This is a genomic window from Microbacterium sp. (genome assembly GCF_047607465.1).
In the GTDB taxonomy this organism is placed as follows: Bacteria; Actinomycetota; Actinomycetes; order Actinomycetales; family Microbacteriaceae; genus Microbacterium.
Map to the genome: position 1 here is coordinate 55,092 of NZ_JASGCY010000058.1, position 55,380 is coordinate 110,471.

59 protein-coding genes (2 of these 59 running past the window's edge) are annotated in these 55,380 nt (G+C 69.9%); 28 read left to right on the forward strand and 31 right to left on the reverse strand.

Annotated features, from left to right (window positions below):
* From QM568_RS07870 to QM568_RS07890, 5 genes are all read left to right on the forward strand, one after another.
* Positions 1-636, forward strand: the 3' end of a protein-coding gene (locus QM568_RS07870) for an L-serine ammonia-lyase, iron-sulfur-dependent, subunit alpha (RefSeq protein WP_415137534.1). 870 nt of this gene lie to the left of the window's left edge; the window shows 636 of its 1,506 coding nt (coding positions 871-1,506); its start codon lies off the left edge, out of view; its stop codon occupies positions 634-636.
* A 28-nt stretch (positions 637-664) separates the two neighbouring features.
* Positions 665-1,420 (forward strand): AAA family ATPase, encoded by a 756-nt coding sequence (locus tag QM568_RS07875; RefSeq protein WP_415137536.1) that lies wholly within the window; start codon positions 665-667, stop codon positions 1,418-1,420.
* Positions 1,421-1,447: 27 nt separating this feature from the next.
* A complete protein-coding gene (locus QM568_RS07880; RefSeq protein WP_415137538.1) occupies positions 1,448-2,044 on the forward strand; it encodes a TetR family transcriptional regulator in 597 nt (198 codons plus the stop codon).
* 75 nt (positions 2,045-2,119) lie between these two features.
* Positions 2,120-2,881, forward strand: a complete 762-nt coding sequence (locus QM568_RS07885; RefSeq protein WP_415137540.1) for an ABC transporter ATP-binding protein — start codon at positions 2,120-2,122, stop codon at positions 2,879-2,881.
* Entirely contained in the window at positions 2,878-3,612 is a 735-nt protein-coding gene (locus tag QM568_RS07890; protein ID WP_415137542.1) for an ABC transporter permease, read from the forward strand. Before QM568_RS07885 ends, QM568_RS07890 begins: the two co-directional genes overlap by 4 nt.
* Positions 3,613-3,648: 36 nt before the next feature.
* Here the strand turns inward: QM568_RS07890 and hrpB are convergent, their stop codons facing one another.
* From hrpB to QM568_RS07930, 8 genes are all read right to left on the reverse strand, one after another.
* Complete coding sequence (gene hrpB / locus QM568_RS07895; RefSeq protein ID WP_415137544.1) at positions 3,649-6,201, reverse strand: ATP-dependent helicase HrpB; 2,553 nt, start codon at positions 6,199-6,201, stop codon at positions 3,649-3,651.
* Complete coding sequence (locus tag QM568_RS07900) at positions 6,198-6,731, reverse strand: hypothetical protein (RefSeq protein ID WP_415137546.1); 534 nt, start codon at positions 6,729-6,731, stop codon at positions 6,198-6,200. The genes hrpB and QM568_RS07900 overlap by 4 nt, the downstream gene beginning before the upstream one ends.
* A gap of 77 nt (positions 6,732-6,808) precedes the next feature.
* Positions 6,809-8,395, reverse strand: coding sequence for an SPFH domain-containing protein (locus QM568_RS07905; protein ID WP_415137548.1), 1,587 nt, complete (start codon positions 8,393-8,395; stop codon positions 6,809-6,811).
* 122 nt (positions 8,396-8,517) lie between these two features.
* On the reverse strand, positions 8,518-9,864 hold the full coding sequence (locus QM568_RS07910) for a DUF222 domain-containing protein (protein ID WP_415137550.1): 1,347 nt from the start codon (positions 9,862-9,864) through the stop codon (positions 8,518-8,520).
* A gap of 83 nt (positions 9,865-9,947) precedes the next feature.
* The gene (locus QM568_RS07915; protein ID WP_415137552.1) at positions 9,948-10,376 is read right to left on the reverse strand and encodes a MarR family winged helix-turn-helix transcriptional regulator; all 429 of its coding nucleotides are present in this window, start codon (positions 10,374-10,376) and stop codon (positions 9,948-9,950) included.
* A gap of 265 nt (positions 10,377-10,641) precedes the next feature.
* Complete coding sequence (locus QM568_RS07920) at positions 10,642-11,940, reverse strand: hypothetical protein (RefSeq protein ID WP_415137554.1); 1,299 nt, start codon at positions 11,938-11,940, stop codon at positions 10,642-10,644.
* Positions 11,941-11,983: 43 nt separating this feature from the next.
* Positions 11,984-12,469, reverse strand: coding sequence for an RNA polymerase sigma factor (locus tag QM568_RS07925; RefSeq protein WP_415137556.1), 486 nt, complete (start codon positions 12,467-12,469; stop codon positions 11,984-11,986).
* 290 nt (positions 12,470-12,759) lie between these two features.
* A complete protein-coding gene (locus QM568_RS07930) occupies positions 12,760-14,241 on the reverse strand; it encodes a sigma-70 family RNA polymerase sigma factor (protein ID WP_415137558.1) in 1,482 nt (493 codons plus the stop codon).
* 276 nt (positions 14,242-14,517) lie between these two features.
* Here QM568_RS07930 and QM568_RS07935 point away from each other — a divergent pair, with 276 nt between their 5' ends.
* From QM568_RS07935 to thrC, 3 genes are all read left to right on the forward strand, one after another.
* On the forward strand, positions 14,518-15,006 hold the full coding sequence (locus QM568_RS07935) for a GNAT family N-acetyltransferase (protein ID WP_415137560.1): 489 nt from the start codon (positions 14,518-14,520) through the stop codon (positions 15,004-15,006).
* A 9-nt stretch (positions 15,007-15,015) separates the two neighbouring features.
* Complete coding sequence (locus tag QM568_RS07940; RefSeq protein WP_415137562.1) at positions 15,016-15,510, forward strand: methylated-DNA--[protein]-cysteine S-methyltransferase; 495 nt, start codon at positions 15,016-15,018, stop codon at positions 15,508-15,510.
* Positions 15,511-15,605: 95 nt separating this feature from the next.
* Positions 15,606-17,009: a threonine synthase gene (gene thrC / locus QM568_RS07945; protein WP_415137564.1), complete on the forward strand. Its 1,404-nt coding sequence runs from the start codon at positions 15,606-15,608 to the stop codon at positions 17,007-17,009.
* Positions 17,010-17,093: 84 nt separating this feature from the next.
* On the opposite strand, the gene QM568_RS07950 is transcribed toward thrC, so the two are convergent.
* Together QM568_RS07950 and QM568_RS07955 are read right to left on the reverse strand one after the other, a co-directional pair.
* Positions 17,094-17,411: a hypothetical protein gene (locus QM568_RS07950; RefSeq protein WP_415137566.1), complete on the reverse strand. Its 318-nt coding sequence runs from the start codon at positions 17,409-17,411 to the stop codon at positions 17,094-17,096.
* A 99-nt stretch (positions 17,412-17,510) separates the two neighbouring features.
* Entirely contained in the window at positions 17,511-18,515 is a 1,005-nt protein-coding gene (locus tag QM568_RS07955) for an FUSC family protein (RefSeq protein ID WP_415137568.1), read from the reverse strand.
* 37 nt (positions 18,516-18,552) lie between these two features.
* On the opposite strand from QM568_RS07955, the gene QM568_RS07960 reads away from it, so the two are divergent.
* Together QM568_RS07960 and QM568_RS07965 are read left to right on the forward strand one after the other, a co-directional pair.
* Positions 18,553-19,881, forward strand: a complete 1,329-nt coding sequence (locus tag QM568_RS07960; protein ID WP_415137570.1) for a M20/M25/M40 family metallo-hydrolase — start codon at positions 18,553-18,555, stop codon at positions 19,879-19,881.
* Between the two features lie 85 nt (positions 19,882-19,966).
* A complete protein-coding gene (locus tag QM568_RS07965) occupies positions 19,967-21,406 on the forward strand; it encodes an MFS transporter (protein WP_415137572.1) in 1,440 nt (479 codons plus the stop codon).
* On the opposite strand, the gene QM568_RS07970 is transcribed toward QM568_RS07965, so the two are convergent.
* The 7 genes from QM568_RS07970 to QM568_RS08000 form a co-directional block, all read right to left on the reverse strand.
* Positions 21,407-21,829 (reverse strand): hypothetical protein, encoded by a 423-nt coding sequence (locus tag QM568_RS07970; protein WP_415137574.1) that lies wholly within the window; start codon positions 21,827-21,829, stop codon positions 21,407-21,409.
* Positions 21,830-21,950: 121 nt separating this feature from the next.
* Positions 21,951-22,343 (reverse strand): VOC family protein, encoded by a 393-nt coding sequence (locus tag QM568_RS07975; RefSeq protein WP_415137576.1) that lies wholly within the window; start codon positions 22,341-22,343, stop codon positions 21,951-21,953.
* Positions 22,344-22,472: 129 nt separating this feature from the next.
* Entirely contained in the window at positions 22,473-23,642 is a 1,170-nt protein-coding gene (locus tag QM568_RS07980) for an RtcB family protein (RefSeq protein WP_415137578.1), read from the reverse strand.
* Positions 23,643-24,001: 359 nt separating this feature from the next.
* Positions 24,002-24,751, reverse strand: coding sequence for a siderophore-interacting protein (locus QM568_RS07985; protein ID WP_415137580.1), 750 nt, complete (start codon positions 24,749-24,751; stop codon positions 24,002-24,004).
* 36 nt (positions 24,752-24,787) lie between these two features.
* Positions 24,788-24,994: a hypothetical protein gene (locus tag QM568_RS07990; RefSeq protein WP_415137582.1), complete on the reverse strand. Its 207-nt coding sequence runs from the start codon at positions 24,992-24,994 to the stop codon at positions 24,788-24,790.
* Between the two features lie 18 nt (positions 24,995-25,012).
* Entirely contained in the window at positions 25,013-25,966 is a 954-nt protein-coding gene (locus QM568_RS07995) for a DNA-3-methyladenine glycosylase family protein (protein ID WP_415137584.1), read from the reverse strand.
* Between the two features lie 44 nt (positions 25,967-26,010).
* Positions 26,011-26,682 (reverse strand): winged helix-turn-helix domain-containing protein, encoded by a 672-nt coding sequence (locus QM568_RS08000; protein WP_415137586.1) that lies wholly within the window; start codon positions 26,680-26,682, stop codon positions 26,011-26,013.
* Positions 26,683-27,010: 328 nt separating this feature from the next.
* On the opposite strand from QM568_RS08000, the gene QM568_RS08005 reads away from it, so the two are divergent.
* A complete protein-coding gene (locus tag QM568_RS08005; protein WP_415137588.1) occupies positions 27,011-27,319 on the forward strand; it encodes a GNAT family N-acetyltransferase in 309 nt (102 codons plus the stop codon).
* A gap of 192 nt (positions 27,320-27,511) precedes the next feature.
* Complete coding sequence (locus QM568_RS08010; RefSeq protein WP_415137590.1) at positions 27,512-28,924, forward strand: DUF2130 domain-containing protein; 1,413 nt, start codon at positions 27,512-27,514, stop codon at positions 28,922-28,924.
* Between the two features lie 73 nt (positions 28,925-28,997).
* Here the strand turns inward: QM568_RS08010 and QM568_RS08015 are convergent, their stop codons facing one another.
* Positions 28,998-29,555 (reverse strand): nucleoside phosphorylase, encoded by a 558-nt coding sequence (locus QM568_RS08015; RefSeq protein WP_415137592.1) that lies wholly within the window; start codon positions 29,553-29,555, stop codon positions 28,998-29,000.
* A 96-nt stretch (positions 29,556-29,651) separates the two neighbouring features.
* Between QM568_RS08015 and nadE the strand changes: the two genes are divergently transcribed.
* From nadE to QM568_RS08035, 4 genes are read left to right on the forward strand one after another with little or no spacing between them, the layout of a single operon-like run.
* Positions 29,652-30,470: an ammonia-dependent NAD(+) synthetase gene (gene nadE / locus QM568_RS08020; RefSeq protein WP_415137594.1), complete on the forward strand. Its 819-nt coding sequence runs from the start codon at positions 29,652-29,654 to the stop codon at positions 30,468-30,470.
* The gene (locus QM568_RS08025) at positions 30,461-31,189 is read left to right on the forward strand and encodes a hypothetical protein (RefSeq protein ID WP_415137596.1); all 729 of its coding nucleotides are present in this window, start codon (positions 30,461-30,463) and stop codon (positions 31,187-31,189) included. The genes nadE and QM568_RS08025 overlap by 10 nt, the downstream gene beginning before the upstream one ends.
* Before the next feature lie 53 nt (positions 31,190-31,242).
* On the forward strand, positions 31,243-34,707 hold the full coding sequence (locus QM568_RS08030; RefSeq protein WP_415137598.1) for a TM0106 family RecB-like putative nuclease: 3,465 nt from the start codon (positions 31,243-31,245) through the stop codon (positions 34,705-34,707).
* The gene (locus QM568_RS08035; protein ID WP_415137600.1) at positions 34,704-35,474 is read left to right on the forward strand and encodes a GNAT family N-acetyltransferase; all 771 of its coding nucleotides are present in this window, start codon (positions 34,704-34,706) and stop codon (positions 35,472-35,474) included. Before QM568_RS08030 ends, QM568_RS08035 begins: the two co-directional genes overlap by 4 nt.
* A 986-nt stretch (positions 35,475-36,460) precedes the next feature.
* Here the strand turns inward: QM568_RS08035 and upp are convergent.
* A complete protein-coding gene (upp, locus tag QM568_RS08040; protein WP_415137602.1) occupies positions 36,461-37,093 on the reverse strand; it encodes a uracil phosphoribosyltransferase in 633 nt (210 codons plus the stop codon).
* A 55-nt stretch (positions 37,094-37,148) separates the two neighbouring features.
* On the opposite strand from upp, the gene tadA reads away from it, so the two are divergent.
* Positions 37,149-37,607, forward strand: a complete 459-nt coding sequence (gene tadA, locus QM568_RS08045) for a tRNA adenosine(34) deaminase TadA (protein WP_415137604.1) — start codon at positions 37,149-37,151, stop codon at positions 37,605-37,607.
* 21 nt (positions 37,608-37,628) lie between these two features.
* Here tadA and QM568_RS08050 read toward each other — a convergent pair whose 3' ends face one another.
* Positions 37,629-38,513 (reverse strand): alpha/beta hydrolase, encoded by an 885-nt coding sequence (locus tag QM568_RS08050; protein ID WP_415137606.1) that lies wholly within the window; start codon positions 38,511-38,513, stop codon positions 37,629-37,631.
* A 3-nt stretch (positions 38,514-38,516) separates the two neighbouring features.
* Positions 38,517-38,846 carry a hypothetical protein gene (locus tag QM568_RS08055; protein WP_415137608.1) on the reverse strand — a complete coding sequence of 110 codons (330 nt, stop codon included), beginning with the start codon at positions 38,844-38,846 and terminating at the stop codon, positions 38,517-38,519.
* A gap of 90 nt (positions 38,847-38,936) precedes the next feature.
* Here QM568_RS08055 and proC point away from each other — a divergent pair, with 90 nt between their 5' ends.
* Complete coding sequence (gene proC / locus QM568_RS08060; protein ID WP_415137612.1) at positions 38,937-39,776, forward strand: pyrroline-5-carboxylate reductase; 840 nt, start codon at positions 38,937-38,939, stop codon at positions 39,774-39,776.
* 57 nt (positions 39,777-39,833) lie between these two features.
* Here the strand turns inward: proC and QM568_RS08065 are convergent, their stop codons facing one another.
* From QM568_RS08065 to QM568_RS08080, 4 genes are all read right to left on the reverse strand, one after another.
* Positions 39,834-41,423, reverse strand: a complete 1,590-nt coding sequence (locus QM568_RS08065; protein WP_415137614.1) for a hypothetical protein — start codon at positions 41,421-41,423, stop codon at positions 39,834-39,836.
* The gene (locus QM568_RS08070) at positions 41,405-42,181 is read right to left on the reverse strand and encodes an ABC transporter ATP-binding protein (RefSeq protein WP_415137616.1); all 777 of its coding nucleotides are present in this window, start codon (positions 42,179-42,181) and stop codon (positions 41,405-41,407) included. The genes QM568_RS08065 and QM568_RS08070 overlap by 19 nt, the downstream gene beginning before the upstream one ends.
* 109 nt (positions 42,182-42,290) lie before the next feature.
* Positions 42,291-42,962, reverse strand: coding sequence for a potassium channel family protein (locus tag QM568_RS08075; RefSeq protein WP_415137618.1), 672 nt, complete (start codon positions 42,960-42,962; stop codon positions 42,291-42,293).
* Positions 42,955-44,385, reverse strand: a complete 1,431-nt coding sequence (locus QM568_RS08080) for a TrkH family potassium uptake protein (RefSeq protein ID WP_415137620.1) — start codon at positions 44,383-44,385, stop codon at positions 42,955-42,957. Before QM568_RS08080 ends, QM568_RS08075 begins: the two co-directional genes overlap by 8 nt.
* A gap of 96 nt (positions 44,386-44,481) precedes the next feature.
* Here QM568_RS08080 and QM568_RS08085 point away from each other — a divergent pair, with 96 nt between their 5' ends.
* From QM568_RS08085 to QM568_RS08115, 7 genes are all read left to right on the forward strand, one after another.
* The gene (locus tag QM568_RS08085; protein WP_415137622.1) at positions 44,482-44,898 is read left to right on the forward strand and encodes an ArsR/SmtB family transcription factor; all 417 of its coding nucleotides are present in this window, start codon (positions 44,482-44,484) and stop codon (positions 44,896-44,898) included.
* A 30-nt stretch (positions 44,899-44,928) separates the two neighbouring features.
* Entirely contained in the window at positions 44,929-45,849 is a 921-nt protein-coding gene (locus QM568_RS08090; RefSeq protein WP_415137624.1) for a cyclase family protein, read from the forward strand.
* A 75-nt stretch (positions 45,850-45,924) separates the two neighbouring features.
* Positions 45,925-46,116: a helix-turn-helix domain-containing protein gene (locus QM568_RS08095; protein WP_415137626.1), complete on the forward strand. Its 192-nt coding sequence runs from the start codon at positions 45,925-45,927 to the stop codon at positions 46,114-46,116.
* A gap of 100 nt (positions 46,117-46,216) precedes the next feature.
* Positions 46,217-46,315: a 30S ribosomal protein bS22 gene (locus tag QM568_RS08100; RefSeq protein WP_003792170.1), complete on the forward strand. Its 99-nt coding sequence runs from the start codon at positions 46,217-46,219 to the stop codon at positions 46,313-46,315.
* An 81-nt stretch (positions 46,316-46,396) separates the two neighbouring features.
* Positions 46,397-46,699, forward strand: a complete 303-nt coding sequence (locus QM568_RS08105) for a rhodanese-like domain-containing protein (RefSeq protein WP_415137628.1) — start codon at positions 46,397-46,399, stop codon at positions 46,697-46,699.
* Positions 46,696-46,992: a glutaredoxin family protein gene (locus QM568_RS08110; RefSeq protein ID WP_415137630.1), complete on the forward strand. Its 297-nt coding sequence runs from the start codon at positions 46,696-46,698 to the stop codon at positions 46,990-46,992. The genes QM568_RS08105 and QM568_RS08110 overlap by 4 nt, the downstream gene beginning before the upstream one ends.
* Positions 46,989-47,291, forward strand: coding sequence for a Dabb family protein (locus QM568_RS08115; protein ID WP_415137632.1), 303 nt, complete (start codon positions 46,989-46,991; stop codon positions 47,289-47,291). The genes QM568_RS08110 and QM568_RS08115 overlap by 4 nt, the downstream gene beginning before the upstream one ends.
* A 49-nt stretch (positions 47,292-47,340) precedes the next feature.
* On the opposite strand, the gene QM568_RS08120 is transcribed toward QM568_RS08115, so the two are convergent.
* The 5 genes from QM568_RS08120 to QM568_RS08140 form a co-directional block, all read right to left on the reverse strand.
* A complete protein-coding gene (locus tag QM568_RS08120) occupies positions 47,341-47,523 on the reverse strand; it encodes a YegP family protein (protein WP_415137634.1) in 183 nt (60 codons plus the stop codon).
* A gap of 85 nt (positions 47,524-47,608) precedes the next feature.
* Positions 47,609-48,688, reverse strand: a complete 1,080-nt coding sequence (locus QM568_RS08125) for an ABC transporter ATP-binding protein (RefSeq protein WP_415137636.1) — start codon at positions 48,686-48,688, stop codon at positions 47,609-47,611.
* A complete protein-coding gene (locus tag QM568_RS08130) occupies positions 48,685-49,479 on the reverse strand; it encodes an ABC transporter permease (RefSeq protein ID WP_415137638.1) in 795 nt (264 codons plus the stop codon). Before QM568_RS08130 ends, QM568_RS08125 begins: the two co-directional genes overlap by 4 nt.
* Complete coding sequence (locus QM568_RS08135; protein ID WP_415137640.1) at positions 49,476-50,411, reverse strand: ABC transporter permease; 936 nt, start codon at positions 50,409-50,411, stop codon at positions 49,476-49,478. The genes QM568_RS08130 and QM568_RS08135 overlap by 4 nt, the downstream gene beginning before the upstream one ends.
* On the reverse strand, positions 50,408-51,550 hold the full coding sequence (locus tag QM568_RS08140) for an ABC transporter substrate-binding protein (protein WP_415137642.1): 1,143 nt from the start codon (positions 51,548-51,550) through the stop codon (positions 50,408-50,410). Before QM568_RS08140 ends, QM568_RS08135 begins: the two co-directional genes overlap by 4 nt.
* A 161-nt stretch (positions 51,551-51,711) precedes the next feature.
* Between QM568_RS08140 and QM568_RS08145 the strand changes: the two genes are divergently transcribed.
* Positions 51,712-52,533, forward strand: a complete 822-nt coding sequence (locus QM568_RS08145; protein ID WP_415137644.1) for a sulfite exporter TauE/SafE family protein — start codon at positions 51,712-51,714, stop codon at positions 52,531-52,533.
* A gap of 126 nt (positions 52,534-52,659) precedes the next feature.
* Here QM568_RS08145 and aspS read toward each other — a convergent pair whose 3' ends face one another.
* On the reverse strand, positions 52,660-54,435 hold the full coding sequence (gene aspS / locus QM568_RS08150) for an aspartate--tRNA ligase (protein WP_415137646.1): 1,776 nt from the start codon (positions 54,433-54,435) through the stop codon (positions 52,660-52,662).
* A 109-nt stretch (positions 54,436-54,544) separates the two neighbouring features.
* Here aspS and QM568_RS08155 point away from each other — a divergent pair, with 109 nt between their 5' ends.
* Together QM568_RS08155 and QM568_RS08160 are read left to right on the forward strand one after the other, a co-directional pair.
* Entirely contained in the window at positions 54,545-55,171 is a 627-nt protein-coding gene (locus tag QM568_RS08155) for a histidine phosphatase family protein (protein WP_415137648.1), read from the forward strand.
* A 154-nt stretch (positions 55,172-55,325) separates the two neighbouring features.
* Positions 55,326-55,380: the start of a type II toxin-antitoxin system ParD family antitoxin gene (locus QM568_RS08160; RefSeq protein ID WP_415137650.1), read on the forward strand. The gene runs 191 nt beyond the window's last position; the window shows 55 of its 246 coding nt (coding positions 1-55); it begins with the start codon at positions 55,326-55,328; its stop codon lies off the right edge, out of view.

Consider the following 55,380-nt stretch of genomic DNA (forward strand, 5'->3'; position numbering starts at 1 on the left):
GGTATCCTTCCCGCCGTCGCGATGTACTGGTGGCGGTTCCTCGCCGATTCCGGTCTCGGCGCCGGGAACGCGGTGACGCCCTACGGGGAGCTCGTCGGCAGCGCGCTGCTGGGCTTCGACGCCGGTCCTTCCCTGTCGCCCCGCGAGCGCAGCGAGACGAAACGCAGCGACGACACCATCGCCGAGGCGAACCGCCGCCGCGGCATCCGTCGTTTCCTGCTCACCGCGACCGCGCTGGGCTCGCTGTTCAAGGCGAACGCCTCGATCTCTGGTGCCGAGGGCGGATGCCAGGCAGAGGTCGGATCGGCGTGCGCGATGGCCGCAGGCGGCCTCACCGCGGTGATGGGCGGCACGAACCGGCAGATCGAGAACGCGGCCGAGATCGCGATGGAGCACCACCTCGGCCTCACGTGCGACCCGATCGGCGGTCTCGTGCAGATCCCGTGCATCGAGCGCAACGCGATCGCGGCGTCGACCGCCGTCACCGCCGCGCGCCTCGCCCTGCGCGGTGACGGCAGTCACTACGTGTCGCTGGACGCGGTCGTCGAGACCATGCGGCAGACGGGGCTCGACATGTCGACGAAGTACAAGGAGACCAGCGAGGGCGGCCTCGCGGTCAACGTCATCGAGTGCTGACGTCGGCGGCTCGGGATAGCGTCGGAGTGTGGAGTCGATCTGGAAGCCGGGCAGCCGGCGACGACGCGAGCAGCCCGTGGTCGCGGTGCGGCCGAACGGCGACGCCCCGTCGTCGGGCGACGTCTGGCCGACGAGCATCCCCGCCGTCGCACAGGTGCTCCGTGAGGGCATCGATCTCGCACCGGGAGTGACTTTCCTCGTCGGCGAGAACGGCAGCGGCAAGTCGACCGTCGTCGAGGGCATCGCCGTCGCCTACGGGCTCTCGCCCGAGGGCGGGTCCCGGCAGGCGATGCACAGCACGCGGCCGACCGAGTCGCCGTTGTCGGAGTGGATCCGGCTCCAGCGCGGAGTCGGCGCGAGCCGGTGGGGGTTCTTCCTGCGAGCCGAGACGATGCACTCGTTCTACACGTACCTCGAGGAGAACCCGTCGATGAGTTCCCCCGACATCCCGTTCCACGAGATGAGCCACGGCGAGTCCTTCCTCGCCGTTCTCGGCAGCAGGTTCGACGAGCCCGGGTTCTACGTGCTCGATGAGCCGGAGGCGGCGCTGTCGTTCCAGTCGACGCTCGCGCTCATGGCTGTGATCCAGCGCATCGCCGACGACGGCGGGCAGGTGCTGTGCGCCACGCACTCGCCGGTGCTCGCGGCCCTTCCTGATGCGCGGATCGTGGAGGTCGGCCCGTGGGGGCTGCGGGAGTCGGCATGGGAGGATCTCGAACTCGTGCAGCACTGGCGCTCGTTCCTCGACGCCCCGCCGCGGTACCTGCGCCATCTGCTCGGCTGACCGTTGGCGCTGGGTAGGCTGACGGGCATGACCGAACAGGCGGCGCCCCGGCGTCGGGGACGGCCGCGGGGCGGCACGGACTCGCGCGAGCGCATCATCGCCGCCGCCGTCGACGAGTTCGGCGAGCACGGGTACGAGGCGGCGACGATCCGCGCGATCGCCGCCAGGGCCGGGGTCGATCCGGCCCTCGTGCACCACTACTTCGGCACGAAGGCCGATCTCTTCGCGGAGGCCATCGGCATTCCGCTGCGCCCCGACGTCGATGTGCCCGGCATCCTCACCGGCCCCCGCGAGGAGGTCGGCGCGCGCGTGGTGCGCTACGTGCTGGAAGCGTTCGAGCGGCCAGAGGTGCGCCGGCGCGGTGTCATGCTCATCCGCACCGCGATCAGCAGCAGGCTCGGCACCCCGCTGCTGGTCGGCTTCCTCTCGCGCGAGCTCATCGGCCGGGTGGCGCGGGCTCTCGACGTCGAGGACGCGCCGCTGCGGGCGAGCCTCGTGGCCTCGCAGATCGCCGGTCTCCTCGTCGGCCGTTACATCGTGAAGCTGCCGGCTCTCGTCGCGGCCGACGTCGACGACCTCGTCGCCCGCATCGGCCCGACGGTGCAGCGCTACTTGTTCGAGTGAGGGCGGCCGCGACCGGCATCCGCTCGTCCGACGTGGGGATTGCGCAGAGATCGCGACGAGAACATAATTCATCACATGATGAATAAATCGGCGGTGCGGATCACGGGGCTGCGCGTGCGGCGCGGGCGCACGGCGGTGTTCGACGGGCTCGATCTGACGATTCCGCAGGGCGAGATCACCGGACTGCTCGGGCCATCGGGCTGCGGCAAGACCACGCTCATGCGCTCGATCGTCGGCGTGCAGACGGTCGCCGGCGGCCGCGTCGAAGTGCTCGGCGAACTGGGCGGATCGCGCCGGCTCCGTCACCGCGTCGCCTATGGGACCCAGGGTGCGGCCGTGTACGGCGACCTCACGGTGCGGCAGAACCTGAAGTACGCGGCATCCCTGCTCCGTGCGCCGCGGGGCGATGTCGATCGGGTGCTCGACGAGGTCGGTCTGCGCGCGCAGGCGGGGCAGCTGGCCGCGTCGCTGAGCGGCGGGCAGTCCACCCGGGTCTCGCTCGCGCTCGCCCTCATCGGCTCGCCCGAGCTCATCGTGCTCGACGAGCCGACGGTCGGTCTCGACCCCGTGCTGCGTGCGGAGCTGTGGGCGCTGTTCCGTGCGCTCGCCGATCGCGGCGTCACGATGATCGTCTCGAGCCACGTGATGGACGAGGCGCTGCGCTGCGACCGTCTGCTGCTCATGCGCGAGGGGCGGGTGATCGCCGACACGACCCCGCGCGCGCTCCTGGAGGACACCGGCGCGCCCGACCCCGAGTCGGCGTTCCTGCGCCTCGTCCAGGGCGATCGGGAGACGCACGCGGCCACGCGCCGCTCGCTGCGGGAGGTGTCGGAATGAATGCGGGACGGATGCTGGCCACTGCGGGTCGCGTGCTGACGCAGCTGCGCCACGATCCGCGCTCGATCGCGCTCATGCTCGTCGCCCCGAGCCTGCTCGTTGGCCTGTTCGCCTGGCTGTTCAGCGATCAGGACGGCGTGTTCGACCGTTTCGGCGGCGCGATCCTCGCGCTGTTCCCGTTCATCGTGATGTTCCTCATCACCTCGATCACGACGCTGCGGGAGCGGCGGTCGGGTACGCTCGAGCGGCTGATGACGACGCCGCTGGGCAAGGCCGATTTCATCCTCGGCTACGCGCTGGCCTTCGCACTGCTGGCGCTGTTGCAGGCGGTGATCACGGTGTCGTTCGCGGTGGGCGTGTGCGGCCTCGACGTCGACGGCCCGCTGTGGCAACTGGGACTGGTCGCGGTGATCGATGCGCTGCTGGGCACGGCGCTGGGGTTGCTGGCGAGCGCGTTCGCGCAGACCGAGTTCCAGGCGGTGCAGTTCATGCCGCTCCTCGTCTTCCCGCAGATCATCCTGGGTGGACTGTTCATGCCGCGTGACCAGATGCCCGATGTGCTCGCTGCGATCTCAGACTGGCTGCCGCTGAGCTACGCGATCGACGCGGTGAACGCGGTCGCCGCGGGTTCCGATGGGTGGGATGTCAGCGGCCCCCTGCTCATCGTCGGGGCCTTCGCGATCGGCGCCCTGGCGCTCGCGTCGTCGACGCTGCGGCGCCGGACGCGCTGACGGCGAGGCGACGCGGGAGCGGATGCCGGCACGTCGTCACTCCCGGGCGGCGCGCTTCGTCGTGTGCCGGGTCGGTGTCGCCTGTGTCGGGTCTTCCGGCCACGGATGCTTCGGATACCGCCCGCGCGTCTCGGCGCGCACCTGCGCGTACGGACCCGCCCAGAACGAGGCGAGATCGGCGGTCACGGCGAGGGGGCGTCCGGCAGGGGAGAGTAGATGGAAGAGCACCGGGACGCGGCCGTCGACGAGGCGCGGCGTCTCGGTCCAGCCGAAGCACTCCTGCAGTTTGACGGCGACGACCGGGGCCGCGTCGTCGTCATGCGGCGGGTAGTCGATGCGGATGCGCGACCCGCTGGGGACATCGAGCGCCGGCGGGGCGAGCCGGTCGAGATCGGATGCCGCGGGCCAGGGCACGAGACGGCGCAGCGCCGGGGCGAGATCCACGCGTTCCGCCCTGGCCCCCGTCGCGAGGGCATCGATCTCGGGGCCGAGCCAGGCATCGAGCGCGCCGAGGAGCGCATCGTCCGACACATCGGGCCAGGGGGCGCCCAGCTCGCGGTGCAGCAGCGCGAGGCGCCGGCGCAGGGCGTCGGCGGCATCCGACCAGACGAACACGCCGAGGCCCTGATCGCGGATCGCCCGGCGCACCGCGTCGCGCCCCTCGTCTGCCGAGGCGCGGGCGGGAGCGGACGAGCGGACGATGGCGCCGACGCGTCGTTCGCGGCGCGCGACGACGCGGCCGTCCACGAACTGCGCTTCGAGCCGGTCGGTGATCAGGTGCGCGGCGGCGACCTCGATGTGCTCCTCGCTGATCGCCGCGGCTGCGCGGATGACCGCACCGGATCCCTCGGCGGCGCGTCCGGAGGCACGGGTCACCTCGGCGACGGCGAGCCATTCGGCATCGGCGAGGGGGCCGCGCACCGCGGCTCGGGTGCCCGAGGCGAGCAGGAAGGTCGCGCCGTCGGGTGAGCGGTCCGCACGGCGCGCGATCCGTTCGGGGTAGGCGAGGGCGATGACGAGCCCGACGCCGTCCGAGGGCGACACCGTCGGTCCCGACGTGGACGTGAAGCGCAGCAGGCGCTCGGTCTCGCGGGTCCAGCCGCGGGCATCGGGGCCACGGCGTCCGCGCATCGCGACGACGGCCGCGGCCGCATCGACCTCGGGGAGGCGGCTGTCTCCGCCGAGCAGCGCCACCGTCTCCGCGGCGAGCCGGGCGCCGACGAGGGCGGAGCCGTCGCGGAGCGCGCGGGCCAGGCGCGGCGACGTCGGGATGCGGGCGAGGGCACGACCGGCAGGGGTGGCGCGGGCGTCATCGTCGATGGCGCCGAGCCCGCGCAGCACCGCGTGCGCCTCGGCGAGGCTCTCCGCCGGCGGCGGGTCGATCATCCGCAGGCCGGATCCGCCCGGCGTTCCCCAGCACGACAGCAGGAGCGCGGCGTCGCTGAGGTCGGCGGTAGCGATCTCGGGGGCGGGGCGCGCGGGCGCGGCGGCGAAGGTGCGCTCGTCGACGCAGCGGATGACGGAGCCTGGCCCCTCGCGCGTGGCGCGGCCCGCGCGCTGGAGGGCCGAGGAGCGCGGGGCGGCGGTCGTGACGAGGCCGCTCATTCCGCGGGCGGCGTCGCGGCGGGGCTGACGAGACAGGCAGGTGTCGACGACGACGCGCACACCCGGCACAGTCAGCGACGACTCGGCGAGCGAGGTCGTCACGACGATGCGCGGCGGCGCGCTCGCCGCGCGGCCGCGGATGATGGCATCCTGTTCGGCGGCGGGGAGCTGGCCGTGGAGTTCGCGCACGTCGAACGGCGGTGCGAGTTCGCGGGTGCGCCGGGCGATCTCGGCGACCTCGCGGAGGCCGGGGGCGAACACGAGCACGTCGGCGCCGGGGAGCTTCGCCACGAGCTCCCGACCGGCGGATGCCGCGGTGCGGGCGACATGATCGAGGAACTCCCGGGTGACGCCGCGCTCGTCGAGGCGCGGGGCGGCGCAGGGCGCCCAGCGCTCGGTCAGCGGGTGCGCGGCGACGGTGTGGGCGACGATCGGTGCGGGCGCTGCGGCATCGCCGAGCACCGCGGAGAGCCGTTCGGCGTCGAGCGTGGCCGACATGGCGATGAGCGCGAGGTCGTCGCGCAGCTGGCGGACCTCCCCGAGCAGCCCGATGAGCAGATCGGTCTCGAGACCGCGTTCATGCACCTCGTCGATGACGACGGCGTCCACGCCGTCGAGGCCGGGGTCGTCCAGCATCCGTCGCAGCAGGACGCCGGCCGTGACGAACTCGATGCGCGTGTCCGCGGAGACGGCGCGGTCGCCGCGGACGGTGAAGCCGACCCTGGTGCCGAGCGGCGACCCGTCGAGATCGGCGAGGCGCCGGGCGGCGGCGCGGGCGGCGATGCGGCGCGGCTGGGTGACGATGACGCGGCCGGGGGAGAGCGTCGCCAGCAGCGGCGGCACGAGCGTGGTCTTGCCGGTGCCGGGAGGCGCGCTGACGACCACGGATGTGCTCGCGCCCAACGCCAGGGAAAGATCGTCGAGGGCGGCCGCGAACGAGAGGCCTTCGCCGATCGCGGGGAGGTCGAAGACGCCGGCGGTCATCCCAGGTTGAGGACGAGGACGGTGATGACGATGACGGCGATCACGGCGAACAGGCCGCCGCCGCAGCCGATGGCGATGAGCGGTCCGTAGCCGAGTCGCGAGACCTGCGCGCCGGATGCGCGCGCGGCGGCGATGAACTCGGAGCCGCCGCCGGCGTGGAACGCCGCACCGGCCGATGCCTGGTTCAGTCCGCGTCCAACGTCGACGCCGGCTTCGAAGACCGGCTTGTCGAGGATGCTGGCGGCGGTGCCCGCGACGCCGTATCCGATCGCCCGGCCGACAGCCTCGGGCTTGGCGAGGATCGGGTAGCTCTGCCCCCGCACGATCAGTGTGATGCGCTGGGCGGCGGACTTCACGGTGACCTCCTGCGCCGGCACGCTGAAGTGCTGCGACCACCCGGTCGGCGTGCCGACCCAGAGCGTCACGACGCCGTTGCTCACCTCGGCCCTGGCCGGATACCAGCCTCCGGTCGTGTTGTCGCCGAGGGCTCCCGAGAACACGGCGGACGGGTACTGGTAGGGCGTGGTCATGGATCGAGTGTACGAAACGGGTTCAGGGGGTACGCAGAGGGGCCGCCCCGCGTGGATGCGGGACGGCCCTCTGTCGGTCACTCTGCGGTGGGAGCCGCAGCCGGCGGGGGAGTGGTCGGGTGGGGTTGGCGGACGGTCGGCGTGGTCGCGGCGGCGACGCCCTCGCCGATGCCGCGCCCGACGGCCTGACCCTGGATGATCGCGGCGAGGTCGAGACCTGTGGCCGAGCTGACGCTGTCGAAGACCGACTTCAGCGCCTTCGCGCTGTCGGCGCCGACGAGGTCGCTGGCACCGTCGCCGGAGCCGCCGATGATCGACACGTTGCCGATCGTCGCGTAGCCCTTGGCGAACTCGGACATGATCGCAGGCAGGGTGTCGAGCACGCGCTGGGAGAGGAACGCGTCCTGGTTGGAGGCGATGGCCTTCGCCTCGGCCTCGACGGCGGCGGCACGGGCCTCACCCTCGGCGCGGATGGCGTCGGCTTCGGCCTGGGCGCGCACGCGCCGGGCTGCGGCTTCGGCCTCGGCCTGCGCACGCAGCGCGTCGGCCTCACCGGTCGCACGGGCGATGGCGGCGGCGGCTTCACCGTTCGCCTTGGCCTGATCGGCCTGGGCCTGCTGCTCGGCGATGCGCGTGCGGGCCTCGGCCTGCTTGACCTGCTCGATCGCGGCGGCCTCGGCTGCGCGCTCGCGGGTGTAGAGCTCCGCCTGCGCGCGGGTCTCCGCCTCGTACCGCTGCGCGTCGGCGACGCGCTTGACGTCGGCGTCGAGCTGGGCCTGCTTGTTCTCGGCCTGCTGCTGGAGGACGGCTTGCTCGGCCTGGGCCCTGGCCAGTTGCTCCGCCTGCTCGGCTTCGGCGCGCGCCCGGCCGATGCCGGCGTTGGCGTTGGCCGTGTTCGTGTCGAGCGCGGTCTGCTCGATGAGGTTCGCCTCCTGGTTGGCGATGTGCTTCTGGTTGATCGCACGGTCGGCGTTCGTCTGCGAGATCTCTGCGGCCTGGCGCTTGGCCTGGATCTCGGGAGCGCCGAGGGACTGGATGTAGCCGACCTTGTCGGTGATGCCCTTGATCTGGAACGAGTCGAGGATGAGGCCCTGCTCGGCGAGCTCCTGCGAGACGTCGGCGGCGATCTGGTCGGAGAACTTCTTGCGCTCGCGCATGAGCTCGACGACAGACAGCGTGGCGACGATTCCGCGCAGTGCACCCTCGAGCTGCTCGGTGGTGAACTGCTCGATCGCCTTGTCCTGCGAGGCGAAGCGCTCTGCGGCGCGCCGCACGTACAGCGGGTCGGAGCCGATCTTCACGATCGCGACGCCGTCGACGTTGAGCGTCACGCTGTCGAGCGACTGCGCCTCGGCGTTGAGCGAGACCTGACGGGAGCGCAGCGAGATGATCTCGTGGCGCTGCGTGATGGGGTTGACCAGCGACTTGCCGTTCACGATCACGGTGACCGGCGACTCCTCGGTCTCGCCGCGGGTCGTGCCGTCGAGGGCGACGACGGTGCGCTGCACCTTCTGCTTGCGCCCCGAGATGACGAGGGCCTCGTCGGCGCGGGCGACCTTGATCCAGCTGCGTGCGAACAGCAGCAGGACGAGCAGCACGACGATGACGATGACGATCGCGATGCCGACGATGACGAGGATGCCGATGACTCCGGCGATCTCCATTGATGACCTCCCTGGTTTCCCCCCTCGGGGGTGGTCTGCGGTGTCGGACGATATGCCGACGCTTCCCTCCCACACTGCCAGATCCGCATCGTGTGCGCATCGTCAAAGCCTCGCCCGACGACTCACGCGGTCAGCGTGTACCGCGCGAGTCCTCCGAGCCGCGCCGTGCGCGCCGGATCGACGTAGGGCGGCGGGATGAACCACACCTTCGCTGTGGCACCTGTGCCTTCGATGCGGATCTCCCACCCGTTGTCGTGGATGCGATGGTGGCAGCTCTCGCAGAGCAGCACGCCGTTGTCGAGGTCGGTGGGGCCCGTGTCGCGCTGCCACCAGGCGATGTGGTGAGCGCGGGTCAGGTCGGGCGGCAGGGCGCACATCGCGCATCCGCCGTCGCGTTCGACGAGTGCCAGGCGCTGCGCCCTGGTGAACAGCCGCTTCTCGCGACCCCAGTCGAGGATCTCCCCGGCGGAGCCGAGCACGCACGGGATCACGCCGCCGGAGGCGGCCATCCGTCGCGCCGCGGCGATGGTGACGGGCTGATCGAAGCCGTCGACCGCGGCGTATCCCGTGCCGGCGATCAGATCGGCGAGGTCGACGCGGACGACGACCGTCGCGCCGGCGAGCGGGGGCGCATCGGCGCCGCATCCGAGGACGTGCGCGCAGAACGAGCTCAGCGCATCGGCCTGCAGCATCGCGACGGTGCGGTGGTCGGCGTCGGGTGCATCGGGGTCGATGGCGTTCTGACGTGCGGCGAAGGCGTTGGAGACATAGCCGGAGAGGGCGGCGCGGATCGGATCTGCGGACTCGATATCGAACACGCCGTGGAGGTGCAGGGCCCCGTTGCGTTCGAACATCGTCAGCGAACGGCGCGCTCGGACCTCGCCCTCGCGCGGCTCGACGCCGTCGGGGTCGAGCCAGGCCTCGGGCCGAGCGGTCAGCCGCCTGACGTCGTCGAGCGACAGACCCGCAGCCTTCTCGGCGAGCAACCGCTCGACCTCGTCGAGCGCTGCGGGATCGGTCGTGAAGCGCACCCGTTCGAGGAGCGCGATGATGAGCGCCGCTGCCGCCACGGACAGCGCCCCGCTGGCGACAGCAGCGCCCACAGCGGCGTACTTCGCCGGGAGAGGTGCCCCGAGCAGATCGGTGCGCGGCGCGGTCGCCTCGCCGACGCGCACCAGACGAGTGGCGTCACCGGCGGACATGCCGCTCGTCGTCGCGATCAGCTGAGCGGCAGTGCGGTACCCCTGCTGCTTCGCCGCCGACTCGGGCCCGAGCTCTCTGCGCGATTCGTGCGCGATGCCGGCCGCGACCTCGGCGTGCAGGGCGTCGAGGAGTCGCCGCGCCTCGCCGAGAGCATCGTTCGCCTCGATCAGTCGCGCTCGGGCGAGGGCATCCGCTCCACCGGCATCCGCCCACACCGCATCGAGACGTGCGAACGCCTCGTGCAGGGGAGCGAGATGAGCTGACATGCTCCCAGCGTAGAGCGGAAGCAACCACATTATCGAATAAATCTTTGATAATGTGGAAACTACCTACATTTGAATATCGAACATCATGACCCACGCAACTTCTCCGTCAGCGCCTGCAGCGCCTGCAGCTCGTCGTCGTCGAGTCGTGACATGCGCTCGGCGATGGAGCGGCCGTGCACGGTCGCGAGCTTGCGGAAGGCCTGGGCTCCGGCATCCGTCGCCCTGATCAGCGCTCCCCTGCCGTCTTCGGGATCGGGGCACTTCGCGATGAGGCCGCGACCGACCATGCGATCGATGAGACGGGAGACGCTGGGCTGGCTGATCAGCATGTTGCTGGTGATGTCGCGCAGGCGCGCCGTCATGCCGGGGGAGCGCGTGACCGTGAGCAGGACGTCGTACTCGGCCTGCGCGAGCTGGGCGTCTTCGAAGTCCTGAGACATCGCCTCGAACAGCTCGTGCTGCGCGCGGAAGAGGCTCTCCCACGCGTGCAGAGCGAGCTTGCGATCGACCATGGATCACAGCGTAGCCCGAGCCGCGCGATGTCGACGCCGTCGCGTTCCCTCGCGCGGGGGGCGGCCTGCGCGGGTGGGCGGGCCCGGTTGCCGAGGATGCAGTAAGGGCCAGGTCAGAGAGGCTTCTGACCTGGCCCTTGTCCCTTGCACCAAGAGTGTCCTGCAATCACATGAGGTGGATGCCACAGCAAACATTCACCGTGTGATCACTATATAACGGGGCGATAACGAATGCAACGGTTTGGTCACGAAAATTTCGGCCGGGTTACCCCGCCGCGGTGTCGAGGCTTCCCTCGGGGAGCGCGATCACGCTCCAGACGGTCTCGTCGGTCGCCGTGAACTCGTAGGCCGGCGCGAGGTACTGCGCCCCGTCGTCCCACACCAGCGCGAGCCCCAGTCGCACCGACTCGATCTCATGCTCCGCGATCGCCCAGGGCACACGGGACCCGGCAGGGGGGACGGGAGCCGGAGTCGGGGTCGCGGAGAGCTGCGACTCCGTGCTGATCCAGTCGGGCTCCGGGACTGCGATCGGACCCGTGAAGTACGCGGCGTCGTCCAGGCGTGCGGCGGCCTCCGCAGGGCTCACGATCGGATAGTCGCCGAGCGAGACGACGTCGCCGAACGGTCCGTCCGCGTAGGCGATGCCCTGGGCGTACACGGTGATCGACGCCGTGATCATCGTCGTGCTCCCGCCGACGATAAGCGAGGCCTGGGCGTACACGGTCCTGCTCGACTCGTTGGGCGTGAGGGAGATATCGACGGCGTCCTCGTCGATCTCGAGCGCCGAGAGGAAGCTCGAGACCGCGTCCTGCACGAGTTCGTCCGACGGCATCGGCGTCTCGGCCATGCAGCGGGCAATCTCCTGCTCGAACGCCAGGGCGTCGTCGTCGTTCAGGGTGTTGCGTGGTCCGTGCAGTGTGGTCGCCTCTTCTTCGCAGACGGTGAAGGGGTCGGGGATGCCGCTCCAGTACGACGCGTTGCCCAATGGCGACAGTGAGACGTGCGCGCCGCCGGTGCCGCTGACCGCCAGCGAACCGAAATCCTCAGTGCGTGCGGTCCCCGCGACGCCGAGGGCGGCAGCGATCCGTTCGGCCTCTTCGGGGGTGAAGAGGGTCGCCGAGTCGACGGCGTAGACCTGCGCCGATCCGGCATCCGTACTGAGGTTCGGCAGGACGAAGCGGTGGTGCTCTCCGAAGTATCCCCATGGTGAGACGGTGTCGGTGGCGGTGCTCTCGGACTGGGCCTCGGCCACCATCCCGCTGCCTCCTCCGAGCGCGATCGGCGGGGTCGGATGCTCGGGAGTACCCGTCTCGACGGCGATCGGAGCGGATGCCGGAGGCGCCCCGACTCCGCCCGCTCCCCACACGTACCCGCCGCCGAGGGCGACGACGACCGCCGCAGCCGCAGCGATCGGGAACAGTCGGCGCCCCCTCGCCGGGGCGGGGTCGGATGCCGCGGGGATCCGGGCGATGCGCTCCCTCAGCTCGTGCGATGCCACGGCACCCGCCGCGGGGTCGGCCGCCCGCAGGGCGTCTGTGCTCTCGTCGCCGATGTCGTCGTTCATGATGCGTCCCGTCTCGTCGCGGCATCCATACGCATGGTCTGTGTCAGCCGTCGGTGCCGTCTTGCACTGCCGTGCCCCAGATGCCGCGCAGTCGCGCCCGGGCTCGGGAGAGCGCGGCGTGCGCGCCGGAGCGCGAGACGCCCAGCGCCTCGGCGAGCTCTTCGCCGTTCAGCCCCTCCCAGGCGTGCAGCAGCAGGATCTCCCTGTCGCGTTCGCTGAGCGCAGCGAGCGCCCGTGAGATCCGGTCGCGCTCCGCGATGCGGTGCGCGTGGTCGCCGTCGACGGGCTCTTCGGCCAGCTGCAGCGGCAGACCCTTCGCGCGGCGACGGTGGTTGGCCAGCACGAACCCCGCGGTGCGGTACAGCCAGGGCAGCTCGTGATCACGGGGCACGTCGTCGCGACGGCGCCAGGCGGTCTCGAACACCTCGGCGGTCAGGTCGTCGGCGTCCTGCCGGGCCGCGCGGCGCAGGAAGTAGCGGTGCACGGCGTCGAGGTGCACGCTCACCTCGGCCGCGAACCACGCGGTCATGTCGGCGTCTCGTCGCCCCACGGCGCTCCTCACCCAGGTCCCGGCGGGCCCTCCCTAGGATTCTGTCGGCTCGCCGGAGTTTCTTGCACCCCGTCCTTTCGCCCCATCACCTTTCGCCCCGCTTTTCGCCGAGAAACCACTTTCGTCGTGAGACACCCCCTCTGGCGTGGTGTCTCGCGACGGAAACGACACCTGGCTCCGCTCCCGTGGGCTGCGGGATTCCTGCGCCGCCTCACCGCCGACGCGTCGATCATCGAGCTCAGCGACGGTACGCGGGGATACCAGGGCGGCTAGGGCCTCCTGTCGCCGTGGCCCTGGCCCGGGCTGTCGCTTCCGCTCCGACTCTCGCCTACGCCCTGCCTGTTCCCGTTCTGCCAGCCCTGAACGTCTCCGCCTTGGCCGCCTCCGCCCCGACGGTCTCCGCTCTGCGCGTCGCCGTGTCCGCCATCCCGGCTCCCTGCGGTGCCGGATGCTTCCGCGGAGCTCGGCGTTGTCGAGACGGAGACGGCCGTGACGACCGGCGCTGAGCGCGGGTCCGTCTCCGGCGCGCTGCGCTGCCACCCGCGCTGATCGTTCTCGCCCCGCGTCGAGCGGCTTGCGTCGCCCTGGTCGAGATGCCACCGGCGGATGCCTTGTTCCGGGGCGCCCTGGCGATCGGCCCTCGGGGTGTCATGCGTCGCCGATGCCACGACGGCTTGGGCCGTCGGCGGCGAGGCGCTCGACTCTGACGGTGCGGCGCTCGTGGCCGTCGGCGGAACGAGTGTCGCTGCGGCAACGATCTGCACGGAATCCGACGCCTGATCGTCCACAGGAAGAGCGAGCAGGCTCCCGCTGACCGAGAGCGCGAGAGCGCTTGCCGCTGCGGTCGGCCACAGCAGGGGCGAGGCGTGCGTCGCCGCCTCGGCGACGGGCTGCGCTGCGGCGGTCAGCCCCGCCCACGTCGGCAGGTTCGTGACGCTCGCGACGGCTGCCGCCGCCTGGTCGGCGGGGAACAGCGCCGGCGCGATCACGAGTCCGGCGCCGCCGGCGAGGAGCGGGCCGAACGACATCGCCTTCGCCAGTTGCCTGGCCTCTCCCGCAGCCGACCGGCACTCCGGGCAGTCGTGCAGGTGCGCGGCGACGAAGCGCTCCGACCGGGGGGAGAGGTCGTTCTGCGCGTACGAGCCGAGCAGTTCGATGACCCGTGCGTGATCTGTGCCCTCAGGTGCGGTGCGAAGGTGCGCGCGGATCCACGCCTTTCGCAGGGCATCGCGGGCTCGATAGGTGAGCGCTGCGGCGGAGTTGGGCCGGATGTGCAGCACTGTGGCGATCTCTCGCGGTGGCAGCTGCTCGACCTCGCTCAGCCACAGCGCGTGCTGCCATCGTTCGGGGAGGGAATGGAACGCCTCGGTCAAGGCAGAGGCGTCGGCCATCGAGTCCACGTCGATCGCGCCGATCGTCGACGTCTGCGGCGTCGTCTCGTCGAGCGTGGTCGTCCGGGGCGCGCGGCGGGCGTCGGTCATCCACGTGTTCTTGACGGTCGTCAGCAGATAGGGGCGGAAACTGCGCTGCGGGCCCTTTCCCGCGCGCAGCTGCCTCAGGATGCTGACGAAGGAGTCGGCGACGACGTCTTCGGGATCGGGTGGTGCTGCCCCCAGGCTGCGGGCGTACGCGACGGCCACCGGAGCGTGGCGGCGCCAGAGCTCGGAGAATGCGTGCCGATCACCGGCGCGGCTCTTCTGCAGCAGACGAGTGTCAGAGTCGGAGCCTTGAACGTCGCTCGCATCGTCCATAAGACCTCACAGGTGGGACAGTCGGCTTCGGGTGCCGGTGAAGTGAGAGTACCCCGGATGGCGGACGTGCACCTACAAGGAGGGTGGGTGCGGGTGGGGTCGGAGGGGGAGGACCCCACCCGCGAGCCGCGACTGAGGGGGAGGCGCGGCCAAGACTCCGATTCGATGGCCGAGGCCAGGAACCGATCGTCGTTACATGAGCATGACGCGGTGCCGGGTGGATCATGACGCCGTTCCCGAAACTTCTCAGAAATCTTCCGCGCCTAGCGTCGGCGGATGACCATCATCGTCCAGAAGGCGGCGTGGGAGCATCCGGATGCCGTCCGTCTGCGCGCCGCCCAGCGCTCCGAGCTCGACGCCCGCTACGGCGGCGACGACCACGAGCCGGGCGTCGCACCATCGGCCGACGACGTGCCGGTGTTCCTGATCGGGACGGATGCCGCGGGCGAGGCCGTCGTGTGCGGAGGGCTGCGCCCGCTGCCCGACGACGTGCTCGGTCCGCGCACGGCCGAGATCAAGCGGATGTACGCGGCGCCGCGATCACGCGGCACCGGCGCGGCGACCGCTCTGCTGCGCGCACTGGAGGAGGAGGCGCTGATCCTCGGCATCCGGCGCCTCGTCCTCGAGACCGGCACGGCGCAGCCCGAGGCGGTCCGCTTCTACGAGCGGGAGGGCTACGCGGCGATCCCGCTCTTCGGGCACTACGCCGGGAGCGAGCTGTCGCTCTGCTTCGCGCGCGACCTGGGTGTCCGCCCGGGGGCGTAGCCTCGCCTCATGGCCTCCTTCGCGACACTGCGGACCCCGGTCGGCGTGATCGGCGTCGCCAGTTCCGGCGCGGCGATCACCCGGGTGACCTGGCGGTCGTCCCCGCCGGTCGGAGCGGATGCCGGCGCCGACGCGCTACTTGACGAGGCTCTCGCGCAGCTGCGCGACTACTTCGCCGACGGCAGACGCGAGCTCGACCTGCCCGTCGACCTCGGCGTGCAGACCGATGCGACGCGTGCCGTGCTCACGGCCCTGCACGAGACGGTCCGCTCCGGCGAGACCGTGACGTACGGCGAGCTCGCCGCGCGCAGCGGCACGACGATACCCGCGCGCGGCATCGGGGCGATCATGGGCGCGAATCCAGTCCCGCTGATCGTGCCCTGTCACCGGGTGGTCGCCAGCGACGGACTCGGCGGATACTCCGGCGGAGAGCAGGGGCGGGGGCTGCAGACCAAGTGCTGGCTGCTCGAGTACGAGGGCGCGTTGCCGACATCCCTGTTCTGAGCAGCGGCGTCGCGTCGCGGCATCCGTCCGTGTCATCCGCTCTCCGCCACCTGCGAGAATGGAGTTCCGCGCCGATTGCGATCTGAGGAGCCCCCGTGCAGTACATCTCGACCCGAGGCGGCATGCAGCCGCTGCCGTACTGCGAGACCCTGCTCGAAGGCCTCGCGACCGACGGCGGGCTCGCGGTCCCCGAGACGATGCCGACCGTCGACGGCGAGACGCTGGAGCGCTGGCGGGCTCTCACCTATCCGCAGCTGGCGACCGAGGTGCTCGGACTGTTCGCCACCGACATCCCCCGCGCAGACCTCGCCCGCATGACCGAGGCCGCCTATGCATCCTTCCCCGAGTCGGTCGTCCCCTTGCGCGAGATCGACGGCGGCCTCACGCTCGTCGGGCTCTCCGAAGGGCCGACGCTCGCGTTCAAGGACATGGCCATGCAGTTCCTCGGCCAGGTCGTCGAGTATGCCCTGGAGCGCAAGGGCTCGGTGCTCAACATCCTCGGCGCCACCTCGGGAGACACCGGGTCCGCCGCCGAGCACGCGCTGCGCGGCAAAGAGCGCATCTCGGTGTTCATGCTCTCGCCGCAGGGCCGCATGAGCGCCTTCCAGCGCGCTCAAATGTTCTCCCTCGACGACGAGAACGTGCACAACATCGCGGTCGATGGCGTCTTCGACGACTGCCAGAACCTCGTCAAGGAGCTTGCCGGCGACCTCGACTTCAAGCGCACTCAGCATCTGGGGGCGGTCAACTCCATCAACCTCGCCCGCATCACCGCACAGGTCGTCTACTACTTCTGGGCGTGGCTGCGGGCGACGGATGCCGGCGGCTGGACCGAGCTGAGCTTCACTGTGCCTTCGGGTAACTTCGGCAACATCCTCTCCGGGTTCTACGCCAAGCAGATGGGGCTGCCGATCCGCCGCCTTGTTCTGGCCGCCAACGAAAACAACGTTCTCGATGAGTTCTTCCGCACCGGCATTTACCGTCCCCGCAGCGCGGCGCAGACACTGGCGACATCGAGCCCATCGATGGACATCTCCAAGGCGTCGAACCTCGAGCGCTTCATCTTCGAGCTGGTCGGACGCGACCCCTCTCGCGTCCTCGCGGCCTGGCGGGATCTCGACGAGCAGGGGTACTTCGACTTCTCCGCAGAGCTCCCTCGCTTCGTCGACGAGTTCGGCATCGTCAGCGGCACCTCGACCCACGCTGACCGCCTCGCCACGATCCGCTCGGTGCATGAGACGGCGGATGACGTGATCGACCCGCACACGGCCGACGGCGTCAAGGTCGCCCGCGAGTACGTCGAATCAGGGGTGCCGATGCTCGTGCTCGAGACCGCAAAACCCGAGAAGTTCGCCGAAACCATCCGCGAGGCGATCGGCGTCGAACTCGACTACTCCTCCGACCTCCGTGCCATGCTCGATGCCCCGCAGCATGTCACCGAGATGGCCGACGACGCCGCGGCGCTGCGCGCCTTCATCGAGGAGCACGCGCTGCGCTGATCGCAGATCTCCCGATCGGCGCACGCGAGCGTCGAGTGGCGCACGCGAGCGGCGAGCGAGAGGCGACGACGTCGGCCGTGCCGCCTATTCCCGGTCCAGTCCGAAGGTGCGCTTGACCAGTGCCTGCACATCGCGGTCGAGCCCGTCGATGCGCGCGTTCACGGTCTCGAAGCGCGCGTTCATCTCCGACCGCAGTCCGCCCATCTCCGACTGCACCCCGCCGATCTCGGCGTGCACCCCGCCGATCTCTGCGCGCAGCCCGCCGATCTCGGCGCGCACCCCGCCGATCTCAGCGTGCAGCACCCGGATGAACAGCGTCGACACGACCGTGAGCATGCCGAACAGAAGCGCGATGAACGCCCCGATCATGGTCCAGGTCTGCGGTTCGGTCAACGCGATCACGCTCCTATTCTCATCCGTGCGGTCCATCCTGCCAAGGTGCAGACGACGATCCCCGTTGCGGGGGAGAACTCCGTGGAGCGGCTCCCTGTGCAGCCAGAGTCAGTCCTTCGCGGCGCGAGGATGCAGAACTCCGGATGCCGTTCCCAGCGCCGCACCGACGAGGGTGTCGACGACCCGCTCGAAGGCGACGTCGAGAGAGCCGATCGTGCCGGTGGCCGCCCCGGCGAGCAGCAGCGCCAGCGGGGTGATGAACACGAGGGCGATGGCGTACTGGCGCACCACGATGATCTCGACCACGAACTGCAGTACGCCAACCAGCAGGGCGAGCGGCACGCCGGACGGATGCATCAGCGCCAGCAGCGCGTACACTCCCGCGCCGATGATCGTGCCCAGCATCCGATGCAGTCCGCGCTGCAATGCCGCGCTGCGCGCCGCAGCCACGCCGATCACGGCGATGCCGGACCCGACGACCCAGTACGTGCGGGTGGGGTCGAGGATGAGCCCGAGCAGCGCCCCGAACAGCGACACCAGCACGACGCGGAGCAACAGCATCCGCCCGTCTGCGGTGAGCGAGGGACCGGGGAGGATCTCGCGGAGCGATCGGGGGCGTCTGCTGCGCACGCGGGGGAACACGAGCGGTGCGAAGGAGAGCAGGTAGGAGAACAGGCATCCTGCCGCGAAGGCGGACAGATAGACGGTCCTGTCGATGGCGCCCGTCCCGACGATGTGGGTGGCGAGCCCGTAGGTGAGGACGAAGAACAGCGGACCGGGCGGTCCGAGCCGGAAGCCGAAGGCGAGCGCCGCGCTCGCGACGGCGACGGCCACCAACCCCGAGATCGCGAGCGCAGCGGTGCCCGACGCGAGCGAGCCGAGCGCCGCCGACGCGATCAGCGCGACCGCCACGATCGGCAGCGCGCGCACGCGTTCGACGGCGGGAAGGAAGCTGAGGTAGAGCACGGTGAACGAACCGGATGCGGCGAGACAACCGAGCATCGGTTGCCCCGCGATCGTCATCACGGCGATCGGGACCGATATGCCCAGAGCGGCCTGCAGGGCGACCTGCCACCGCGGACCTCGCGACGGCGCGAAGGAGAACAGACTCACGCCCTCATCCTCGCAGGTCGGGGATACGATGACGGGCGTGAACGCACCACGTCCCGGGATCGCTGAGCGGCTCTCGCAGATGATCCAGTTGCCGACGGTGTCCGCCGAGCTCGAGGAGCGCGGCGCCCGGCCGTTCGAGGCGTTCGTCGCGCTGATCGCCGAGCAGTACCCGCTCGTGCACGAGGCGCTGGCACTGGAGCGGCACACCGACTTCGGGCTGCTGTTCCGCTGGGCTGGGGCGGGGTCCGGCGACCCCCTTGTGCTCATGGCGCACTACGACGTGGTCCCGGTCGACGAGGACGACGACTGGACGCACCCGCCGTTCGCCGGCGTCATCGCCGACGGTCTCGTGCACGGTCGCGGCGCGCTCGACGACAAGGGCCCGCTCATCGTCGTGCTCGAGGCGGTGGAGAACCTGCTCGCCGACGGCTTCGTGCCCGCGCGCGACGTCTATCTGAGCTTCGGGGGCAACGAGGAGACCTACGGAGGCGCTGCGCAGGAGATCGCGCGCGTCTTCCGCGAACGCGGCATCGTCCCGTGGCTGGTCGTCGACGAGGGCGGGGCCGTGGTTGACGCGCCTCTGCCGTTCGTTCCGGGGCGAGCGGCGATGATCGGAGTGGGGGAGAAGGGCGTGATGACCCTGCGGCTGACGGCTCGGGGCTACGGCGGCCATGCCTCCGCACCGCCCGCGCTGACGGCGGTGCGGCGGATCGCGAGGGCCGTCGACCGGCTCGGGCCTCGGACGTTCCGGCCGCGGCCGTCGAAGGCCGTCGGACGGATGCTGTCGCAGCTCGCGGCGCAGACCCCCGGCCCCGCACGTCTCCTGCTGCGCCTGCTGGGAGCCGCGCCCCCGCTCACCGGCTGGGTGTTCGCGGCCCTCGGCGGCGAACCGGCCGCGCTCGTGCGGACGACGGTGGCGCCCACCATGCAGTCGGGCGGGACCGCGGCGAACGTGCTGCCGTCCTCGGCGTCAGCGACCGTCAACCTGCGCATCGCCCTGGGCGAGACCACCCAGCAGACCGTGCTGCGCGTGCGCCGCCGGATCGCCGATCCGCTCGTGACGGTGACCGTGGTGGAGGCGAGCGAGCCGTCTGCGGAGTCGCCGACCGACAACGAGCAGTTCGCGCTGCTCGCCGAGGCGCTGGCCGTGTCGCACCCTGGCGTCGCGCCCGTGCCCTACGTGATGATGGCGGCGACCGACTCCCGTCATTTCCACCGGTTCGCCCCGGCCGTCTACAGGTTCGCGCCGCTGGACATGTCGAACGCGCAGCGCGCATCGATCCACGGGGTCGACGAGAACGTCGAGATCGCCGCCCTGGAGCGGGGAGAGCGCTTCCACCGCGCGCTCCTCGAACGGCTAGGGTGAACTCAGCCGCCCTTCGACTCGTCTCTCCGCTGATCGCTGCGCAGCCGGATCCGGCGGCGAAGACCTACCTGGAACAGGAACTGCGATGACGCGCACCCGCACCCTCGGCACGCTCGCGACCGTCGTCGGATTCCTCGCCTTCGTCGAGTTCACCAGCGGCGTGCTGCAGGGCTACTACACGCCCATGCTCAGCGATGTCGCACGGCACCTCGGCATCCACGACGCCGACGTGAACTGGCTCGAGGGCGCCCAGCTCATGCTGTCCGCCCTCGTCGTGCCGGCGTTCGCGAAGCTCGGCGACATGGTCGGCCACAAGCGGATGCTGTTGGTCTCGATCGCACTGACGGCGGCGGCCGCGCTGGCGCTGCCGTTCACCGACTCCTTCGTGGTGTTCCTCGTCGCCTGGGCGCTGATGGGCTTCTACGTCGTGTGGCTGCCGCTGGAGATCGCGCTGGTCTGGTCGCGCTCGCGGCGGATCCAGGGGCGCTCGACGATCACCGCGAAGGCCGCGGGCATTCTCGTCGCCGCGCTGGAGGGCGGCGCCATCCTCGGAGCCCTCGTCGGCGGAGCGCTGGTCGACGTGCTGCCGCTCACGGTGGTGCTGCTCGTGCCGGCGATCCTCGTCGTGGTCTGCTTCTTCGTTGTGCTGCTCGGCGTGCAGGAGTCGCCGGAGCCGACCGGCGGGGTGTTCGACACGGTCGGGGTCGCGCTGATCTCGATCGCTCTGCTCTGCTTCACCGGTGGCCTGGCGCTGCTGCGTCTCGAGGGAGGGCTGGAGAACCCGTGGTCCTGGACCGTCGTGGTGCTCGGCATCCTGCTCGTGGTCCCGTTCGCGCTGTGGGAGCTGCGCCATCCCGATCCGGTGATCGACGTGCGCATGTTCCGCTCGCCGGCTCTCGGGCCGGTCTTCCTCACGGCCGGACTGTTCGGGGTCAGCGTGCTGGGCGCACAGGCGCCGCTGTCGACCTTCGCCCGCACCGACCCGACCGTGTTCGGGTATGGCCTCGGCACGACGGGCTTTGCCACCTCGCTCATCATCGGCATCTACCTGATCGCGATGATCGCGGGAGCTCTCCTGTTCCCCGTCGTCGCTCGTCGCTGGTCCCCGCGGGTCACGCTGCTGTGCGCCTCGCTGCTCGTGGGCGCCGGCTTCCTGCTGTTCCTGCCGTTCCACGACTCGTACGTGCAGGTCGTCGTCAACATGGTCGTCGTCGGTGTCGGATCCGGGGCGCTGGTCGCGGCGCTGCCCGCCGCCGCGGCGTCCGCGGCCCCGGCCACCCAGACCGGCGTGGCCACCGGGCTCACCAACTCGGTGAAAACCGTCGGCGGTGCGATCGCCTCGTGCGTCTTCGGCATCGCGCTGCTGCACGGCGTCACCGGGGCCGCGGCCGAGGGCACCGCCGGCTCCTTCGCCGGCTATGTCACCGTCTGGATCGTCTGCGGGGTCACCGCGCTCGCGGCGGCCGTGCTGCTCCTGTTCGTGCCGAAGGAGGCCTTCACGGACCGCGAGGCCGTGACCGTCTGATCAGTCGCGGTCGAGACCGAAAGTACGTTTGACGATCGCCTGGACGTCGCGATCGAGACCATCGATCCGTGTGTTCACTGCGTCGAACCGGGCGTTCATCTCGTTGCGCAATCCGCCCATCTGGCCGTTCAACTCAGCGCGGAGTCCTTCGATCTGGCTGCCGACTTCTCCGCGGAGTCCTTCGATCTGGCTGCCGACTTCTCCGCGGAGTCCTTCGATCTGGCTGCCGACTTCTCCGCGGAGCCCGCCGATCTGGCCATTGACCTCGCCGCGGAAGCCGCTGAACTGCGCGTTCATCTCGTTTCTCAGGCCGCCCACCTCGGCACGGACGACGCGGATGAAGAGCGTGGACACCACGGTCAGCATCCCGAACATCAAGGCGGTGAAGGCCCCGATCATGGTCCAGATCTGCGCGTCGTTCATGAATCCCACCTCCCCAGTGTCGCACCGACAGGACGAGTCTGCCAGGAGCGCGATGACCGGACGAGGCCGGATCCACGAACTGTGGAGAACCCGGTACGAGATGCAGACCGTGCAGGGATATTCAGTCGCGCGGGTTGTGCATGAACTCGAGACGGATGCCGTTGTCGTCCTCGACGAACGAGGCGTAGTAGTGCTGGCTGAATCGCGGGTACTCCTTCGGTGCACGCACTTCGGTCCAGCCGGCCGCGATCGCGATGTCGTGCAGCCGGTCCACCTCGTCGCGCGAGTCGACCGCATAGGCGAGGTGCTGCCAGCCGACACGGCCGTGCCGGTGCGCCCCCTCCTCGCGCGCGGGGTACAGCAGCACCTCTGGCTCGTCGGCCTTGCGCCAGTACGCGTGGTCTTCGGCGTCGTGGGCGCGGACGTAGCCGAGCGCCTCGAAGACGGGATTGAACTGCGCGGATGCCGCGGGCACCGATTCCACGCTGATGCCGATGTGATCGAAAGTCGCCATGTGTCCATGGTGGCCCATGCCTCTGACATCCGCGGGGAGAACCCGGACCATCCGCCCGCGGTGCGGCGTGTCGGCCTGCGACACGCCGCACCGGCATCCGATGATCCGGGTTTTCCCGAGCCAGGGGGCTCAGTCCCCCTTCACGTTCACCAACTGGCGCAGTGTGTGCCGGATCGACACGAGGCCGCTGGCATCCGCCATGACCTGATCGATCGGCTTGTACGCCTGCGGGATCTCGTCGATGAAGGCGTCGGTGTCGCGGAACTCGATCCCGGCCATCGCCTCCCGCAGCTGCTCATGCGTGAACGTCCGCCGTGCGGCCGACCGCGAGTACTCGCGCCCTGCGCCGTGGGGTGAGGAGTTCAGCGACAGCGGGTCGCCGAGTCCCTCGACCACGTATGACGCCGTGCCCATCGACCCGGGGATGAGCCCAGGCCGTCCGGCATCCGCCTGGATCGCGCCCTTTCGCGACACCCAGACCTGCTTGCCGAAGTGCTTCTCCGACTCGGTGAAGTTGTGGTGGCAGTTGATGCGCTCCTGCTCATCGACCGGCCTTCCGAGGAAGTCCGACACCTGCCGCACGACGCGGTCCATCATCTCCTCCCGGTTCAGCAGCGCGAAGTGCTGCGCCCACCGCAGTTCCCGGATGTACCGCATGAACTCCGGCGTGCCCTCGACCAGGTACGCCAGGTCGGGGTCGGGGAGGTCGATCCAGAACTGCTTCGCGAGCCGCTGTGCGACCGCGATGTGGTGCATCGCGATCTTGTTGCCCACGCCCCGCGAGCCGGAGTGCAGGAACAGCCAGATCCGCCCGAGCTCGTCGGTCGAGACCTCGATGAAGTGGTTCCCCGAGCCGAGCGAGCCCAACTGCAGCCGCCAGTTCCCGGCGTACTGCGCGGGGTCGAACCCGGCCTTGTCTGCGAGAGCCTCGAGCTCGGCGATCCGCGGCTCGGCGGTGGCCACGACCTTGCGGTTCTGGTGCCCGGCCGACAGCGGGACGGCGCGCTCGATGGCCTCCCGGAGAGGTGCGAGATCGCGTCCTTCGAGCGCATCCCTCGTGAACTGCGTGCGGACGGCGATCATGCCGCAGCCGATGTCGACCCCGACGGCGGCCGGGATGATCGCGCCCAGCGTGGGGATGACCGATCCGACGGTCGCCCCCTTGCCGAGATGCGCATCCGGCATGAGCGCCAGGTGCGGGTGGATGAACGGCATGCGCGCCGTGGTCTTCGCCTGCTCGAGGGTCTTCTCGTCGATCAGGGAAGCCCACGACAGCAGCCGTGCGGAGAGCCTCTCCATGGTTCCTTTCCTTCATGTGGGGTGTCAGCCACAGGTCGGGACTCATGAAAAAAGGCCCCGGACCTGACGGTGCGGGGCAGAGGGCAGCGGATGCTGTCACACGGCGCGCGCCGGAGGGTACGACTCGTAGCGGTCATTGCGCTTCTGGTCGAAGGCAAGGACCGGGGGAAGCACGCGCATGGCGGTCATTCCGTCGTCTCCTCGGCTGGATGCTGCGCCGGTCGGCACAGCCTTGCAACGATAGGGGACGGCGGATCGCCCTGTCAAGACTCCCGCGGCATCCGCTCCTCCGACCGGCGCGTCGCGCGCCGCCTTCGAATCCGCGCCCGTCAGCCCGACGCGCTTCGGCGCTCTCGTGCTCAGTGCGGGGCGTGATATTCGGCCTGGCCGCGCTTCCAGTACCCCTTCACGATCGCTCGGCCGGGGTCGATGCCCCAGCGCTCGAGCAGCGCGCGACCGGGCTTCACGATCGACTGCTCCGCGGCGATGAACACGAACGGGTCGGCGCCGGCATCCGCTTCCGTCAGGGCGTCGACGAAGGCGATCAGCGCGGAACCGGCGGGGGCGTCGCCACGGTGCAGCCATTCCACCTCGACGGGAGCGTCGATCTCGACCTCGCGGCCGGCGCTCACGGTCTCGATGACGATGCGCGCCGTCGCACCTGCGGGGATCAGCGCGGAGAAGCGGCGGATGGCGGGGATGGCCGTCTCGTCGCCGACGAGCAGCCAGGAGCCGGGCGTCCCTTCGAGCACGGCCGAGCCACGAGGGCCCCCGACGCCGATCGACGAGCCCAGGGGAGCGTCGGCGGCCCAGCGCGCCGCCACGCCCTCGTCGCCGTGCACGGCGAACTCCACGTCGAGCCAGTCCTCTCCCCAGGCGAGCGGTGTGTATTCGCGGCTCGGCGCGGCGCGCAGATCCTCGACGGAATCCACGGGGCCGGCCGGGAAGAACAGGCGGATGTGGTCGTCGGAGCCCAGCGAGTCGAAGCGTGCCAGATCCTCGCCGCTCAGGCGCGTCCGCACGAAATCGGGGGCGAGCCATTCGCGGGCGGTCAGGGCGACGGTGCGCAAGCGCAGCTCGAGGCTGCGACGTTCGATCGAGAAGCTCACACGAGTGAGGTTAGCCTAAGCCGGCTATGGGGCGGCTCAGACCTCGATGCCGTTGTCCTCGTCGTTCACGCCTTCGTGGTGCCCGCGGCGGGACTCGAAGCCGAGGAACCACCCGAACCACACGATCGCCGCGAGCAGCACGCCGAGCCAGACGTTCTCGAAGATCAGCCCGATGATGACGCCGAGGACGAGCAGCCCGGCGGAGACGGCCAGACGGATGCCGAGACGCGGAGCGGAGTTCATGATCCTCAGCCTACGGGCTCACCTGAGACGGTGGTCCTCGGGGGCGAGCCGCGGGCCTCGACGAGGCTCGCGCACGCCGCTGGCGAAGATGAGCCGGATCACACGCTGGCGCTGCCCCGCCCACGGCTCGAGCAGTTCCAGCATCCCGTCGTCGTCGGTGCGGCTGCCCGTGAGCGCGAAGCCGACCTCATGGGAGAGGTGGTAGTCCCCGATGCTCACGGCGTCGGGGTCGCCGAGTGCCCGGATGCGCGTCTCGGCCGAGGTCCACGCTCCGATGCCGGGAATGCTCGTCAGCACCCGGTCGCGAGCGGCGGGGGCGGCGGCGGTCAGCGCGCGCTCGATGCTCTCGCCGCGCTCGGCCGCACGGGCGACGGTCTTCGACTGCGAGGGCTCGACGCCGGCCCGGTGCCAGACCCAGGACGGGATGCGCCGCCAGACGGCGGCGTCAGGGGCCGCGTGCATCGGCCGGGGCGTGGGGCCGGGGGCGCGCTCGCCGAATCGCGAGACCAGGTGGCGCCAGGCGCCGAACGCCTGCAGGCCGGTGACCTTCTGCTCGATGATCGCGCCGGCGAGCGCGTCGAAGACCCGGTTCGTTCTGGCCAGACGCAGCCCGGGATTGCGGCGGGCGGCGTCGGCGATCAGCGGATGCCGTGCCGCATCGAAGCCCTCGTCGTCGTCGCGGGCGCCGCACAGATCGGGCACGGTGTCGAGGGCCGCCGCCGCGCCGGGGCCCCATGCGCTCGCCCTGACGCCATCGGCCGACGCACGCAGGGCCATCGTGGCGATGCCGCACGGTGTGCGCACAGCCCGCCAGATCACGCCGCCGTCGTGCACGGTCGTCGGATCGTTGGGCCCTCGACGGAGGATCCCCACCGTGCCGAGCAGATCGACCGGTCGGGCGGGCCGGTAGACGGTCTCGAGCGGATGAGCGGATGCCGCGGCATCCGATCGCGCATCCGTCGTGAGTGTCATGCGCTCACCCTACGCGGCGGCGCCGACATCGGCGCCGTGCCGGATCAGAACCGGTCGGGCGAGGGGGTTCCGTGGCCGTAGCGGATCACGACGTCGGCGTGGCGGTCGAAGCGGTAGCCGATGCCGCGCACGGTGCGCACGATGTCCTCGTACCGCCCGAGCTTGGCGCGCAGCCGCCGCACATGCACGTCGATGGTGCGCTCGCCGGGGGTCTCGTCGTCGTGGGCCTGCCAGAGCGCGGAGACGAGCTCGCTGCGCTCGATGGTGCGTCCCTCGCGCAGCACGAGGTACTGCAGCAGTTCGAACTCCTTGTACGTGAAGGCGGAGTTCTCGCCGTCGATCAGCACGCGCTTGCGGGAGATGTCGACGACGACGCCGCCCTCCTCGTCGGTGGCCTCCTCCTCGGCGGCGGCCTTCGTGCGGGCGATCGCTCCGGGCTCCTGCAGAGCGAGGCGGACGACATCGAGGTCGCGGCCACCAGAGCCGTGCGGGGCGAGGGCGACGGTGGCGTGGGTCTCTGCGCCGGGGGCGAGCTCGGCGAGGGTGCGGCGCAGGGCGTCGACGAGCAGCGGGAGGCTTACGCCGGCTTCGGCGGCCTTGATCTCGTCGAGGCCCACGTACAGCGCGAAGCCACGGGGCGAACGGACGGCGGGAAGGTCGGCGGCGAGGGGTGCGGCGGCGACGGCGGGACGCTCGAGAAGGGAGGTGTTCGACATGATGATGAGTCCTCGGGGACGTGAGCCGGTTCGGCTCTGATGCGTTGCATGAATGACCGGGCGGAGCCGGAGAATCGAGCAAGGGTTGATGCTCGGAGACGCTGCCCTCGCAGATGGCGAGCGGTCAGGTCTGGCGGGGTGGCTGTTCGTTCAGCGACACATTCGGCAACACATGCCAACGCGGCCGGGCATCATCATCCCGGCAGTCCCGTTCGCCTCCTGGGCGGACAAAGGGCGTGCGTTGGTGGTCATGGGGGGATTATGTCTGAAGAAGTCGGCGCGTGTCAAAGCGACCCCCGCCTCACGGCTGCGGCGTAACGTGGATCCCATGGCTGTCGAGAGTGCGATAAAGGGCTTCACCTTCACCGATGAGAAGGATGCGTCGCGCTACACGCTGGTCCACGACGGGCAGCTCGTGAGCGTGCTCGACTACCGCGACGACGGCCGCACGATCGCCCTCGTCAGGGCCTTCACAGTCCCGACTTTCCGCGGAAAAGGGTACGCCGCGAAGGTTGTGGAAGGCGCTGTCGCCGACCTCGAGGAACGGGGCGACCGGCGCGTCGACCCCGTGTGCTGGTACGTCGCCGACTGGTTCGCGGCGCACCCCGAGCACGCGGGTCTGCTGCGTACACGATGATCGGGCTTGTGTGACACTCTGTTACGGAAGCGGGTTCTGAACGAGCGCACGGGTGCCCGGCATCCGATGTCCGATCCCTCGGCTAGTGTGTGGCCATCGACCCGCCCGCCTCGAATCGCGACGCGTGCTGGCCGAGCCGACGCGTTGCCAAGCGACACGTCGGCGTGAGGCGAGAGGAGGAGCAGACGCGCCATGCATGACATCAAATGCCCGCACTGCGGGACGACCTTCACCATCGACGAGGCCGGCTATGCAGACATCGCCAGCCAGGTTCGCGACAGCGAGTTCGAAAAGCTTCTTCATGAACGTCTGGAACTCGCCGAGCATGACAAGAAGAAGGCGCTCGAACTCGCCGAGGCGAAGGCGCTGGGCGAACTTCAGAAAGCGGCCGCAGCGAGGGACGCCGAGATCCAAGACCTGAAGGCGAAGCTCGACGCGCGTGAGATCGAGCAGAAGCTGGCGATCACCGAGGCGCTCGCCGCGATGGAGAAGGAACGCGATGCTCTGGCGAACGACCTCGAGAAGTCGAACGCTGACAAGGCTGCGGCGGTGGAACTTGCTGAGGCCAGACTCGTCGCGCAGCTTCAGAAGGACACAGCGGCCAAGGATGCCGTGATCCAGGAGTTGAAGGCGAAGCTCGATGCCTCCGAGGTGGCGAAGAAGCTGGAGCTCACGGAGGCTCTGGCTGCGATCGAGAAGGAGCGCGACGAGCTGAAGAGCGGCCTGGAGAAGACCGAGCTCGAAAGGAAGCTCGAGCAGGCATCCCTCAAAGACAAGTACGAGACGCAGCTCAAGGACCGTGAGGAGCAGATCGAGCGGCTGCGCGATCTCAAAGCGAAGCTCTCCACGAAGATGGTGGGGGAGACCCTCGAACAGCATTGTGAGATCGAGTTCAACAAGATCCGTTCCACGGCTTTCCCTCGGGCGTACTTCGAGAAAGACAACGACGCGCGCAGCGGAAGCAAGGGCGACTACATCTTCCGCGATGTCGACGAGTCAGGCACAGAGATCGTCTCGATCATGTTCGAGATGAAGAACGAGAACGACCAGACCGCGACCAAGCACAAGAACGAAGACTTCCTCAAAGAGCTCGACAAGGATCGTGTCGAGAAGGGGTGCGAGTACGCCGTACTCGTGTCGTTGCTGGAGCCGGACAGCGATCTGTACAACACCGGGATCGTCGACGTCTCACACCGTCACCCGAAGATGTACGTCATCCGGCCGCAGTTCTTCATCCAGATGATCACCGTGCTGCGCAACGCGTCGCTGAAGGCACTCGAATACAAGACCGAGCTCGATCTGGTCAAAGCGCAGAACATCGACATCACCAACTTCGAGAACGAGCTGGATGCGTTCAAACTGGCGTTCGGACGCAACTGGAGGTTGGCGTCTGAGGGCTTCGAAGAAGCCGTGAAGCGGATTGACGAGGCGATCAAGGACCTGGAGAAGGTCAAGCAAGCCCTCCACAAGTCGGCCAACAATCTGCGTCTCGCCAACGACAAGGCGCAGGATGTCACGATCAAGAAGCTGACCCGTCAGAACCCGACGATGGCAGCCAAGTTCGCTGAACTCGACACTGCTGACGTCGACCGGGGGGACCGGTGATTCTCGAACGGCGACCGCGTGGATTCCTCGGAGTCCGGGCCGGGTGCGACGACGTTCCAGGGGGATCGACGGGTCAGACCCCGTACACGTCCGCGACGGACTCCCACAGCTGCGCGCTGCAGCGGGCGACGGCATCCCGCCAGTCGGTCAGCGCGCCGTCCTCTGCGCTGTCCGACACAGCGCGGAAGACCCGGATCGGCACGCCGAACTGCCCTGCCACCCAGATGTACGCGTACGTCTCCATGTCGACGAGCGCGGCACCGGTCGGGCGGATCTTCGCGGTGACCTCTCCGTCGTCGACGAAATGGTCGCCCGTCGCGATGAGCACGCCCTCGCGTCCGGTCGCGACGGTCGGCGGCAGCGACACATGCTGGCCGGCGACGCCGTCGAGGTCGGTGACATCGTGCTGATAGGCACTGCCGACCTCGTGCACGCCGTCGCCGAGCGCGGGGTCGATCGCGCCGGCGGTGCCGACAACGACGATCTCGTCGTAGTCGTTCGCATCGAGCGCCCGGGTGAGGGCGTACGTCGCCTGGAGCTTTCCGGGGCCGGTGACGAGGTGGTCGAATCCGGGGAGCGCATCGGGAAAGGCGGAGAGCTCGGAGGCGAGCGCGGCGACGAGAAGCTTCACCGCCTCATCCTTGCATCGCGCACCTGGCAGAAGCCCGTGTTATCGGTTTGTAACACGTCCGGGGGATACTGGAGCCACAACGAGTGAGGAGCCGCCGTGTCCCTGCAGAAGCAGATCTCCGAAGACCTCGGCGTGCGGGCCGAGATCGATCCGGCATCCGAGGTGGAGCGACGAGTGCAGTTCCTCGTCGATTATCTGCGCGCCAGCGGCGCGCGCGGATTCGTGCTCGGCATCTCGGGCGGGCAGGACTCCACGCTCGCCGGCAGGCTCGCCCAGCTCGCGGTCGAACGGGTGCGCGCCGAGGGCGGTGAGGCGAAATTCCTCGCCGTGCGCTTGCCGTACCGGGTGCAGCACGATGCTGCGGATGCCGAGGCGGCGCTCGACTTCATCGCCGCTGATTCCTCGGTCGAGGTGAACATCCAGAACGGCGTCGACGGCGTCGAGGAGGACATCGAGTTCGCCGTCACCAGCGACATCAGCGACTTCAACCGCGGCAACATCAAAGCGCGGGTGCGCATGGTGACCCAGTACGCGCTCGCCGGGCACGACGGACTGCTGGTGATCGGCACCGACCACGCCGCCGAGGCGGTCACGGGTTTCTACACGAAGTTCGGCGACGGCGCGGCCGACCTGCTGCCGTTGTCCGGCCTCTCGAAGAGGCAGGGCCGGGCGCTCCTGCGCACGCTCGGAGCGCCTGAACGCATCTACCTCAAGGTGCCAACCGCCGATCTCCTCGACGGCACCCCTGGCCGCGCCGATGAGGACGAGCTCGGCCTCACCTACGAGCAGATCGACGACTTCCTCGAGGGGAAGGACGTCGATCCCGACGTCGCAGGACGGATCGAGGCGAAGTACCTCGCCACGCAGCACAAGCGCCACCTGCCGGCGACGCCGGGCGACACCTGGTGGCGCTGACCGAGCCCTCCTTCCGGCTGTCCCGACGCGCCTGGTGGTGGGTGGAGGGAATCGTGCCGGTGGTCGGCGTCGTCACGATCGCCGCAGTGTGCGCCGCGGTCGCCGTCGTCGGCGGACCGTGGCGGTTCGCGGTCGCCGGTCTCGTCGTCGTCCTCGGCATCGTGGCCGGTCTGCTCCTGACAGCCGGGTTCGGCGCAGAGCGCATCCACGCCCGTGTCGCCGCTGCCCGTTCCGGGTGGGCACGTAGCTGCGCCGGAGCGACGATGCAGCCGGACGGGCCGGCCGATCAACGCGACATCGCGCTCGCGCTGCCGCGCGGATGGCGGGTCGTGGGGGCCAGGGGGCGGGTGCGGTTCGACGTCGACGGCGTGCCGGTGCGCGCTGAGACCTGGGTGCTCCGCGCCGCAGGCGGCTCCCGCCGCGCACCCGCGCGACGCGAGGTGGTGCGCGCCGATGCGATCACCGGCGACGCCCGGCTGTCGCTGCCGATCGGTGCGGCGGTGGATCCGCTGCTGGTGACGCCGGCGGGGAAGGCGGATGCTGCGGAGCCGGTCTGGGCGCCGGCGGTGAGAGTGCGGGTCGCCGGCCACCGGGACATGCTCGCGACGCTGAGCATCGGCGACGGACGGGTGATCCTCTTCGCGCTCGACGACCCGCGACACGACACGATGATGCAGCGCGCGGCGCTGGTGAGGGATGTGGCGGGTCTGATCGGGTGAGCTATGTCGGATGCCGCGGCTAGTCTCGGAGGACACCGAAGGAGAGGGGCACCGTGCGCGTCATCGCAGCCGAGAACCGCGTGGTCTGGAGCGCCAGTGATCTGAAGCTCGCCGCCGAGTGCGAGTTCGCCTGGTGCCGGGCCATCGACGCCAAGCTCGGTCGCGTGCCCGTCGTCGCCGAGCCGGAAGATGCGACGCTGAAGCGCGCTGCGCTCCTCGGCGACGCGCACGAGCAGAAGGTTCTCGCGCGCTACGTCGACGATCTCGGCGAGGGGCAGGTGCACCAGCTGGCCAAGGCCTCCTCCGTCGACGCCGCAGCCCTCGCCGCCGCCGTCGATGAGACGATCGAGGCCTTGGGCTCCGATGTGCAGGTGATCTTCCAGGCGGCGTTCGCGACCGAGGAGTTCGTCGGCTTCGCCGACTTCATCCGTCGTGACGACGACGGCCGCTGGCGGGTGGAGGACTCCAAACTCGCTCGCCGTGCCAAGGTCACCGCACTCATGCAGCTCGCGGCATATGTCGATCAGCTCGATCGTCTCGGAGTGCCCCGGTCCGACGAGGTCGACCTCATCCTCGGTGACGGCGCGCGCAGCACGCATCGGGTCTCCGACCTGCTGCCGCTGTTCCGCGTCCGTCGCGCCCGGCTGCGCGCGCTCATCGCCGATCGCGACGTCGCTGCGGGAGCGGCCGGGCCGCCGCTCGCCTGGGGCGACGACCGCGGCGGCCTCGGTGTGGTGGCCTGCGGACGCTGCGTCACCTGCGAGGAGCAGGTCATCGCCCATCGTGACCTGCTCATGGTCGCGCGGATGCGCCCCGTGCAGCGGGACCGCCTGCGCGCGGCGGGGATCGAGACGATCGACGATCTCGCCGCAGCATCCGATGCCCCCGCCGGCATGAATCCCGAAACCTTCGAGAGCCTTCGTGCGCAGGCGCGGCTGCAGCTGCGCGCCGATGCCGAGGGCGAGACGACGTTCGAGGTGCACTACGCATCGGCCATCCACACGCTCCCGGTGCCGAGCCGCGGCGACATCTTCTTCGACTTCGAAGGCGATCCGCTGTACACCGAGCCCGCATCCGACGGGCATGCGCAGTGGGGGATCGACTACCTCTTCGGCTGGGTGGACAACGCCGATCAGTACACGGCGCTCTGGGCGCACGACTTCGCCGCGGAGAGGCGTGCGCTCGAGGATTTCCTCGATTTCGTGGCAGCGCGTCGCGCGGCGCATCCCGACATGCACATCTATCACTACGCGCCATACGAGACCTCGCACCTGGCTGCGATGGCCACGCGGCACGGCGTGCGCGAGGGCGAGGTCGACCGCCTGCTGCGCGACGGCGTGTTCGTGGATCTCTACCCTCTCGTGCTGCGCACGGTGCGGGTGGGGTCGCGGTCGTACTCGATCAAGAAGCTCGAGCCGCTGTACATGGGCGACGAGGTCCGCACCCAGGACGTGCAGAAGGGCGACGACTCGATCGTCAAGTACGTCGCGGCGCGCGCTCTCGCCGATGCGGGCGAGCAGTCCGAGGCCGACGCCGTCTTCGCCGACCTCGCCGACTACAACCGCTATGACTGCGTGTCGACGAGACGCCTGCGCAACTGGCTCATCGAGATCGCCAGGGCGCAGGGCGTGCGACCGGCGCCGCCGGATCAGCCCGATCCGACCGGCTACGAGCCCTCGCCGCGCTCGGTGGCGCTGCTCGCCGACGCCGAGCGCGACGTCGAAGCCGGCGGCGACGGCGTCGTGCACCGCATCGCCGCGGCCGCGATCGACTTCTTCCCCCGCGAAGCGAAGAGCTTCTGGAACGCGCACTTCGAACGCTTGCGCGAGCCCGTCACAATGTGGGACACCACGCGCGATGTCGTGCGCGTCGACCGGTTCTCGTCGACGGTGACACGTGAATGGAGCATCGCCGAGGGCCGCCGGGTGCTGTCTCGCGACATCGAGATCCGCGGGGAGATCTCGCCGGGCACGACCCTGGGGGCGGGGTCGGAGCCGTTCGCCCTCTACGCGACCCCGGCTCCGTTCGACATCGAGGCGCCGTCTCGGGCGGTGCATGCGGCCCGCACGGTGAAGGTCATCGATGTCGCCGACGACGTCTTCACGATCACCGAGACCGCCGTGAACGGCGAGACGTGGAATGAGCTGCCGCTTGCGCTGACACCCGCCGCGCCCCCGAGGGCCGCCGCGCTGCAGGGTGCGATCGACGAGTGGGCGGATGCCGTGCACCTCGCCGCCCCCGCCTTCCCCCGCGATCCTGCGACGGACATCCTCCGCCGCATCCCGCCGCGCACCGTTTCCGGGGACCCGCTGCCCGCCGCCGACGGCGACACGATCGACGCGATCGTCCGCGGCGTGCTCGACCTCGACCGCAGCTACCTCGCCGTGCAGGGCCCGCCCGGCACCGGCAAGACCTACACCGGCTCGCGCGTGATCGCCCGGCTCGTGAACGAGCACGGGTTCAAGATCGGAGTCGTCGCCCAGTCGCACGCCATCATCGAGACGCTCCTCGAGCGCGTCGTCGCTGATGGTGTCGACCCGTCGCGGGTGGGCAAGGCGCCGAAGGATGCGGACGCCGATGCCGGATACACATCGATCCCGAAGAACGGCATGGCGGCGTTCCTCGGCGAGCATGCCGACGGAGGCGTCGTCGTCGGCGGCACCGCGTGGGATTTCAGCAATACGCAGCGGGTCGATCGCGCGGGTCTCGACCTGCTCGTGATCGACGAGGCCGGGCAGTTCTCGTTGGCCTCGACGATCGCGGTCGCAGCGTCGGCGCAGCGACTGCTGCTGCTCGGCGACCCGCAGCAGCTTCCGCAGGTGAGCCAGGGCGCGCATCCCGAACCCGTCGACACCTCGGCGTTGGGCTGGGTGATGGACGGCGCCGAGGTCGTGCGTCCGGAGTACGGGTACTTCCTCGCCCAGTCGTGGCGCATGCATCCGCTCGTCGCCGCTCCCGTGTCGGAGCTCGCCTACGCCGGCGAGCTCGCCTCGGCGCCGCCCGCGGCGAAGCGCGCGCTCGCCGGCGTCGGTCCGGGGCTGCACGTCGTACCGCTGCGCCATCGCGGCAACGCGACAGCGTCGCCCGAGGAGGCCGCCGAGGTCGTGCGCATCGTGGAGGAGATCATCGGGCGCGCCTTCACCGACGACGACGGCTCGTCGCGCCCTCTATCGGCCCGAGACATCATCGTCGTCACCCCGTACAACGCACAGCGCCAGCTCGTGCACGCCGCCCTGGCGGATGCCGGCTTCGGCGAGGTGCCGGTCGGCACCGTCGACAACTTCCAAGGCAAGGAAGCGGTCGTCTCCATCACCTCCTTGGCCGCATCCAGCGGGCGCGACGCCCCGCGGGGCCCGGAGTTCCTGCTGCTGCAGAACCGGTTGAACGTTGCGATCTCGCGCGCGCAGGTCGCCGCGTACCTCATCCATTCGCCGGCGCTGCTCGATGATCTGCCGCACACCCCTGAGGGCGTTGCAAGACTCAGCGCCTTCGCGCACCTGGTCGGAGCGGGCGGATGACGCACTCGACCGCAGAGATCCTCCGCGCCTCGGCCTCCTGGGTGTGGTTTCCTCGCGACAGTGAGCACGAGAAGGGCGATCTGCAGCTGGTGCGCGATCCGCACCGCTTCGGCGGCGGCGTGCGGGCTTCGCAGGTGGAGTCCGGAGCGGATGCCGGCACCGTGCTCGACCGCGCCATCGAGCGCACACGCCGTTGGGGCGAATCCGTGCTCACGGTCTGGACGAGCGCGTCCGATGTCCCTGACCTCGAGGACAAGCTGCGTCGGCGCGGCGCTGAGCACGTCGACACGGTCGCCGTCTTCGCCCTCGCCATCGAGGATCTGCGCATCGAGGTGCCCGAAGGAGTCACCGCCGAGATCGTGCGCACCCTCGACCAGGTGCGCGAGGTCGATCGCATCAACGTGCCGGTGTGGAAGCAGCAGCCTCTCGACGATGACGGACTCCGCGTGGAGCACGACGAGGTCATCCGTGGCCTCGATGCCGGCAGCGGGCTGCAGGTGCTGAGCCGGATCGACGGGATCGCGGTGAGTACGGGCGGATGCACGATCGTCGACGGCTTCACCCGGCTCTGGGGCGCTGCCACCCTCGAATGGGCCCGGGGACGCGGCGCGTACCGCGCGGTGCTCGCAGAACGACTCCGCGCGAGCGCCGAGCGGGGAGCCGAGACCGCTCTGGTGAAGGGGCGGCACTCGACCTCGGCGCCGATCCTCGCGCGGGCGGGGTTCACGCACTACGGCGACGAGCGCGCCTACCGCCTGCACGTCTGACGCCTCGCTGGGCGCTGCTCCCGAGGAGTCGTCGGAGCCGCCGGTCGGCTGCGGTTCGTGCCGCCATCCGGTTCGGCCACTCGTTCCGGTCGCAGTTCGTGCCGCTATTCGGTCCGGCCACCCGTTCCGGTCGCAAGTCGTGCCGCTATTCGGTCCGGCCAGCCGTTCCGGTCGCAAGTCGTGCCGCCATCCGGTGTCCCCGCCCGACCGTCATCCGGTGTGCACTCCAGTCGCGATCTGTGCTGGTAGCCGTCCCTGTCCCTGTGCTCCGGTCGCAGTTCGTGCCGCTATCCAGGCGTCAGAGCGGCGCAGATCGCGACTGGAACGAACGGGCGGGTGCCAGAGCGGCGCAGATCGCGACCGTAACGGACGAGCGTGTGCCAGAGCGGCGCAGATCGCGACCGGAACGAACGAGAACAGCAGCGCGACCCGTGCCGACGGTCTGCGGTGTCTGCTCCAGTCGCGATCGGTGTTGGTATCCGCAGCCGTCCCCGTACCCGTGATCCGGTCGCAGTTCGTGCCGCTTCTGACGATCGAGAACGGCACAGATCGCGACCGGAACGAATGAGAACAGCAGCGCACCCGTGCCGACGGTTTGTAGTGTGCACTCCAGCTGTCGTGTGCGCTCCAGTCGCGATCTGTGCTGGTATCCGCAGCCGTCCCCTTGCTCGGGTCGCAGTTCGTGCCGCTATCCGGGTGCCAGAGCGGCACAGATCGCGACTGGAACGAACGGGCGGGTGCCAGAGCGGCGCAGATCGCGACCGGAACGAACGAGAACAGCAGCGCGACGCCGGGAACAGCCGCGCGACGCCGGGAACAGTCGCGCGACGCCGGGAACAGCCGCGCGACGCCGGGAACAGCAGCGCGACGCCGGGAACAGCCGCGCGACGTCGGGAACAGCCGCGCGCGCGAACCAGCGCCGCGTCAGCACCGCCGCGGAGACACGCGGAGACCCTCAGAGACCGGCGGCGCCGCCGCGGAGACCCTCAGACGGTGCCGTACAGCCGGTCGCCGGCGTCGCCGAGGCCGGGCACGATGTAGCCCTTCTCGTTGAGGCGCTCATCCAGCGCGCCGAGCACGAGGGTCACGTCGCGGTCACCGGCCATCGCCTCGATCGCGGCGACGCCCTGGGGGGTGCCGAGCAGGCAGATCGCGGTGACGTCCTTCGCGCCGCGGTCGAACAGGAACTGGATCGCTGCGGCGAGCGAGCCGCCCGTGGCGAGCATCGGGTCGATCGCGAAGCACTGGCGGTCGCTGAGGTCGTCGGGAAGGCGCTCGGCGTACGTCGTCGGCTCGAAGGTCTCCTCGTCGCGGACCATGCCGAGGAAACCGACCTCCGCGGTCGGCAGGAGCTTCACGAGCCCCTCGAGCATGCCGAGGCCGGCGCGCAGGATCGGCACGACGATCGGCCGCGGCTCGGAGATCTTCACGCCCGTCGTCTTCGTGACCGGTGTCGTGATCTCGATCGGGCTGACCTTGACGTTGCGGGTCGCCTCGTAGGCGAGCAGGGTCACCAGTTCCTCGGTCAGCTGGCGGAACACCGGCGACGGGGTGCGCTCGTCGCGCAGCACCGTGAGCTTGTGGGTGACGAGGGGGTGATCGGCGACGTGAACACGCATGAATACAGGCTAATGCGCCGCAGGTGCGCGCACGACATCCGAATATGCTCGAGGGATGACGGCACCCTTCGACGACCGCGCGATGCAGCGTGCCCTGGCGCTGGCCGCCGAGGCCGCCGCAGCGCAGGAGATCCCCGTCGGAGCGGTCGTGCTCGACGCGACAGGCGCCGTCATCGCCGAGGGACGCAACACCCGCGAGGAGACGCACGATCCCACCGGCCACGCCGAAGTGAACGCGCTTCGAGCCGCTGCGGCATCCGTCGGGTCGTGGAATCTCGAGGGATGCACTCTCGCCGTCACCCTCGAGCCGTGCGTGATGTGCGCGGGGGCGATCCTGCAGTCCCGCATCTCGCGCGTCGTCTTCGGCGCGTGGGACGACAAGGCAGGCGCCGCAGGATCGATGTACGACGTCCTGCGGGATCGACGGCTGCCCTATCGCGCCGAGGTGGTCGGGGGAGTCCAGGCGGATGCCGCGACGGCCCTGCTCCGCGACTTCTTCACCCCGCGCCGCTGAGGGCGCCGGCATCCGCTCCGCTCACCGCGTCGCGGCGTCCGCGAGCAGCGACACCAGGGTGAGATACCCCTGCCCCTGCGCGTCGAAGTATCCCGGATGCCGCTCGCCGCGGTCGTCCACGACGGTCTGCGAGGCGTGCCCCTCGACGCCGACTCCCTCGACGATGGAGCCGTCGACGCCCGGCGCCTCGCCGCCGTCGCAGTCGTACACGGTGACGCCGCGCAGCTCGCGCGGATCCACCGGATGCCGGCCGAGTCGGCCGAGCGGGGCGGTGCTGTCTCCGGCGCCCTCGGTGGCGTAGACCTCCACTGAGCCGTCGGAGATCGCGGCCTCGATTGCGAGCCCAGCGGCGCGGGTGACTCCCGCCGACGCGATCGACACGGCCGTGCGGATCGCCCCCGCGAGGTTCAGCGCGAACATCTCGCCCAGCAGCGTCGACGAATACGAATAGGTCACCACCGCGATGTGCGCGCGCGGATTCCTCGCGACGAGCCGATCGATGTCCACCGACAGCCGGGCTGCGCCGAGCGTCGCGTGCGTCGTCGCGAGGGCGGTCGCGTGGGTGCCGGAATCCCACCCGAACCATGCGATCGTCGCGATCGAACGCGGCTCGCCGCGCACGACGCACGAGCGGATCACGTCGGCGCACAGCCTCTGGGCGGCATCCGCCCATCCGGGGAGCTGCCCCAGGTCGGTGTCGATGCCGTGCAGCAGGTAGGCGACGAGATCGGCGGCGTCGGGGTCGCCGAACGCGATCACCGCGTAGGGGCGGTCGCCCTCGATCCAGAACGATTCGAGACGCGCCTGCGGGTCGCGATCGAGCACATCGCGCACGAGGCGGATCTTCGCCATGGTGTCGGCGGGAAGGTCCGTGCGCGCGAGCGCCTCGTCGAGATCGCGACGCACGGCTCAGTCTGAGGACTTCAGCACGAAGGCGTCGGTGGGTGGGGCGGGGTCGCTCGCCGGGCTGTACACGTCGGGCTCGATGTACAGCGCATCGACGTCGGCAACGGACCCGTGCACGCTGTCCCTGATCGCCGCGATCTCCTGTGCGGCCTCGGTGAGCGAGAGACCCTGGGGCAGGGCGACTCTCGCTGCGACCAGCTGGCCAGGATCAGACCGCACCACGTGCAGCGTCACGAGCCGTTCGACGGACGGCACCCGGGTGATCGCCGCAGAGATTCGATCGACGGCATCCTGCTGTGCTCGCTCTTGTGCAGTCACATCGTCACCATTCATGGAACGAGTCTAGATCGCCTCCACCCCATCACCCCGCGTTCGCGACCTCGATGAGCTCGGCGAGCGGTGCGCCCGCCGTAGGATGACGACATGGCTGATTCTCTTCCCGCTCTCGCTTTCCTCGGTGCCGGTTCCATGGGAGGGGCGATCCTCCGCGGCGTCGTCGCCTCAGGGATCGAGATCGAAGGCGGGATCACGGCCACCAACCGCTCGGCCGGCAGCGCTGCGGCGCTCGCCGAGGTGCCGGGCGTGAGGAGCATCGCCCTCGACACCGCGCCCGGTGGCAATGCCGACGCCGTCTCCGATGCCGGAATCGTCGTCGTCGGGGTCAAGCCCTCGATGGTGCCCGACCTCCTGCGCGAGATCGGGTCGCACCTGGAGCCGGGCGCGATCGTCGTGAGCATCGCGGCCGGGGTGACCCTGCAGACGTTCGCCGAGGTCCTCGGCGCCGACGTCAAGGTCATCCGCGCGATGCCGAACACGCCCGCCACGGTCGGCAAGGCTGTGACCGGGCTCGCCGCGGGAGCATCCGTCGTCGACGACGACCTCGCCGTCGTTCGGCGCCTGTTCGAGACGGTCGGGGCGGTCATCGAGGTGCCCGAGTCGCAGATCGATGCGCTCTCGGCGATTTCGGGTTCTGGTCCCGCTTACGTGTTCCTGCTCATCGAGGAGTTCACCCGCACGGCCGTCGGCATGGGCTTCAGCGAGGCCGACGCCAGGCTCATGGTCGAGCAGACCTTCATCGGGGCGGCGGCGCTGCTCGACGCCTCGGGTGAGGAGCCGGCGGAGCTGCGCCGACGGGTGACCAGCCCCAAGGGCACGACCGAGAGGGCGATCGCGGTGCTGCAGGACGCGCAGCTGGATCGCACGTTCGCGGATGCTGCAGCCGCTGCTGTCGCGCGCGCCAAAGAGCTTGCCGCCGGGGCCTGATCGGCCACACCGCGGGGCGCTCTCGCGGGGCGACCGGCGTGAGGAGAGCCCTGGAGATCACGCCTCGCTGGAGACTTCGGCGAGCACCTTCGGCCAGCGGGCGTCGAGCACCCGACCGCCGAGCACGGCGCCGGCCCACACGGCGCCGGCGCCGATCACGAGACCGCACGCGAGGCTCACCCAGCCCAGGGCGGGCACCCAGATCGCGGCGATCGCGAAGCCGAGCGCCGGTGCGCCGAGGATCAGCGTGACCGGCGACATGATCGCCATCGCGACGAACGACTGCACCCCGCCGGACGACCCCCGCCCGAACGGGTTCGCCTCGGGGGCGGGGGCGCGTCCTGGCAGGAAGCTGCCCGTCCACGCCCCGGCTCCTGCGGAGATCGCCCCCAGCCCGAGAGCTGCGCCGAGGCTGCCGGGGAGCAGATCCAGCCGACCGGCGAGCACGCAGCTCGCGACGCAGAGCACGATCAGCAGGGGCACCGCGATGATCGCGAACCCGAGCAGGCGCCCGTAGCGGTCGGCGGAGCCGCGCACGCCCGTGAGGACGTGCAGTGCGACGGCGTCGTTGTCGTAGGCGGTCGCCATCTGGATGATCGTGCCGGCCAGCAGCGCGTCGATCGCGGGCACGAGCGTGATCAGCGGACCGAAGCCGATCGACTCGTCCTGCAGCCCGTTCATGAACACCACGCCGATGAGGATCGCCGGCAGCAGCATCATCATGACGACGTTGATGACCTGCCGCGGGTCGCGACGGAAGTAGCGCAGGGTGCGCGCGGCGATCGCCCCGACGGGCGTGGTGGGCAGCATCCGGTCGACGATTCCGCCCGATCGCACGCGGCCGCCGCCGGACTGGATCGGCGCGACCAGCCGGGCGGCGAGCAGCGCCTGTGCGGCGAACCAGAGGGCGACGATCGTCGCGAGCGCGATCAGCAGCCGCAGCCCCGCGGCCCCGATGTCGCCCGCGATGATCGACGCGGGTGCGCCGAAGACCGCGCCCAGGGGGGTCCACGCGACGATCTCCGCGGCACCGGTGAAAGCAAAACCGATGTCGCCCATCTCCCGCACGGCGGCGAGACCAAGGTTGATCAGCAGGCCGGAGCACGCCGCGAGCAGCACGCCGATCGTCATCACGAGGTCGCGGCTGCGCCGCCGAGCGAGCCAGCCGGCCAGCAGACCGCTGATCACCCGAGCACCCAGCACGCAAGTCGCCAGAGCCAGCGGCACGATCAGCACACCGACCGCGAGCGCCAGCGGGTTCACCGACCAGCCCAGCAGCATGAGCAGGAGCGCCAGGGTCGTGCCGATCCCGCCGATCGTGGTCGCCCCCGCGACGACGAGTCCCGGCAGCAGGCGACGGGCCGTCACCGGCAGCAGCGCGAAGCGCTCGGGGGCGAGCGCGTCGTCGCCGCTCACGAGCAGCGAGCCGATCCACCAGCCGGCGACGATGACGGCGCCGGTGAGCACCAGCACGGTGACGGCGGTGCCCGGTGCGGCCGCGCGCATCGCGAAGAGCCCGACCGCGAGGAGGGCCAGGAACCCGAGCGCCATCAGGCCGGTGACGACGAGCGTCACGATCATCCACGGGTTGCGGGTGAGCTGGTGGCCGAGCTGGCGCCAGCGCAGCCCTACGAGGAGCGCAACCATGCCAGCGTCTCCGTTCCGAGCTCGTGCGCGCCGACGAGCGAGAGGAATCGCTGCTGCAGCGACATGCCGGCGCGCACCTCGTCGAGGGTGCCGTTCGCGAGCAGGCGCCCCTCGGCGACGATCGCGACGCGGTCGCACAGTGACTCGACGAGCTCCATGACGTGGCTGGACAGCACCACCGTGCCGCCGCCGTCGACGAAGGCGCGCAGGATCTGCCTGATCGTCTCGCCGGACACCGGGTCGACGGCCTCCAGCGGTTCGTCGAGGATGAGCAGCCGCGGCGCGTGGATCAGCGCGCAGGCGAGCCCGATCTTCTTGCGCATGCCGGCGGAGTAGTCGACGACGAGTGTGTTTCCGGCATCCGCCAGGCCGAGCGCGTCGAGCAGCTCGACGGAGCGGGAGACGACGTCGGCCTCGGCCATGCCGCGCAGCAGGCCGTTGCAGCGCAGCAGCTCGGTGCCGGTGAGCCGGTCGAGCATGCGGATCCCGTCGGGGAGCACACCCATCAGTGCCTTCGCCGCGGCCGGATCCTGCCAGACGTCGATGCCGAGAATCCACGCGGTGCCGGCGTCGGGGCGCAGCAGCCCGGTCGTCATTGACAGTGTCGTCGTCTTGCCGGCGCCGTTCGGGCCGAGCAGGCCCAGCATCGTCCCCGCGGGGACGTCGAGCGAGAGGTCCGCCACGGCCAGCTTCTGGCCGAACTGCTTGCGCAGGCCGCGGAGGGCGAGGACGGGCGGGGCCGCTGTCTGGTCGGTCATGCTCCCATCCCAGCACGGGCGGGATGCTGCGGCATCCGTCCTGCGGGGGATATCGGCGCGAGTCGCGCCGTGCCGGAGAACGGATGCCGGAGGGGAGGGCGGATGGGGGTCAGCGGTCGAGCGCGGCGAAGCGCTCGATGTTGCTGTTCGTGCCAGACACGATGATGAGGTCGTGGTTGGTGACCACGGTGTTGGCCTCGGCGTAGCGGAACGGCTTGCCAGGGCTCTTCACACCCACCACCGTCACGTTGTACTTGGTGCGAACGCCCGACTCGTTCAGGCCGATCCCGCGGATGAACTTGGGCGGGTACATCTTCGCGAGCACGAAGTCGTCGTCGAAGCGGATGAAGTCGAGCATGCGGCCAGACACGAGGTGCGCGACGCGCTCTCCGGCCTCGCGCTCGGGGTAGATGACGTGGTTTGCACCCACGCGGGCGAGGATCTTGCCGTGCGACTGCGAGACGGCCTTCGCCCAGATCTGGGGGACCTTGAGGTCGACGAGGTTGGCGGTGATGAGCACCGACGCCTCGATCGACGATCCGACGGCGACGACGGCGACCGGGAAGTCCTGCGCACCGATCTGCCGCAGCGCGTCGACGTTCTTCGCGTCGGCCTGCACGGTGTGCGTGACCCGGTCGGACCACTTCTGCACGAGCTCGAGGTTCTCATCGATCGCGAGCACCTCCCGGTCGAGGCGATCGAGCTCGCCGGCGCAGGCAGCGCCGAAGCGCCCGAGGCCGATGACGAGAACGGGGGCGTCGCCCCGGATGACTTCAACCAACGATCGGCCTTTCGACGGGCAGCGAGTAGTACTGCGTCCGTGACGTCGCGGCGACTGCAGCGGCGAGAGTCACTGTACCAACGCGGCCCATGAAGATGGTGGCCGCGAGCACGTACGATCCGGCGTCGGGGAGCGACTCGGTGAGACCCGTCGACAAGCCCACCGTCGCGAACGCGGAGATCACGTCGAAGAGCACGTGGCTGATGTCGGCCTTGGTGATCTGGGCGATCGTGATCGTCGACAGCGCGACGATCGTGGCACCCCACGCGACGACGCTGAGGGCGACCCGCTGCACGTCGCTGGGGATGCGGCGTCCGAACGCCTGCACCGACTGACGTCCCTTCGCCTCGGACCACACGGCGATCGCGAGCACCGCGAGGGTCGTGACCTTGATGCCTCCGGCGGTCGACGCGGAACCGCCGCCGACGAACATGAGCATCGACGCCGCGAGCAGCGACGAGCCGTTCAGGTCACCCATGTCGATGACGTTGAACCCGCCCGACCGGGTCATCGCCGACAGGAACAGCGACTGGAACGTCGTGTCCCACGCATCCATCGAGCCGAAGGTCTTCGGGTTGTCGAATTCGAGGACCACGAACGCGATCGCGCCGGCGATGAAGAGCAGCACGGTGGTGACGAGGGTGAGCTTGGTGTGCAGCGACCACTTCTTCACGTGCCACACGTGCTTGGCGAGCGTGTAGATGACCGGGAAGCCGATGCTGCCGAGGAAGACACCCGCCATCAGCAGTGCGAGCACGAGGTAGTCGTCGGCGAACACGACGACGCCGCCCGCGTTCGGGGGGAAGCCGGTGTTGGTGAAGGCCATGGCCGCGAAGTACGGCGCCTCCCAGAGTGCGGCGAACGGGTCGACCTCGGCCATGACGAGCGCCGGGTAGAGGAGCACCGCGAGCACGCCCTCGATGACGAGCGCCGAGATCGCGACCGTGGTGAGGAGCTGGCCCACCTCGCCCAGGCGCACCGTCTGACTCTCGTTCACGGGGCCGCCGTGGGCGCGCAGCGGATTCGTGTCGCCGGCGGCCAGGAGCTTCGCGCGCAGGCCCAGCCGGCGGGAGATGAGCATGCCGAGCAGCGACGCGAGCGTCAGCACCCCGAGTGCGCCGACGTTCACGCCGACGAAGATCAGCACGTGCCCGAACGCCGACCAGTGCGTTGCCATGTCGACGGTCGACAGGCCCGTCACGCAGATGGTGGAGACGGCCGTGAACAGGGCGTCGCTGAGCGGGGTGAACTCGCCGGATGCCGATGAGATCGGAAGCCCCAGCAGCACGGTGAAGACGAGGATCAGCGCCGCGAAGATCATGATCGCGAATCGCGAGGGCGATGAGGTGATGACGTGCCGGATCCGCGCCGCGAGACCGATCAGAGCGCGTTTCGGAGAAGACGCCGATGCGATGCCCGACATCCCGCTCCCTCCGTGCCCGTCCTGGTGCGCATTCCTCGCCCGAATTCGCGAGCCTTCGTCATGGTACTCCTCGCCGGGGGCGGCTAGCCTGATCTCATGACGGACATCTTCGACGTGATCGCAGACGGTACGAGGCGCGACATCCTCCAGCTCCTGCTGCGCCGCGCCGACGAGAGCGAGACCGGCACGAGCGTCGGTCAGATCGTGGCAGACCTCGGCGTCAGCCAGCCCACGGTCTCCAAGCATCTCAAGGTGCTGCGCGAGGCCGAGCTGGTGAACGTGCGCGAAGACGGCCAGCGCCGCTTCTACAGCCTCGCCGTCGAGCCGCTGACCGCCGTGGACGACTGGCTCGTGCCCTTCCTCGTCGACGCGTACGGCGATCAGGCCCCCGACATCGCCCACCCGTTCCAGGAGATCCCCGACGGGGCGGCGCACGCGGCCGAGGTCGTCGGCCGCGCGGCGGCCTCCGCCAAGCACGTCGTGACGAACGCCTTCAAGCGCCTCGGTGGCTGACGCAGGGCCGGTTCTTGCCATGATGTCGTCATGACCATCGAGCACCGCGCACACTTCGACTTCACGATCTCCTTCGCCAACGGCGGTGGGCTGAGCGGCGAAGGCTTCAGGCTGGACCTGCCCCGTCCTGATCTGGCCGCCGACGAGATCGCCGCCCTTCTCGTCCGGCATCTCGGCCTGGCCCTCGTGAGCGAGGTCGAGCTCAGCGGGTTGCGCATCGTCGAGGAGCCGCACCGCGGCAGCAGGGGAGTGGATGCCGCTCCGGCCGGTGTCGGCGCTGACCGGGTGATCGACCTCAGCCACCCGATCGAGGCCGGTCTCATCACCTATCCGGGGCTGCCCGCTCCGGTGATCACGCCGCACCTGACCCGCGAGGACTCCCGCGCGAAGTACGCGCCGGGCACCGAGTTCGCGATGGACGTCATCACGATGATCGGCAACACCGGCACCTACCTCGACTCCCCGTACCACCGCTACGCCGACGGCGGAGATCTCGCCTCGCTCGACCTCGCCACCCTCGTCGGGGTGCCGGCGGAGGTCTTCCATCTGCGCGACTCCTGGAGCGCCGAGCGGCGCGGGATCGACGCGGTCACGCTCGCCGACCGGGATCTCGCCGGCGCCGCCGTGCTGCTCGACACGGGGTGGAGCAACCGGTTCGGGACTCCCGAGTACGCGGTCGGGGCACCCTTCCTCACGGAGGCGGGGGCGCGCCTGCTCGTCGAGTCGGGCGTGCGCATCGTCGGGATCGACTCGCTCAACATCGACGACACCGAGAGCGGAGGGGAGCGTCCGGCGCACAGCATCCTGCTCGCTGCGGGCGTGCACGTCGTCGAGCACCTGACGAATCTCGACGCGGTTCCGGCTCGCGGTGCTCGGTTCACCGCCGCTCCGCCCGCGGTGCGCGGTTTCGGGACGTTCCCGGTGCGCGCTTTCGCGACGGTGTCTCACTGATCACACCGGTCACATGGGTTTACACGCGTCCCAGCGAACCCATAGAGTGTGCACATCGAGAAAGGGGTACGTGGGATGCCCGACGTTCCAGACGTCAAGTTCCTGACGGTGGCCGAGGTCGCCGAGATCATGCGCGTGTCGAAGATGACGGTCTACCGGCTCGTGCACTCGGGTGAGCTTCCGGCCATCCGCTTCGGACGCAGCTTCCGCGTTCCCGAATCCGCTGTCGCCGACGCTCTGCGTCGTCCGATCGCTGACGTCGGCTAGCACTCCCGTGGTTTGCTAGACTGTTCCGAGGCATTTTTCCGTGCCCGTACCCGGGTGTCCGCTCCGTGCGACGCCCAGCCCCTGACTTAGTGAGGTTTCCGTGGGTTCTGTCATCAAGAAGCGCCGCAAGCGCATGGCGAAGAAGAAGCACCGCAAGCTGCTTCGCAAGACTCGCCACCAGCGCCGCAACAAGAAGTAAGCGGCCAGACACTGAGCGCCTGTCTCCGGACGGGCGCTTCGTGTCTGCGCACTCGAATCCGGACGACCGCAGGAGAACGCCATGAAGTCGATCACCGTTGCCGAGCTCGCCGCTCGGCAGAACACTCCGCTCATCGACGTGCGCGAGGCGCACGAGTTCGCCGAGGGACATGTCCCCGGTGCCGTGAACATCCCGATGTCCGAGATCGGCGATCGCCTCGAAGAGCTGCCCGCTGAGGCGTTCGACGTGATCTGCCAGCTGGGCGGGCGCTCCGGCCGGGTCGTCGAGGCGCTCGAGGCGCGCGGCTACGACGTCACGAACGTCGACGGCGGCACCGCCGAGTGGATCGCCGAGGGGCGCGAGGTCGAGGTGCCCTCGGCGTGACCACGCTGACCGTCATCGGCAAGCCCGACTGCCACCTGTGCGATGTGGCCGGCGAGATCGTCGACGCCGTCATCGCAGAACTGCCGGATGCCGTCGCCGACGGCATCCGCGTCGATGAGCTGTCGATCAACGACGACCCCGCGCTCTACGAGCGGTGGTGGGAGAAGATCCCGGTCGTGCTGATCGACGGCGAGTTGCACGCGCACTGGCGCCTCTCCGCCGAGCGCCTGCGCGCGGCTCTGGAAGAGGCCGCGCTGAACGAACCGCTGAACGAACGGAGTGCGACGAAGTGAGCATCCGCCATGTCGTGAGCTGGAAGCTCGCCGCATCCGATCCGTCCGAGCGCGCCGCGCAGGCTGCCGAGGTCGCGAGGCGTCTCAACGCCCTCGGCGGGGTCGTGCCGCAGCTGCGCTCGATCTCCGCCGGTGTCAACACGGCGTACCCCGATGCGAATTGGGACGTCGCCCTCGTCGCCGACTTCGACTCCATCGAAGAGCTCGAGCAGTACCAGGTGCATCCGGCGCACGAAGAGGTCGCCGCGTACGTCCGCTCGGTCGTCGGCTCGCGCGCCGCCGTCGACTTCGAGATCTGAACGGGGCTGCGTTTCGCCAGCGAGACGAAACGCAGTGCATTCCGGGCGATCAGCTCTCGACTTCGACGACCTCGCCGTCCGCGTTGCGCCGGATCGAGTCGATGCCGTTCAGCGCGCTCGACTTCGACGAGTAGCCCTCGCTGGACAGTGCGATCACCTCGCCGTTGCCCGCCTTGAGACGGAACCGGTACTCGCCGGACTTGTCGGTGTAGAGCTCCCACTTGCCTGCCATGAGGTGACCTCTCTTCGGGTGACGGGGCGACGATGCCCTCGACGACCAACCTAATGCTCAGCGGGGCCGTCGCGATAGGGACGTCTCAGTCGCGCTGCTGCACGGCGACGGGCTCCGGAGCCAGGGTGATCCGCACGCGCTCTCCGAACACCGGGCGGATGCCGGGCGAGTGCTGCAACCGCACCAGGTCGCCCGCCTCGGTGCGCACGAGGGTTCGGCGCATGCTGCCGAGGAACGTGCTCTCCTCGACGACGGCGAGGGCGCCGGCATCCGCCTCTGCGGCGAAGCGCACGTTCTCGGGGCGGATGAACACGTCGACGGGCCCGAAGGTCGGGTTCTGCAGCGGCAGGCGCTGCCCCCACACCGTGACATGGTCGCCGTCGGCGACGCCGGGCACCACACTGGACAGCCCGACGAAGGCGGCGACACCCGCCGTCGCGGGCGTCGTGTAGAGCTGCTCAGGGGACCCGATCTGCTCGATGCGGCCCGCGTTCATGACCGCGATCCGGTCGGAGACGGCCAGCGCCTCTTCCTGATCGTGGGTCACGAACACGGTCGTGATGCCGAGACGCAGCTGGAGGCGGCGGATCTCGTCGCGCAGCTGCACGCGCACCTTCGCGTCGAGCGCGGAGAGCGGTTCGTCGAGCAGCAGCACCTTGGGCTCGGTGACCAGTGCGCGGGCGAGGGCCACGCGCTGCTGCTGGCCGCCGGAGAGCTGATGCGGGAAGCGGTCGGCGAAGTCCGCGAGACCGACGAGCGTGAGTGCGTCGAGCGCGCGCTTGGCGGCATCCGCCTTGCTCGCCCCTCGGCGACGCAGCCCGAACGCGGTGTTGTCGACGACCCGGAGATGCGGGAACAGCGAGTACGACTGGAAGACCATGCCGATGTCGCGCTTGTTGGTGGGCACCCGCGAGACGTCGTCGCCGCCGAGGCCCACCACGCCCTCGTCGGCGCTCTCCAGGCCTGCGAGCACCCGCAGCAGTGTCGTCTTGCCGCACCCCGATGGGCCCAGCAGCGACACGAACTCGCCGGGGGCGATGTCGAGGTCGACACCGTGCAGCACGGTGTTCGCCGCATAGCTCTTCACGATGCCCGCGAGCTGCACGCGGGTGCCCTCCCCGCGCTCGGAGAGCAGGAGGTTGTCGGCGGTGGCAGGGAGGGTCATGAGCGGGCCTTTCCGGTGCCGCGGGCGACGCGGCCGATGACGAGGAGCAGCGCGAAGCAGAACAGCAGCGCCAACAGGGTGAAGATCGCCGGCAGGTAGCCGTCCTGCTTCTGCACGACGACCATCGCGGTCTGGAACACCTGCCGGTTCAGCAGCGAGGCGATGGTGAACTCGCCGAGCACGACGGCGACGGAGATGAGGGATGCCGCGAGCAGTCCCTGGCGGATGTTCGGCGCGAGCACCCGGAGCACGACAACCGGCCAGCTCGCGCCGAGGGAGCGTGCGGCCTCGGTGAGGGTGCGCAGGTCGACGGCGTCGATCGACGCCTGGATCGCGCGGTACGCGAACGGCAGCACGGTGATCCCGTAAGCGAAGGCGAGGGTCCAGGCGCCCGTGCCGAGGGTGCGGCCGATCTGCAGGTAGATCGGGGCGAGACCGACGACGAGCACGATCGCGGGGATCGAGATGGGCAGCAGCACGGCGAATTCGAACGCGGGGCGGAGCGTGCCGAAGCGGAGGTTCACGAGGATCATCGTCGGGGCGAGCAGGAGCAGCACGATCGCGACGGTGACCACCGCCAGGATCAGGGAGTTGCCGAGGCCCGTCCAGATCGGCTTCAGCGTCGACGACATCGCCGGATCGAACAGGCCGAGCCAGCGCTGCAGCGAGTACGAGCCGTCGGGCATCCGCACCGTGTACAGGAACGTCGTCAGCAGCGGGATGGTGAAGAAGGCGCCGACGAGGACGCCGACGATCCAGCGGGTCGCGCGGGAGGGAGCGAGCGCGTTCATGCCTGCCACCTCGCTGCCCGTCGCTGGACGAGCGAGTACAGGGCCATGACGACCCCCACGACGACGATCATGCCGAGCGCGAGGGCGCCGGCGAGGTTCTCCCGGCCGAGCACGGTCTCGCTCGTGAGCGCCGCGCGGATCTGCAGCGGCACGATCTGGGAGCCCTGGCTGGCGAGGGCTGCCGCGGTGGCGTACGAGGAGAACGCGTTCGCGAACAGCAGCAGCAGGTTCGCGAGGAACGAGGGGGCGAGCACCGGGATGCCGATGCGGATCCAGAAGCTCGCGCGGGTGCCGCCGAGGGCGAGGTTCGCTTCGGACCACTGCGGCTTGAGCGCGGCGAGGGCGGGCATGAACGTGATCACCATCAGCGGGATCTGGAAGTAGATGTAGGGGAGGATGAGCCCTGGCAGCTCGTAGATCCAGCTGCTGCGCTCGAAGATGTTGATCCCGACCGAGTCCTTGAGGAACTGGGTGACGACACCCTGGATGCCGATCGTGGCGATGAAGACGAAGGCGAGCATCACCCCGCCGAACTGGGCGAGCACGCCAGCGGCGGCATCGACGCTGTGGCGCACGAAGCCCTGCGGGTCCAGCCCCAGCATCGCGTAGCAGACGAGGGCGCCGACGACGGCTCCGACGGCGGCGGTGAGCAGCGAGAGCCAGGCCGAGTTCGCGAGCGTGATCAGCACGACCGGGTCGCCGAGGGCTGCGAGGTTGTTCCAGGTGAACGATCCGTCCTCGGCGAAGAGCCCGGTGCCGACGGCGAGCACGGTCGGCAGCGCGAGGAACAGCACCACGTACACGGCGAACGGCACGAGTCCGAGCCAGGCCAAGGACGGCGCGGAACGCCGGGCCCGTGCGTCGCGCCCGGGCCCGGCGGAGGAGGGGGCGGATGCCGTGGCATCCGCCCCCGTCATGACGGCGACGGTCACTGGACCGCCGCTGCCCACTTCTCGCCGAGCAGCGTGCCGGCGGCTGCCGACTGCTCCTCGGTCGGCAGGACCGTCTCCTCCGGAGCCTCGGGCAGCTTCGCGAGCAGGTCCTCGTCGATGGTGCCGGCCTCGGTCATCGCGTCGACGCGCGCGGGGCGGGCGCCGCCCTTGAGCCACAGGTTCTGCACCTCGTCGCTGTAGAGGAACTCCTGCCACAGGCGTGCGGCCGCCGGGTGCGGGGCGTCGACGTTGATGGCCTGGTTGTAGTAGCTGGAGTAACCGGTGCCGCCGAACACGACGACCTTCCAGTTCTCGTTGTCCTTCTGGTGTGCCGTGTTCAGGTAGTCCCAGTCGAAGACGACGGGGGTCTCGCCGCTCGCGACGGTCGCGGTGGTGACGTCGACCTTGAGCAGGTTGCCCGCCTTCTGCAGCTCGCTGAAGAAGTCGATGCCGGGCTGGAAGTCGTCGAGCGTGCCGCCCGATTGCACGGTGGCCAGGCCCACCGCGGCGAAGGCCGCACCGGCCTGCGTCGGGTCGCCGTTCAGCGCGACGGCGCCCTTGTACTCGGCTCCCAGCAGGTCGTCGATGCTCTTCGGGGCGTCGTACTTCGAGGAGTCGTAGCCGACCGACATGTACCCGCCGTAGTCGCCGACGAAGAGGCCGGTGGACTCCTTCAGGTTGTCGGGGATCTCGTCCCAGGTCTGCACCTGGTACGGCGCGAACTGGTCGGTGTTCTGCAGCGCGACGGCGATGCCGAGGTCGAACACGTCGGGGGCGGTGTCGAGCCCCTTGTTGGTCTCGGCGGCCTGGATCTCCTCGGCGCTGGAGATGTCGGGCGACGCCTCGTTGATCGTGATCTCGGGGTACTTCTCGGCGAACAGGTCGATGATCTCGCCGTAGTTCGCCCAGTCGCGCGGGAGCGCGATGACATTGAGCGCGCCTTCGGCCTTGGCCGCCGCCTCGAGGTCGGCGAAGGTGCCGAAGTCGGAGACGGAGGTGGCGGATGCTGCGTCCACGCTGTCGCCGCCCTCCGCGGCGGGGGTGTCGGCGCCGGACGCGCAGCCGGTCAGGGCCAGTGCGGCCGTGGCGGCCAGGGCGAGGCCCGCGCCGAAGCGGGCGCGGCGGGAGAAGTGCGTCATGAGGGTCCTCTCGGATGTCCGGCTCGGGTTGTGCCGGATCAGGGTGCGAAAGGAAACTACGAGGCGGAGTTTGCCGGATGCCGGGGTTCCGGTGAACGGCGGGTATCCGGCTCGTGTCGGCTTCGTGCGTCGGGGCCGGGGCGTTCTGACATCCTGGAGGGATGGATATCGGCGCGCTCCTCGGGCTGGAACAGCTCACCTGGGGCATGCTGATCCTCATCGTGGTCGCCGCGTTCGGGGCCGGCTGGATCGATGCCGTCGTCGGCGGTGGCGGACTGCTGCAGCTGCCCGCACTGCTGCTGATCCCCGGGATCGCGCCGGTGCAGGCGCTGGCGACCAACAAGCTCGCCAGCGTCTTCGGCACGGCCACCAGCAGCGTCACCTACTACCGGCGCGCGAAGCCCGACATCCGCACCGCGATACCGATGGCGGTGATCGCGCTGATCGGCTCCTTCGGCGGGGCCGTCGTGGCCACGGTGCTGCCACCGGCCGCCTTCAAGCCGATCATCGTCATCGCCCTCCTCGCCGTGGCCTTGTTCACCGCGTTCAAGCCCCAGCTCGGAGCATCCACGCAGCTGCGCTTCAGCGGTCACAAGCACCACATCACGGCGGGGGCCGCCGGACTCGCGATCGGCTTCTACGACGGCATGATCGGACCGGGGACAGGCACGTTCCTCGTGATCACGCTGGTGGCGCTGCTCGGATACGACTTCCTGCAGGCCAGTGCCAAGGCGAAGATCGTCAACTTCGCGACGAACGCGGGGGCGCTGCTGCGGTTCATCCCGCACGGGTCGGTGCTGTGGCTGCTCGGCGGGATCTTCGCGGTGGCCAACGTCGCCGGCAGCTACCTCGGGTCCCGGATGGCCGTGTCGAAGGGTGCCGGATTCATCCGCGTGGTGTTCCTCATCGTCGTGATCGCGCTCATCGCGAAGCTCGGCGTCGACGTGTGGAACGAGAACATCGCCCCCGCTCTCGCCGCCTGACGGCCGCATCCCCCTCACCCTCCCTCCCGACCACCCTCCCGAGACCCCGGGTTCACGCCGACACCCCGTGATGCATACGTCGGCAGCGCGGGGTCTCGGCGGTAGGGCGGGGTCTCGGCGGGGGAGTCAGGACTCCTCGGGGGTGACGTCGACGCCGGCCTCCTTGCGCTGCGCGGCGGTGATCGGCGCTGGTGCGGAGGTGAGCGGATCGAACCCGCCGCCCGACTTCGGGAAGGCGATCACATCGCGGATCGACTCCGTCTTCGACAGGTGCTGCAGCACGCGGTCCATGCCCAGCGCGATGCCGCCGTGCGGCGGGGCGCCGAACTTGAAGGCGTCGAGCAGGAAGCCGAACTGCTCATCGGCGACCTCGTCGCTGATGCCCATGACCTCGAACACGCGCTTCTGCACGTCTTCGCGGTGGATGCGGATAGACCCGCCACCGAGCTCGGAGCCGTTGCACACGATGTCGTACGCGTAGGCGAGAGCCGAACCGGGGTCGGTGTCGAAGGTGTCCTCGAACTCGGGCTTGGGGCCCGTGAACGCGTGGTGCACGGCGGTCCAGGCGCCGGCGCCAACCGCGACGTCGCCGGAGGCCACGGCATCCGCCGCCGGCTCGAACATCGGGGCGTCGACCACCCAGGTGAAGGCGAACTCGTCCGGGTTCAGGTAGCCGAGCCGGCGCCCGATCTCGACGCGTGCCGCGCCAAGGAGCGCACGGCTCTCCTTCGCAGAGCCCGCGGCGAAGAACACGCAGTCGCCGACTTCGGCGCCGACGAGGGCGGCGAGACCCGCCTGCTCGGACTCTGAGAGGTTCTTCGCAGCGGGGCCGCCGAGAGTTCCGTCCTCGTTGAACAGCACGTATGCCAGGCCCCTGGCCCCGCGCTGCTTGGCCCAGTCCTGCCACGCGTCGAGCGTCTTGCGGGGCTGGGAGGCTCCTCCCGGCATCCGCACCGCTCCGACGTACTCGGCCTGGAACACACGGAACGGCGTGTTCGCGAAGTACTCGGTCGCCTCCACCAGCTCGAGACCGAAGCGCAGGTCGGGCTTGTCGGAGCCGTACTTCGCCATCGCATCGGCGTAGGTCAGACGCGGCAGCGGGGTTTGCACCTCGACGCCGATCGTCTTCCACATCGCGACGACGAGCCGCTCCATGAGCGCGATCACGTCCTCCTGGTCGACGAAGCTCATCTCGATGTCGAGCTGCGTGAACTCCGGCTGGCGGTCGGCGCGGAAGTCCTCGTCGCGGTAGCAGCGGGCGATCTGGAAGTACTTCTCCACCCCTCCCACCATGAGCAGCTGCTTGAACAGCTGCGGCGACTGCGGCAGGGCGTACCAGCTCCCAGGGTGAAGGCGAGCGGGCACGACGAAGTCGCGGGCGCCCTCGGGGGTCGAACGAGTCAGGGTCGGGGTCTCGACCTCGGTGAAGCCGTCGGCGTGCAGCACATCGCGGATCGCCTTGTATACGTCGGAGCGCAGGCGAAGAGCGGATGCCGTCGCCGGGCGCCGCAGGTCGAGATAGCGATACTTGAGGCGGGCCTCTTCGCCGACGGTTTCGGTGTCGGCGAGCGCCGTCGACACCTGGAACGGCAGCGGGGCTGACTCGTTCAGCACCACGACGTCGGTCGCGATGAGCTCGATCTCGCCCGTGGGCAGGTTCGGGTTCTCGTTGCCGTCGGGGCGGCGGGAGACCTCGCCGGTCACCTTGAGCACGAACTCGCTGCGCAGGGGGCGTGCCACCTCTTCGTCACGGATGACGACCTGGGCGATGCCCGACGCATCCCGCAGATCGATGAACGCGACTCCTCCGTGATCACGACGACGGTCGACCCAGCCCGTGAGGGTGACGGTCTGACCGATGTTCTCTGCGCGCAGGGAACCGGAGTTGTGAGTGCGAAGCACGGAGGATTCCTTCTGATCTGGGAAATGGCGTACCGGCCAAGTCTACCGGGGGCCGTTTCAGTAGACTCGCCAGCGCAGCATCCGCTCCTCCGCCTTTCGAAAGGCCGTCATGTCCTCCTCACGACTGCATCTGGTCCGTCACGGCGAGGTCCACAATCCCGGGCGGGTGCTGTACGGGAGGCTCCCCGGCTATCGGCTCAGCGACGAGGGCCGGCGGATGACGTGGGCGGCGGCCGAGTACGTGCGCTCCCTCGACCGACCGGTGCGCTCGCTCATCTGCTCGCCGCTGCAGCGCACGCAGGAGTCGGCCGAGCCGTTCGCCGAGATCTTCGGGCTCGCGCCCGTGCTCGATGAGCGGGTCATCGAGCCGGCGAACGTCTTCGAGGGCACGCGGATGCGCCGCTCGCTGATGAATCCGCGCAACTGGTGGCACCTCCGCCGGCCCTCGGTGCCGAGCTGGGGCGAGCCGTACACGTCGATCGCGGAGCGGATGCTGCAGGCGATGAACTCTGCGTGGGGCGACGGCAGCGCCGAGGGCGACATCGTGATCGTGTCGCATCAGGCGCCGATCTGGATCACCCACCTGCGGGTCGCTGGCCTGCCGCTCCGGCACGATCCGCGCACGCGGCGCTGCGCGCTGTCGAGCGTGACCTCGTTCGAGCGCGTCGGCGACGTGTGGCGCGAGGTCGAGTACGCGGAGCCCGCGGCCGCCGGCATCGACCTCGGCGCCGTCTGAGCGCGAGCCCGGATCTGCAGGTGCCGCACGCGGTTGGTGCGGCCCAACGCGATGCACGGCAGTCCTGATACTGGACCGCGAACCGACAAGCATCCGTGACGGCCGTCCGAATCGACCACCCCTGCCGTTACCAATCCTTGGTATCGTTTTCGGCATGGCGCAGAACACCTCGATCAGTCTGGACGATCACTTCTCGGACTTCTTGGCCC

Coding starts and splice junctions, on each gene's coding strand:
- QM568_RS07880 (WP_415137538.1), top strand. CDS start 1,448: ATGACCGAACAGGCGGCGCCCCGGCGTCGGGGACGGCCGCGGGGCGGC.
- QM568_RS07885 (WP_415137540.1), top strand. CDS start 2,120: ATGATGAATAAATCGGCGGTGCGGATCACGGGGCTGCGCGTGCGGCGC.
- QM568_RS07890 (WP_415137542.1), top strand. CDS start 2,878: ATGAATGCGGGACGGATGCTGGCCACTGCGGGTCGCGTGCTGACGCAG.
- hrpB (WP_415137544.1), bottom strand. CDS start 6,201: ATGACCGCCGGCGTCTTCGACCTCCCCGCGATCGGCGAAGGCCTCTCG.
- QM568_RS07900 (WP_415137546.1), bottom strand. CDS start 6,731: ATGACCACGCCCTACCAGTACCCGTCCGCCGTGTTCTCGGGAGCCCTC.
- QM568_RS07905 (WP_415137548.1), bottom strand. CDS start 8,395: ATGGAGATCGCCGGAGTCATCGGCATCCTCGTCATCGTCGGCATCGCG.
- QM568_RS07910 (WP_415137550.1), bottom strand. CDS start 9,864: ATGTCAGCTCATCTCGCTCCCCTGCACGAGGCGTTCGCACGTCTCGAT.
- QM568_RS07915 (WP_415137552.1), bottom strand. CDS start 10,376: ATGGTCGATCGCAAGCTCGCTCTGCACGCGTGGGAGAGCCTCTTCCGC.
- QM568_RS07920 (WP_415137554.1), bottom strand. CDS start 11,940: ATGAACGACGACATCGGCGACGAGAGCACAGACGCCCTGCGGGCGGCC.
- QM568_RS07925 (WP_415137556.1), bottom strand. CDS start 12,469: ATGACCGCGTGGTTCGCGGCCGAGGTGAGCGTGCACCTCGACGCCGTG.
- QM568_RS07930 (WP_415137558.1), bottom strand. CDS start 14,241: ATGGACGATGCGAGCGACGTTCAAGGCTCCGACTCTGACACTCGTCTG.
- QM568_RS07935 (WP_415137560.1), top strand. CDS start 14,518: ATGACCATCATCGTCCAGAAGGCGGCGTGGGAGCATCCGGATGCCGTC.
- QM568_RS07940 (WP_415137562.1), top strand. CDS start 15,016: ATGGCCTCCTTCGCGACACTGCGGACCCCGGTCGGCGTGATCGGCGTC.
- QM568_RS07965 (WP_415137572.1), top strand. CDS start 19,967: ATGACGCGCACCCGCACCCTCGGCACGCTCGCGACCGTCGTCGGATTC.
- QM568_RS07970 (WP_415137574.1), bottom strand. CDS start 21,829: ATGAACGACGCGCAGATCTGGACCATGATCGGGGCCTTCACCGCCTTG.
- QM568_RS07975 (WP_415137576.1), bottom strand. CDS start 22,343: ATGGCGACTTTCGATCACATCGGCATCAGCGTGGAATCGGTGCCCGCG.
- QM568_RS07980 (WP_415137578.1), bottom strand. CDS start 23,642: ATGGAGAGGCTCTCCGCACGGCTGCTGTCGTGGGCTTCCCTGATCGAC.
- QM568_RS07990 (WP_415137582.1), bottom strand. CDS start 24,994: ATGAACTCCGCTCCGCGTCTCGGCATCCGTCTGGCCGTCTCCGCCGGG.
- QM568_RS07995 (WP_415137584.1), bottom strand. CDS start 25,966: ATGACACTCACGACGGATGCGCGATCGGATGCCGCGGCATCCGCTCAT.
- QM568_RS08000 (WP_415137586.1), bottom strand. CDS start 26,682: ATGTCGAACACCTCCCTTCTCGAGCGTCCCGCCGTCGCCGCCGCACCC.
- QM568_RS08005 (WP_415137588.1), top strand. CDS start 27,011: ATGGCTGTCGAGAGTGCGATAAAGGGCTTCACCTTCACCGATGAGAAG.
- QM568_RS08010 (WP_415137590.1), top strand. CDS start 27,512: ATGCATGACATCAAATGCCCGCACTGCGGGACGACCTTCACCATCGAC.
- QM568_RS08035 (WP_415137600.1), top strand. CDS start 34,704: ATGACGCACTCGACCGCAGAGATCCTCCGCGCCTCGGCCTCCTGGGTG.
- upp (WP_415137602.1), bottom strand. CDS start 37,093: ATGCGTGTTCACGTCGCCGATCACCCCCTCGTCACCCACAAGCTCACG.
- tadA (WP_415137604.1), top strand. CDS start 37,149: ATGACGGCACCCTTCGACGACCGCGCGATGCAGCGTGCCCTGGCGCTG.
- QM568_RS08055 (WP_415137608.1), bottom strand. CDS start 38,846: ATGAATGGTGACGATGTGACTGCACAAGAGCGAGCACAGCAGGATGCC.
- proC (WP_415137612.1), top strand. CDS start 38,937: ATGGCTGATTCTCTTCCCGCTCTCGCTTTCCTCGGTGCCGGTTCCATG.
- QM568_RS08065 (WP_415137614.1), bottom strand. CDS start 41,423: ATGGTTGCGCTCCTCGTAGGGCTGCGCTGGCGCCAGCTCGGCCACCAG.
- QM568_RS08070 (WP_415137616.1), bottom strand. CDS start 42,181: ATGACCGACCAGACAGCGGCCCCGCCCGTCCTCGCCCTCCGCGGCCTG.
- QM568_RS08080 (WP_415137620.1), bottom strand. CDS start 44,385: ATGTCGGGCATCGCATCGGCGTCTTCTCCGAAACGCGCTCTGATCGGT.
- QM568_RS08085 (WP_415137622.1), top strand. CDS start 44,482: ATGACGGACATCTTCGACGTGATCGCAGACGGTACGAGGCGCGACATC.
- QM568_RS08090 (WP_415137624.1), top strand. CDS start 44,929: ATGACCATCGAGCACCGCGCACACTTCGACTTCACGATCTCCTTCGCC.
- QM568_RS08095 (WP_415137626.1), top strand. CDS start 45,925: ATGCCCGACGTTCCAGACGTCAAGTTCCTGACGGTGGCCGAGGTCGCC.
- QM568_RS08105 (WP_415137628.1), top strand. CDS start 46,397: ATGAAGTCGATCACCGTTGCCGAGCTCGCCGCTCGGCAGAACACTCCG.
- QM568_RS08120 (WP_415137634.1), bottom strand. CDS start 47,523: ATGGCAGGCAAGTGGGAGCTCTACACCGACAAGTCCGGCGAGTACCGG.
- QM568_RS08125 (WP_415137636.1), bottom strand. CDS start 48,688: ATGACCCTCCCTGCCACCGCCGACAACCTCCTGCTCTCCGAGCGCGGG.
- QM568_RS08130 (WP_415137638.1), bottom strand. CDS start 49,479: ATGAACGCGCTCGCTCCCTCCCGCGCGACCCGCTGGATCGTCGGCGTC.
- QM568_RS08140 (WP_415137642.1), bottom strand. CDS start 51,550: ATGACGCACTTCTCCCGCCGCGCCCGCTTCGGCGCGGGCCTCGCCCTG.
- QM568_RS08145 (WP_415137644.1), top strand. CDS start 51,712: ATGGATATCGGCGCGCTCCTCGGGCTGGAACAGCTCACCTGGGGCATG.
- QM568_RS08155 (WP_415137648.1), top strand. CDS start 54,545: ATGTCCTCCTCACGACTGCATCTGGTCCGTCACGGCGAGGTCCACAAT.